The sequence below is a fragment of the Streptomyces sp. 7N604 genome, assembly GCF_052245475.1.
Classification (GTDB): domain Bacteria; phylum Actinomycetota; class Actinomycetes; order Streptomycetales; family Streptomycetaceae; genus Streptomyces.
Map to the genome: position 1 here is coordinate 115,343 of NZ_JBQQBX010000006.1, position 56,936 is coordinate 172,278.

49 protein-coding genes and 9 pseudogenes (2 of these 58 running past the window's edge) are annotated in these 56,936 nt (G+C 70.2%); 38 read left to right on the top strand and 20 right to left on the bottom strand.

Going from position 1 to position 56,936, the window contains the following annotated elements; genetic code table 11:
• The 4 genes in view from ACTWP8_RS08560 to ACTWP8_RS08575 are tightly spaced (each overlapping or abutting the next) and all read right to left on the bottom strand, a layout consistent with a single transcriptional unit that may run on beyond the window.
• Positions 1–292, bottom strand: partial view of an XdhC family protein gene (locus tag ACTWP8_RS08560; protein WP_443321542.1) — the 5' portion only. 881 nt of this gene lie to the left of the window's left edge; 292 of the gene's 1,173 nt are visible here — the first part of the coding sequence; the start codon lies at positions 290–292; its stop codon lies beyond the left edge, outside the window.
• On the bottom strand, positions 285–2,456 hold the full coding sequence (locus ACTWP8_RS08565) for a xanthine dehydrogenase family protein molybdopterin-binding subunit (RefSeq protein ID WP_443321543.1): 2,172 nt from the start codon (positions 2,454–2,456) through the stop codon (positions 285–287). The genes ACTWP8_RS08560 and ACTWP8_RS08565 overlap by 8 nt, the downstream gene beginning before the upstream one ends.
• Complete coding sequence (locus tag ACTWP8_RS08570) at positions 2,453–3,445, bottom strand: FAD binding domain-containing protein (protein ID WP_443321544.1); 993 nt, start codon at positions 3,443–3,445, stop codon at positions 2,453–2,455. Before ACTWP8_RS08570 ends, ACTWP8_RS08565 begins: the two co-directional genes overlap by 4 nt.
• Complete coding sequence (locus tag ACTWP8_RS08575) at positions 3,442–3,999, bottom strand: (2Fe-2S)-binding protein (protein WP_443321545.1); 558 nt, start codon at positions 3,997–3,999, stop codon at positions 3,442–3,444. The genes ACTWP8_RS08570 and ACTWP8_RS08575 overlap by 4 nt, the downstream gene beginning before the upstream one ends.
• Positions 4,000–4,238: 239 nt before the next feature.
• On the opposite strand from ACTWP8_RS08575, the gene ACTWP8_RS08580 reads away from it, so the two are divergent.
• Positions 4,239–4,901, top strand: a complete 663-nt coding sequence (locus ACTWP8_RS08580) for a TetR/AcrR family transcriptional regulator (RefSeq protein ID WP_443321546.1) — start codon at positions 4,239–4,241, stop codon at positions 4,899–4,901.
• 348 nt (positions 4,902–5,249) lie between these two features.
• Here ACTWP8_RS08580 and ACTWP8_RS08585 read toward each other — a convergent pair whose 3' ends face one another.
• Both ACTWP8_RS08585 and ACTWP8_RS08590 read right to left on the bottom strand, forming a co-directional pair.
• On the bottom strand, positions 5,250–5,759 hold the full coding sequence (locus tag ACTWP8_RS08585) for a mycothiol transferase (protein ID WP_443321547.1): 510 nt from the start codon (positions 5,757–5,759) through the stop codon (positions 5,250–5,252).
• Between the two features lie 543 nt (positions 5,760–6,302).
• Entirely contained in the window at positions 6,303–7,643 is a 1,341-nt protein-coding gene (locus ACTWP8_RS08590; protein WP_443321548.1) for a COG1470 family protein, read from the bottom strand.
• Positions 7,644–7,902: 259 nt separating this feature from the next.
• Between ACTWP8_RS08590 and ACTWP8_RS08595 the strand changes: the two genes are divergently transcribed.
• The 4 genes from ACTWP8_RS08595 (at position 7,903) to ACTWP8_RS08610 (ending at position 14,785) form a co-directional block, all read left to right on the top strand.
• On the top strand, positions 7,903–8,574 hold the full coding sequence (locus ACTWP8_RS08595; RefSeq protein ID WP_443321658.1) for a LuxR C-terminal-related transcriptional regulator: 672 nt from the start codon (positions 7,903–7,905) through the stop codon (positions 8,572–8,574).
• Between the two features lie 201 nt (positions 8,575–8,775).
• The gene (locus ACTWP8_RS08600) at positions 8,776–11,934 is read left to right on the top strand and encodes a hypothetical protein (RefSeq protein ID WP_443321549.1); all 3,159 of its coding nucleotides are present in this window, start codon (positions 8,776–8,778) and stop codon (positions 11,932–11,934) included.
• Entirely contained in the window at positions 11,931–12,635 is a 705-nt protein-coding gene (locus ACTWP8_RS08605) for a DUF4255 domain-containing protein (RefSeq protein ID WP_443321550.1), read from the top strand. The genes ACTWP8_RS08600 and ACTWP8_RS08605 overlap by 4 nt, the downstream gene beginning before the upstream one ends.
• A 77-nt stretch (positions 12,636–12,712) precedes the next feature.
• Positions 12,713–14,785, top strand: a complete 2,073-nt coding sequence (locus ACTWP8_RS08610) for an ATP-binding protein (protein ID WP_443321659.1) — start codon at positions 12,713–12,715, stop codon at positions 14,783–14,785.
• A 24-nt stretch (positions 14,786–14,809) separates the two neighbouring features.
• Here the strand turns inward: ACTWP8_RS08610 and ACTWP8_RS08615 are convergent, their stop codons facing one another.
• On the bottom strand, positions 14,810–16,561 hold the full coding sequence (locus ACTWP8_RS08615) for an eCIS core domain-containing protein (RefSeq protein ID WP_443321551.1): 1,752 nt from the start codon (positions 16,559–16,561) through the stop codon (positions 14,810–14,812).
• Positions 16,562–16,806: 245 nt separating this feature from the next.
• Between ACTWP8_RS08615 and ACTWP8_RS08620 the strand changes: the two genes are divergently transcribed.
• From ACTWP8_RS08620 to ACTWP8_RS08690, 15 genes and pseudogenes are all read left to right on the top strand, one after another.
• Positions 16,807–18,369: a phage tail sheath family protein gene (locus ACTWP8_RS08620; protein ID WP_443321552.1), complete on the top strand. Its 1,563-nt coding sequence runs from the start codon at positions 16,807–16,809 to the stop codon at positions 18,367–18,369.
• Between the two features lie 34 nt (positions 18,370–18,403).
• Entirely contained in the window at positions 18,404–18,844 is a 441-nt protein-coding gene (locus ACTWP8_RS08625) for a phage tail protein (RefSeq protein ID WP_443321553.1), read from the top strand.
• On the top strand, positions 18,841–19,332 hold the full coding sequence (locus ACTWP8_RS08630) for a hypothetical protein (RefSeq protein ID WP_443321554.1): 492 nt from the start codon (positions 18,841–18,843) through the stop codon (positions 19,330–19,332). The genes ACTWP8_RS08625 and ACTWP8_RS08630 overlap by 4 nt, the downstream gene beginning before the upstream one ends.
• Positions 19,329–19,487 carry a DUF6760 family protein gene (locus ACTWP8_RS08635; RefSeq protein ID WP_443321555.1) on the top strand — a complete coding sequence of 53 codons (159 nt, stop codon included), beginning with the start codon at positions 19,329–19,331 and terminating at the stop codon, positions 19,485–19,487. Before ACTWP8_RS08630 ends, ACTWP8_RS08635 begins: the two co-directional genes overlap by 4 nt.
• A 1,549-nt stretch (positions 19,488–21,036) precedes the next feature.
• Entirely contained in the window at positions 21,037–22,545 is a 1,509-nt protein-coding gene (locus tag ACTWP8_RS08640) for a hypothetical protein (RefSeq protein WP_443321556.1), read from the top strand.
• A 24-nt stretch (positions 22,546–22,569) separates the two neighbouring features.
• A complete protein-coding gene (locus tag ACTWP8_RS08645) occupies positions 22,570–22,995 on the top strand; it encodes a phage tail protein (RefSeq protein ID WP_443321557.1) in 426 nt (141 codons plus the stop codon).
• A 94-nt stretch (positions 22,996–23,089) separates the two neighbouring features.
• Entirely contained in the window at positions 23,090–23,809 is a 720-nt protein-coding gene (locus ACTWP8_RS08650; protein ID WP_443321558.1) for a CIS tube protein, read from the top strand.
• Positions 23,806–25,632, top strand: coding sequence for a VgrG-related protein (locus ACTWP8_RS08655; RefSeq protein ID WP_443321559.1), 1,827 nt, complete (start codon positions 23,806–23,808; stop codon positions 25,630–25,632). The genes ACTWP8_RS08650 and ACTWP8_RS08655 overlap by 4 nt, the downstream gene beginning before the upstream one ends.
• Before the next feature lie 40 nt (positions 25,633–25,672).
• A complete protein-coding gene (locus ACTWP8_RS08660) occupies positions 25,673–25,990 on the top strand; it encodes a PAAR domain-containing protein (protein ID WP_443321560.1) in 318 nt (105 codons plus the stop codon).
• Positions 25,990–26,412, top strand: coding sequence for a GPW/gp25 family protein (locus tag ACTWP8_RS08665; protein WP_443321561.1), 423 nt, complete (start codon positions 25,990–25,992; stop codon positions 26,410–26,412). The genes ACTWP8_RS08660 and ACTWP8_RS08665 overlap by 1 nt, the downstream gene beginning before the upstream one ends.
• A complete protein-coding gene (locus tag ACTWP8_RS08670; RefSeq protein WP_443321562.1) occupies positions 26,412–28,373 on the top strand; it encodes a putative baseplate assembly protein in 1,962 nt (653 codons plus the stop codon). The genes ACTWP8_RS08665 and ACTWP8_RS08670 overlap by 1 nt, the downstream gene beginning before the upstream one ends.
• Complete coding sequence (locus ACTWP8_RS08675) at positions 28,370–28,933, top strand: phage tail protein (protein ID WP_443321563.1); 564 nt, start codon at positions 28,370–28,372, stop codon at positions 28,931–28,933. The genes ACTWP8_RS08670 and ACTWP8_RS08675 overlap by 4 nt, the downstream gene beginning before the upstream one ends.
• A 424-nt stretch (positions 28,934–29,357) precedes the next feature.
• Positions 29,358–30,128 (top strand): NADase-type glycan-binding domain-containing protein, encoded by a 771-nt coding sequence (locus ACTWP8_RS08680; protein ID WP_443321564.1) that lies wholly within the window; start codon positions 29,358–29,360, stop codon positions 30,126–30,128.
• A 61-nt stretch (positions 30,129–30,189) separates the two neighbouring features.
• A complete protein-coding gene (locus ACTWP8_RS08685) occupies positions 30,190–30,453 on the top strand; it encodes a hypothetical protein (RefSeq protein WP_443321565.1) in 264 nt (87 codons plus the stop codon).
• Positions 30,454–30,545: 92 nt separating this feature from the next.
• Positions 30,546–31,082: pseudogene (locus tag ACTWP8_RS08690) on the top strand (AfsR/SARP family transcriptional regulator); the annotation flags it as partial.
• Here ACTWP8_RS08690 and ACTWP8_RS08695 read toward each other — a convergent pair.
• The 10 genes and pseudogenes from ACTWP8_RS08695 to ACTWP8_RS08740 all read right to left on the bottom strand — a co-directional run bounded on the left by ACTWP8_RS08695 (position 31,063) and on the right by ACTWP8_RS08740 (position 39,858).
• Positions 31,063–31,854, bottom strand: a complete 792-nt coding sequence (locus ACTWP8_RS08695) for an ABC transporter permease (RefSeq protein WP_443321566.1) — start codon at positions 31,852–31,854, stop codon at positions 31,063–31,065. The pseudogene ACTWP8_RS08690 and the gene ACTWP8_RS08695 sit on opposite strands and share 20 nt — an antisense overlap.
• Positions 31,851–32,822 carry an ATP-binding cassette domain-containing protein gene (locus ACTWP8_RS08700; RefSeq protein WP_443321567.1) on the bottom strand — a complete coding sequence of 324 codons (972 nt, stop codon included), beginning with the start codon at positions 32,820–32,822 and terminating at the stop codon, positions 31,851–31,853. Before ACTWP8_RS08700 ends, ACTWP8_RS08695 begins: the two co-directional genes overlap by 4 nt.
• A 37-nt stretch (positions 32,823–32,859) precedes the next feature.
• Positions 32,860–33,231 carry a choline/carnitine O-acyltransferase gene (locus ACTWP8_RS08705; RefSeq protein WP_443321568.1) on the bottom strand — a complete coding sequence of 124 codons (372 nt, stop codon included), beginning with the start codon at positions 33,229–33,231 and terminating at the stop codon, positions 32,860–32,862.
• 26 nt (positions 33,232–33,257) lie between these two features.
• Positions 33,258–33,347: pseudogene (locus tag ACTWP8_RS08710) on the bottom strand (hypothetical protein); the annotation flags it as partial.
• Positions 33,348–33,474: 127 nt separating this feature from the next.
• Positions 33,475–34,290 carry an SAM-dependent methyltransferase gene (locus ACTWP8_RS08715; RefSeq protein ID WP_443321569.1) on the bottom strand — a complete coding sequence of 272 codons (816 nt, stop codon included), beginning with the start codon at positions 34,288–34,290 and terminating at the stop codon, positions 33,475–33,477.
• Positions 34,287–35,345: a terpene synthase family protein gene (locus tag ACTWP8_RS08720; RefSeq protein ID WP_443321570.1), complete on the bottom strand. Its 1,059-nt coding sequence runs from the start codon at positions 35,343–35,345 to the stop codon at positions 34,287–34,289. The genes ACTWP8_RS08715 and ACTWP8_RS08720 overlap by 4 nt, the downstream gene beginning before the upstream one ends.
• Before the next feature lie 47 nt (positions 35,346–35,392).
• A complete protein-coding gene (locus tag ACTWP8_RS08725; protein WP_443321571.1) occupies positions 35,393–36,736 on the bottom strand; it encodes a cytochrome P450 in 1,344 nt (447 codons plus the stop codon).
• 35 nt (positions 36,737–36,771) lie between these two features.
• Positions 36,772–37,833 carry a polyprenyl synthetase family protein gene (locus tag ACTWP8_RS08730; RefSeq protein WP_443321572.1) on the bottom strand — a complete coding sequence of 354 codons (1,062 nt, stop codon included), beginning with the start codon at positions 37,831–37,833 and terminating at the stop codon, positions 36,772–36,774.
• Positions 37,830–39,080: an FAD-dependent oxidoreductase gene (locus tag ACTWP8_RS08735; protein WP_443321573.1), complete on the bottom strand. Its 1,251-nt coding sequence runs from the start codon at positions 39,078–39,080 to the stop codon at positions 37,830–37,832. The genes ACTWP8_RS08730 and ACTWP8_RS08735 overlap by 4 nt, the downstream gene beginning before the upstream one ends.
• A gap of 43 nt (positions 39,081–39,123) precedes the next feature.
• Complete coding sequence (locus tag ACTWP8_RS08740) at positions 39,124–39,858, bottom strand: polyprenol monophosphomannose synthase (RefSeq protein WP_443321574.1); 735 nt, start codon at positions 39,856–39,858, stop codon at positions 39,124–39,126.
• A gap of 272 nt (positions 39,859–40,130) precedes the next feature.
• Between ACTWP8_RS08740 and ACTWP8_RS08745 the strand changes: the two are divergent.
• From ACTWP8_RS08745 to ACTWP8_RS08755, 3 pseudogenes are all read left to right on the top strand, one after another.
• Positions 40,131–40,483, top strand: a pseudogene (locus ACTWP8_RS08745) (transposase); the annotation flags it as partial.
• 15 nt (positions 40,484–40,498) lie between these two features.
• Positions 40,499–40,964 (top strand): annotated as a pseudogene (locus ACTWP8_RS08750) (DUF1707 SHOCT-like domain-containing protein); the annotation flags it as partial.
• A gap of 73 nt (positions 40,965–41,037) precedes the next feature.
• Positions 41,038–41,389: pseudogene (locus ACTWP8_RS08755) on the top strand (transposase); the annotation flags it as partial.
• 17 nt (positions 41,390–41,406) lie between these two features.
• On the opposite strand, the pseudogene ACTWP8_RS08760 reads toward ACTWP8_RS08755, so the two are convergent.
• Positions 41,407–41,661 (bottom strand): annotated as a pseudogene (locus ACTWP8_RS08760) (ISAzo13 family transposase); the annotation flags it as partial.
• Between the two features lie 12 nt (positions 41,662–41,673).
• Here ACTWP8_RS08760 and ACTWP8_RS08765 point away from each other — a divergent pair.
• Positions 41,674–42,344 (top strand): annotated as a pseudogene (locus ACTWP8_RS08765) (LLM class flavin-dependent oxidoreductase); the annotation flags it as partial.
• Between the two features lie 48 nt (positions 42,345–42,392).
• On the opposite strand, the gene ACTWP8_RS08770 reads toward ACTWP8_RS08765, so the two are convergent.
• A complete protein-coding gene (locus tag ACTWP8_RS08770; protein ID WP_443321575.1) occupies positions 42,393–42,542 on the bottom strand; it encodes a hypothetical protein in 150 nt (49 codons plus the stop codon).
• A 542-nt stretch (positions 42,543–43,084) separates the two neighbouring features.
• Between ACTWP8_RS08770 and ACTWP8_RS08775 the strand changes: the two are divergent.
• The 14 genes and pseudogenes from ACTWP8_RS08775 to ACTWP8_RS08840 all read left to right on the top strand — a co-directional run bounded on the left by ACTWP8_RS08775 (position 43,085) and on the right by ACTWP8_RS08840 (position 56,447).
• Positions 43,085–43,661 (top strand): annotated as a pseudogene (locus tag ACTWP8_RS08775) (winged helix-turn-helix domain-containing protein).
• 13 nt (positions 43,662–43,674) lie between these two features.
• On the top strand, positions 43,675–44,904 hold the full coding sequence (locus ACTWP8_RS08780; protein WP_443321576.1) for an acyl-CoA dehydrogenase family protein: 1,230 nt from the start codon (positions 43,675–43,677) through the stop codon (positions 44,902–44,904).
• A gap of 224 nt (positions 44,905–45,128) precedes the next feature.
• Positions 45,129–45,221 (top strand): putative leader peptide, encoded by a 93-nt coding sequence (locus ACTWP8_RS08785; protein ID WP_443321577.1) that lies wholly within the window; start codon positions 45,129–45,131, stop codon positions 45,219–45,221.
• Between the two features lie 270 nt (positions 45,222–45,491).
• The gene (locus ACTWP8_RS08790) at positions 45,492–46,562 is read left to right on the top strand and encodes an ABC transporter substrate-binding protein (protein WP_443321578.1); all 1,071 of its coding nucleotides are present in this window, start codon (positions 45,492–45,494) and stop codon (positions 46,560–46,562) included.
• Positions 46,563–46,567: 5 nt separating this feature from the next.
• A complete protein-coding gene (locus ACTWP8_RS08795; RefSeq protein WP_443321579.1) occupies positions 46,568–47,419 on the top strand; it encodes an ABC transporter ATP-binding protein in 852 nt (283 codons plus the stop codon).
• The gene (locus tag ACTWP8_RS08800) at positions 47,416–48,360 is read left to right on the top strand and encodes an ABC transporter permease (protein WP_443321580.1); all 945 of its coding nucleotides are present in this window, start codon (positions 47,416–47,418) and stop codon (positions 48,358–48,360) included. Before ACTWP8_RS08795 ends, ACTWP8_RS08800 begins: the two co-directional genes overlap by 4 nt.
• A gap of 49 nt (positions 48,361–48,409) precedes the next feature.
• Entirely contained in the window at positions 48,410–49,765 is a 1,356-nt protein-coding gene (locus ACTWP8_RS08805; protein WP_443321581.1) for an LLM class flavin-dependent oxidoreductase, read from the top strand.
• The gene (locus ACTWP8_RS08810) at positions 49,762–51,381 is read left to right on the top strand and encodes an FAD-binding protein (protein ID WP_443321582.1); all 1,620 of its coding nucleotides are present in this window, start codon (positions 49,762–49,764) and stop codon (positions 51,379–51,381) included. The genes ACTWP8_RS08805 and ACTWP8_RS08810 overlap by 4 nt, the downstream gene beginning before the upstream one ends.
• On the top strand, positions 51,378–51,575 hold the full coding sequence (locus ACTWP8_RS08815; RefSeq protein ID WP_443321583.1) for a 4Fe-4S dicluster domain-containing protein: 198 nt from the start codon (positions 51,378–51,380) through the stop codon (positions 51,573–51,575). The genes ACTWP8_RS08810 and ACTWP8_RS08815 overlap by 4 nt, the downstream gene beginning before the upstream one ends.
• A gap of 13 nt (positions 51,576–51,588) precedes the next feature.
• Positions 51,589–52,488, top strand: a complete 900-nt coding sequence (locus ACTWP8_RS08820) for a TauD/TfdA dioxygenase family protein (protein ID WP_443321584.1) — start codon at positions 51,589–51,591, stop codon at positions 52,486–52,488.
• 91 nt (positions 52,489–52,579) lie between these two features.
• Positions 52,580–53,038 (top strand): RrF2 family transcriptional regulator, encoded by a 459-nt coding sequence (locus ACTWP8_RS08825; protein ID WP_443321585.1) that lies wholly within the window; start codon positions 52,580–52,582, stop codon positions 53,036–53,038.
• Between the two features lie 553 nt (positions 53,039–53,591).
• Positions 53,592–54,698, top strand: coding sequence for an ABC transporter substrate-binding protein (locus ACTWP8_RS08830; RefSeq protein WP_443321586.1), 1,107 nt, complete (start codon positions 53,592–53,594; stop codon positions 54,696–54,698).
• A 38-nt stretch (positions 54,699–54,736) separates the two neighbouring features.
• Positions 54,737–55,534 (top strand): ABC transporter ATP-binding protein, encoded by a 798-nt coding sequence (locus ACTWP8_RS08835; protein WP_443321587.1) that lies wholly within the window; start codon positions 54,737–54,739, stop codon positions 55,532–55,534.
• Positions 55,521–56,447: an ABC transporter permease gene (locus tag ACTWP8_RS08840; protein ID WP_443321588.1), complete on the top strand. Its 927-nt coding sequence runs from the start codon at positions 55,521–55,523 to the stop codon at positions 56,445–56,447. The genes ACTWP8_RS08835 and ACTWP8_RS08840 overlap by 14 nt, the downstream gene beginning before the upstream one ends.
• A 146-nt stretch (positions 56,448–56,593) precedes the next feature.
• Here the strand turns inward: ACTWP8_RS08840 and ACTWP8_RS08845 are convergent.
• Positions 56,594–56,936: pseudogene (locus ACTWP8_RS08845) on the bottom strand (rhodanese-like domain-containing protein) (its annotated part continues 42 nt past the right edge of the window); the annotation flags it as partial.

Here is a 56,936-nt window from a genome sequence, read left to right on the forward strand (position 1 = left end):
GGATTTCGATGACGCCTCCGCAGGTGAGTCCCACCGCGAAGGCGTCCTCGTCGCTGTATCCGAACCGTTCGCGTACCGTCCGGCCGTCCTGGAGCGCCTGGACGCACAGGTCGTACACCGCCCCTTCCACGCAACCGCCGGAGACGGAACCGATGGCGGTGCCGTGACGGTCGACGGCAAGGGCGGCGCCGGGACCGCGCGGCGCGCTGCCGACCACCGCCACGACGGTGGCGACGGCGAAGTCCCGGCCTTCCTCGAACCAGCGGTTCAACTCCTCGGCGATGTCAAGCACTCCGGGTTCCCTCCGCCGCACGGCCCCGGGCTTCGTCCGCCGCCCGCAGGACGCGGTCAGGACGGATCGGTAGGTCCCGGTGGCGTACGCCGGTCGCGTGCCACACCGCGTTGGCGATCGCGGCGGCGACACCCACGATGCCGATCTCGCCGATGCCCTTGATCCCGACCGGGTCGTCCGGGTCGGGGTCGTCCACCCAGTCCGCCTCGATGAGCGGCACGTCGGCGTGCGCGGCGAAGTGATAGCCGGCGAGGTCGGCGCCGACGTGGCCGCCGGAGGCCTGGTCCCGGGTCGCTTCCTCGTGGAGGGCCATGGACAGCCCCCAGGTCATTCCGCCGATGAACTGGCTACGGGCGGTGAGCGGGTTGACGATGGTGCCCGCGGCGTAGATGCCGAGCAGCCGTCGCACGCGCACCTCACCGGTGGTGACATCCACCGCGACCTCGGCGAACTGTGCTCCGAAGGCGTAGCGTTCCTTCTTCGCGAGGGCGCCGATGGCCCCGGTGGTGTCCGACCGGGCGGTGATCCCCTCCGGCGGAATGCCGCCTGTCAGGGCCAGTCGCTCCCGCAGTTCGTCCGCCGCGACCTTCACTGCCCACGCCCAGGAGCGCATGCCCATCGAGCCGCCGGCGAACATCGCCGGGCCGAGATCGCTGTCCGCGATGCGCATACGGATGCGGTCCGGATCCACCTCCAGCGCGTCCGCGGCGACCAGGGCGATCGCGGTCCGTGCCCCGGTCCCGATGTCCGCCGCGTTGATCCGCACAGTGAAGGTTCCGTCCTGCTCCGCGGTCACGGCCGCCGTGGACGGGCCGGCTCCCGAGGGGAAGCCGGCCGCGGCCGTTCCGGTCCCGAGCAGCCAACGCCCGTCACGGCGCAGGCCGGGACGCGGGTCCCTCTCCGCCCAGCCGAACCTGCGGGCGCCCTCCTCGAAGCAGGCGAGCACCTTGCGGCTGCTGAACGGCAGCCCGGACACGGGAGCCGTCTCGGGTTCGTTGCGCGCCCGCAGCGCGATCGGGTCCGTGCCGCACTTCTCGGCCAGTTCGTCGAGGGCGGATTCGACGGCGAAGGATCCCGGTGCCTCGCCCGGTGCGCGCATCCAAGCCGGGGTCGGCACGTCGAGCCGTACGAGGCGGTGAACGGTGTGATGCGCGTCGGCGTCGTACATGACGCGCCCCGGCATGGCGCTCGGCTCGACGAATTCATGCACGGTCGACGTAAGACTCAGCGACTGGTGGTCGAAGGCGCGCAGCCGGCCGTCGGCGTCGGCGCCGAGCCTGATCCGCTGCGCCGTGGGGCTGCGGAAACCGACGAGGGAGAACATCTGACGGCGAGTCAGTACGACCCGGACCGGGCGGTGGAGGACGGTCGTGGCCATCACGGCGGCCACTTGGTGCGGGTTCACTCCCTTCGATCCGAAGCCGCCGCCGACGTGTTCGGACCGCACCCGTACGGAGGCCGGATCGAGGGAGAAGAGCTTCGCGAGTTCGCTCGCCACCCAGGTGCCGCCCTGATTGGAGTCGACGATGTCGAGCCGGCCGGCGTCCCAGCGAGCCGTCGCTGCATGCGGCTCCATCGCGTTGTGGTGCTCCTCCGGCGTGGTGTACTGCTCGTCCACGACGACGGCGGAGGTGCCGAGTTGGGCCGCTACGTCCCCCTTCTCCGTTTCGGCCTGGCCCATCGGGGTGTTCTCCGGCGTGTATGCACCGGGACGTCCGGCGAAGAACGCGACGTCGTGCGGCTCCTGGTCGTATCGCACCACCAACGCCTCGGCGGCCTCCCTGGCCTGCTCGGGCGTCTCGGCCACGACCAACGCCACCGGCCAGCCCACGAAGGGCACACGGTCGTGCTGGAAGATCCCGAGGACCGGGTTCGGCCGGCCCAGCATGCCCACATAGTCGGTGTCGACGCGCGGCGCGTTCCCGTGGTGCAGCACGGTGAGGACGCCGGGCATGGCCAGGACAGGGGCGTCCTCCACGGAGCGGATACGGCCACGGGCCACGGTCGACAGCACCAGCCAGCCGTGGGCGAGTTCGGCGAAGGGTATCTCTGCGGCGTAGCGGGCCGCCCCGGTGACCTTGTCACGGCCCTCCACGCGGGTGTGGGCGGAGCCGACGGCTCCCGTCACGGCGGCGGTTTCGGTCGTCGTGGTCGGCGTCGTCATCGGGTCGCCTCCTCAGCGAGTTCGGTCAGCACGGCCACGACGAGGTTGCGCATCAACGTCATCTTGTATCCGTTCCGGGGAAGCGCCTCGGCGGCCGCCAGTTCGGCATCCGCCGCGGCGGCGAACGCCTCCGCGCTCGCCGGGCCGCCGATCAGCACCCGCTCGGCCGCACGGGCCCGCCACGGCCGGGACGCGACCGCCCCGAACGCGAGGCGCACTTCGCGTACGACATCGTCCTGGACCTCGAGCGCGGCGGCGATCGAGCCGATCGCGAACGCGTACGAGGCGCGCTCACGCACCTTCCGGTACCGCGAGTGGGCGGCGACCGGGGCCGGCGGCAGCGTGACGCCGGTGATCAGCGCGCCGGGCGGAAGGTCGGTCTCGATGTGCGGGGTGTCGCCCACGGGCCGATAGAACTGGCGAAGCGGCAACTCGCCCGGTCCGTCCGCCGTTTCGTACGAGATGACGGCGTCGAAAGCGGCGAGGGCGACCGCCATGTCCGAGGGATGGGTGGCGACGCAGTGCTCGGAGGCGCCGAGGATCGCGTGGTTGCGGTGCTCGCCCGTGAGGGCGGGGCAACCGCTGCCGGGGACGCGCTTGTTGCACGGTTTGCTGAGGTCGGTGAAGTAGCCGCAGCGGGTCCGCTGGAGCAGATTCCCGCCGACCGTGGCCATGTTGCGCAGCTGTCCTGAGGCGCCGGCCAGGACGGCCTGCGCCAACGCAGGGTAGTGACGCCGGACTTCGGGGTGGGCCGCGAGATCGCTGTTGGTGACGGTCGCGCCGATGCGCAGACCGCCGTCATGAGTGAACTCAACTTCGTCGAGGGGGAGTTCGCGTACGTCGATGAGCAGCGCAGGCCTTTCCACGCCGGCCTTCATCAGGTCGACAAGATTGGTGCCGCCGCCGAGGAAGCGTGCGTCGGGGACGCCGCCGAGCAGGGCGACCGCTCCGGAGATGTCGAGGACGCGTTCGTAGCCGAATTCCCTCATGCCACCGCCTCCTTGACCTCGGCCTCGGCCACCTCTGCGGCCCGCGCGATCGCCTGCACGATCGACACATAGGCGCCACAGCGGCACAGGTTGCCGCTCATCCGCTCGCGGATCTCTTCGGCAGTGAGCGCAGGCACTCCCGCTTCGGGCCGGACATCGTTGGTCACGGCGCTCGGCCAGCCCGCCGCGTGTTCCTCGATCACCGCGAGGGCCGAACAGATCTGGCCCGGTGTGCAGTAACCGCACTGATAGCCGTCGAGGTCGAGAAAGGCCTGCTGCACCGGATGCAGCCGCTCACCGTCGGCCACGCCTTCGATGGTGGTGATCGCGCGCCCCTCGGCCGCGACCGCGAGCTGCAGGCAGGAAACGGCCCGGCGCCCATCGAGCAGCACCGTACAGGCGCCGCATTGGCCCTGGTCACAGCCCTTCTTGGTACCGGTCAGATCAAGATGCTCGCGCAGGGCGTCGAGCAGGGTGGTGCGATGGTCGACGGGCAGCGTGTACTTCTCGCCATTGATGTGCAGGGTGATGGCACTGGACGTCGATGGGGCCATGATCAGCCTTCTTTCGCGTTGCTGATGCGCGTCGAACGAGACGATCCCGGCAGAGGTCCGGGGAGGGAGAGGGGAATGCAGGTCAATGACCCAGAGACGATGGGCACCGGTCAGCCACACTGGCCGAATCTGCCGCTATGGTGGACCCAACCGGACAGCTGTCCGGTGGACATCGAACTTACCGGACAACTGTCCGGTTAGCAAGGTCGGGCTCTGCTGTGATTCCGGGAGGAGGACGAGTGCAGGAAGAGAAGAGCGCGATCCTGCGCTCGGACGCGCAACGGAATCGCGAACGCATCCTGGAAGTCGCGCTGGCCGAGCTGACGCGGGCTGCGGACGCCCCGCTGAGCGCGATCGCGAAGAAGGCGGGCGTCGGGCAGGGGACGTTCTACCGCAACTTCCCCAACCGCGAGGCCCTCGTCCTGGAGGTCTACCGCTACGAGATGCAGCAGGTCGCCGACACCGCTGCCCAGCTGCTCCAAACCCGCGCACCTGACCAGGCCCTGAGGGAGTGGATGGACCGCCTGGCCCAGTACGCCATGGCCAAGGCCGGCTTGGCCGACGCGCTGTGCAAGACCACAAGCAAACACGGCAGCCTGGCCCACCTGGGTCACGGCCCGGTGACCCAGGCGGTCACGCTCCTGCTGAACGCGAACCATGAGGCCGGCACCATCCGCCCGGGGCTGACCCCCGACGACTTCGTGCTCGCCATCGCCGGGCTCTGGCAAATCGACCCGCACAGCGACTGGCAGCCGCGTGCGACGCGACTGCTGGACCTCGTGATGGACGGGCTGCGGGCGGGCGCGTCCAGAGCGGCCGGACCTGCGGCGAATGCGTCCGAGGCGGACGGGCCCCAAGCGGATGGCCCTGATACGGGCGGACCTGGGCCCGGAGGGACCTAGAGCCCCGTCCAATTCGATCCCACTCGACATGCGCGGCTTCGACCGCGCAGGCCAGGGTCTGCGCGCCGAGCCGCCCGCCGCACCGCCGCCTATGCGCTGCGGACCGGGCCGGCGGCCCTCGTGGTCGAGGTCTACCTGGAGAGCGGCTGTTGTCCCTACGGCCACGGGCTGCTCCGCCCCGGCGTGGCGTTGTGCCATGTGCCGGACGCAGGCCGATGCCCTGGCCTCGGACCCGAGCGCCCTTGTCGCGCCTCGGCACGGGTAACGCGACGACACCCGCCGCCACCGGCCCAACTGGCCGCTCACCGACATCGGTCCCACCGTCAGGACCTGCCGTCGACTACCGGCTCAGCGGCGTTTCACGGAGCCGCGGACGAAGGCGGCCTGGCCCGCATGCTGCAAACCGTCCGCGATGACACTCACCAGCCGCACCCCCAGGGTCACCGGTGGGTCCCAGGACTCGTCCACGATCCTGTTCAGCCCATTGGCGCTCAGCCCGGTGACGAAACCCATGGTCTGCCCATGGACGGCGTCGAAGTAGCCCAACAGCAACTCGGACGACTCGACCTGCACCGCGGCGACCTGCTTGCTGGAGTGACCGAAGCCGGTCGCCTCGGGAGGAAGGGGGAGACCGAAACGGCTGACCCAGTCCTGAGAGAGCCACACCTGTTCCTGGCCCGAGGCGTCGGCCACGTGATCGTCCTGAATCCGCGAGAGGTGCCACACGAGCCAGGCGATGGAGTTGGCCCGGGGCTCGAGACGGGCATGGAGATCCTTCACCGTGAGCCCCTCGGCCGTCTCGTGCACCACCTCGTGGATGCGTCCGAAAGCGTCCGCGAGCACATCTGATGCCTTCATACTCCGAGTAAATGCGCGGCGTTCCAACAATTGTGAGCCGACACGGTTCCGGGGAGCGCGGTCACCCAAGCGCGCCGTCGGCGCGGAGCTCCTCCGTCATCCGGACTGGATTCGTGAGCAGCTCGTTGAGCAGCACCGTCCCGGCTCCCGCCGACAGAACGGCCGGGCCAGCATGGGAGTCGACGTGAAGGATCAAACGCGATTGCGACAAGCGTCAATTCCGCCAGGGATGGCTGCGCCGCCCGCGGGCGGCCTGTGGCGGGGGGCCAGCCCCGTGTCCGGGCACACTTCGCGCGGGCTGACGGCCTTCCCCGGCCCCGAGCGGCGGCGGGTGACGAACACCGGACGCGCGCACGTGTCACCACGACAAGGGGGCATCGCGAACGCCCCACGTCATCAGCCGACTTCAGCGGTCGGCCGCACCGGCGGAGGTCCATGTACGGGCATAGTTTTCAGACTCGTCCTATCGATTTTCGGACGGAGCCGCAGGCCGACGTTTCACCACACACGACCTTGGCCAGCTATTGCCCCACTAGTCCCGGTTCATTGCTTCGTATGGCTGAGTACACCGCTCACATTCAGGACCTCATGGCACCCCTGCGCCCGGCGCCCGGTAGCTGGTGTGCCCGGCTTCTCGCAGGTCACCTCGATGGTCACGGTGTCATTCTCGGAGATCTTGATAGGGGTGACCCAGTGGTAGTCCTGGTTACGGAAGGTCTCCAGCGCAATCGTAGTGATCTTGCGGTCGCCGAACGTGATGGTCATCACGCCCTCGTCGCCCTGGAAGTTCGCCACAACGATATCCGTGACCCCGAAGACCCTGCCCTTGGGCACCCGGTAGGTACCGGTCTTGGTCTCACCACCGGACGACTTCACATCGATGGTCTCCGAGCTCTGGGGGCCGTCGCCCCCGGCCGACCCGGGAGTATCCGGGCCCGATCCGGACTGCCCCTCTTCCTCCTTGCCACCGGGGCCCTTGCCTCCGGGCTTGGCGTCGTCCGAACCACCGGGACCGGTGCCCGGGTCCTTCCCGCCCTGCTCCCCATCCGGCACGGGGCGCTTCTGGACGGTCTCGGTGGCCGCTTCCTTGGCGGCACTGCGCACCGCGGGGCGGACCAGTGCGAACCAGGCGAGCAACAGCGCGAGCAGCGCCGCGAGCAGCGCGAGCAGCCACTTCGGAAAGATCGGGATCTGGACGAACTCCGCGTCCAGCGGGGCCCGGACGGTGCTCGCTTCCTGCGGTGTCTCCTCCCGGTCACCGGATTCGCGGGTGTCCACGGTGAACGGCCACACCACCTGGGCACCGAACCACACGGGCTTGCCCGTGCGGACCCGCAGCCCGACCTCCACCGACTCACCTGGCTCCAGCTTCGGCTCCGCCGGGGTGAAGGCGAACCCCAGCTCCTCGCCCGCCTGACCGGGGGTGAACCCCACCTGCACCGGTGTGTTGCCCTGGTTGCGCACCGCCAGCTGGTAGCGGCCGCGCAGCCAGCCGCGCCGACGGTGCGGGGCGATCTCGGTCTGGAGCTCGTGGAACTCCTCGATGTGCACGGTGGTTTCGGGAACCCGGACCGACTCGGGGTGCTCGGTGGGCAGCACCCGCACACCGAGGGGCACCTCGCCCGCCCGGATCTCCGGGGACCGCGGCGGCTCCAGACGGATCGTCACCGTCTCGGACGTGCCGGGGTAGAGGGATACGCGTGGGGGCTCCACGGTGGCCCAGGGGGCACAGTCCCCGACGACCTCCAGGTTGTACGCCTCGACGATATCGCTGTCGTTGCGAACGGTCAGGCTGGTCGTGGCGGCGCCGCCCGGCGCCACCGTCGCTACCGGGATGTCGAGGCCCGGCGCACCGGCGCCGGAAGAGGATGCAGAAGGCGTCACGCCACCACCGTAGAACCGCGCTCCGGGCCACCACGACGAACGCGAGGGCAACACACGGGCATTCGCCTTGCCCGGAAATCTGGGCCAAAGCCTTTTCACGGGTGAGCCGTTGACGTGGCCCGTCCCCTGGCGCGCGCCTCCCCGCGGTGGTTGGCCCATCCTCTGTCGTCACCCTCTTCGACAACTCGAGAAACGGGGTAGCCACACCATGTCCTGTCCTGAGGAGACCCTTTCCACCTTGTCCGCCACCAGGCCACGTATGCCGCTCCGGGCACGGGCAGTTCACCGGACCTCCGGGTCCGATCGCCCGGTGCGGGTGACCGTGGCCGTCTACGCCGCCGATCCGGTCTTGCGTGCCGGCATCGTCCACCAGCTGCGCCAGCGCCCCGAGGTGGACCTGCTCGACGACGCCGACGCGGAGCAGGCCGAGGCGTCACTCGTGGTCGTGGACACCGTCGACGACGATGTGGCCACCCTGCTGAACCGGCTGCGGCACAACAGCTCCACCCGGTCGGGCCTCGTGGTCAGCACCCTCGGGTCCGGCGCATTGCAACGTGTCATCGAGTGCGGTGTCTCCGCGGTGCTGCGGCGCTCCGAGGCCGATCAGGATCAACTCCTCAATCTTGTCCTGGCGATAGCCAACAACGAGGGTGTGCTGCCGGGCGACCTGCTCGGCAAACTGCTCGCCCACGTGGGCGGACTCCAGCGCTCCGCGCTGGATCCGCGGGGCCTGTCCCTGTCCACGCTGACCACACGGGAGGCGGACATGCTGCGCCTGGTGGCGGTGGGCCTGGACACCTCGGAGATCGCCCGCAAGACCGCGTACTCCGAACGCACCGTCAAGAACGTCCTGCGCGAGGTCATCACGCGGTTGCAACTGCGCAACCGGGCCCACGCGGTGGGCTACGCGCTGCGCAACGGACTGATCTGACACGACCGCTGGCCCCCCGGCACTGCCCGAAAGCACACCATGTGCTTCCCCCGGGTAGGCCCCCGCCGCCCTGCCGTGCCGTGCGCGGCCGCCGCAGGATGGCGGGGGCACGTTCAGATGCTGCACCAGACTGTGAGGTGGACCGTGATCGGCACCGCTGCCCCCGGCGGGCGGTACCGCCTGGGGAGACTCGGCGCGTCATTGCTTCTGTTGATCCCACTGCTCGTGGTGACAGCGGCCTCCGGGAAGGGCAGTGCCGAGCCCAGACCGCGGGCTGCCGCCGCCGCGGACACCCGGATCGCCTATGCCGGCACCCGGCACCGGAGTCTCGGCCGGGTGGAGAGTGACACCTCCAGCACACCACTGTTCGGTGCGGGCCCGGCCCACTTCGACGTCCAGCCGTCCGCCCTCGGAGACACGATGGTCTTCGCGAGCCGCCGGGACGAGAAGGCCCCGCAGATCTATCTGCGGTCCGCCGACGGTTCGGTACGCCGTCTCACCAGCGGCCGGGACGCCGCGCACCCCCGGCTGACACCGGACGGCAAGGCCGTGGTCTTCGACTCGGCCGAACCCGGGGGCCCGGACGGCCGGTCCCAGCGCGACCTGTGGCTGGTGCACACCGACGGCACCGGTCTGAAGCGGCTCACCGACACCCCCTCGGACGAGGAGTGCCCGACGGTCTCCGCGGACGGGCGGCGTCTGGCGTATTCCAGCGACAGCGATCCGGCGGCCGGACAGCAGCTCTATGTGCGGCCCCTGGACGGCGGCACCGCCTCCCGGATCACCGACCCCGAGAACGGCTCGGCCACCGAGCCGGTCTGGAACCCGGTCGACGACCCCGCGCACCGGGACCTGATCGCCTACACCGCCACCGCGCAGAACGGCCCCCGGCTGCGGGTGACGGACGGGCGGACCGACAGGCCGCTGCTCGGGGGCGCACAGGCGGAGTGGCGCACCCACGGGGCAGCGTGGCTGCCCGACGGGGACGGGGTGCTGTTCCTGAGCCCCGACCGCACCTGTGACTGCGAGGGCGACTGGGACCATGTGTTCCGGGTGCCCGCGCACTCCACCGAAACCCCCAAGGTGGTGCTCAGCGAGGACCGGGAGGTCCTCTCGCCCACCTGGCTCGGCCCGCTCGACGGCGGCGGTGTGGTGGTGGAGCGCACCTCGGCGTCCGGCCCGCACGTGGTGACCCTGCAGGACGTCCGGTCGGACGGGGCCGATCCCCGCGACCTGGGGCTGACGATCCTCAAGGAGGACCCGGCAGCCGACACCAACACCGATCCCGCCAAGGACCCGCTGTTCCAGCCCGCGTCCGGGTACGACCCGTGGACCGAGCGGCAGAACTACACGCCCGACGGCCGCCGGATCGTGGTGACCCGCTTCGAGGACAGCCCCGACGGCCGTATCGAGCGGATCTGGATGGCGGACGCCGACGGCTCCAACGCGGCGCCCATGAAGCTCGCGGGACGCGGCCCCACGGACTGGGACACCGATCCGACGTTCTCCCCGGACGGCAAGTACCTGGCCTTCACGCGCACGTCGCCCGGCGGCGTCGGTGAGAACGCCGGACCCGGCCGCATCCTGATCGCGGACGTCGCCACCGGCGAAATCCGCGATGAGATCACTCCGCCGGACGGGCAGCCTCGGGGCGGCGACGCCCAGCCCACCTGGTCCTCCGACGGCACCACCCTGGCCTTCACCCGCAATCACGTGATCGACGGGCACGGCGGCAACAAGCACATCTGGACCGTTCCGGTGGACCACCTGGACCAGCAACGCGATCTGAGCGCTGCGACCTGTCCGGGGGACTGCGAAGTCATCGACGACAGCCCGGCGTTCTCACCGGACGGGCGCACCATCGCGTTCAACCGCAAGAACGGCGGCGGCCGGGTCGACGAACACAACGGCATCCTCCTGACGTCCCTGTCCGGCGCCGAGTGCCAGGTGCTGCTGCCCGACCGCGCCGACGGCGACGCCTGCCGCCGGGAGCTCCCGGACACCTCGGCCACCGGCCCGTACCAGCCGCGGGACGCCGCCTGGACGGCCGACGGCAAGGCCCTGGTGATCAGTTCCCGCAACGGCCTTCCGCCCAACAGCCCCGAGAAACTGCACCGCGTGGACATCGCATCCGGCCGGACCACCCCGCTCACCACCGGTCTCCCGGGCCGTCAGAAGGAACCCACCGTCCAGCAGTCCGTGGACCTCTCCGTCCGTGCGCCCGACACCGTCCCGGAGGTCACGGTCGGCCGCTCCACCACCGTCCGCGTCAATGTCGTGAACAACGGCCCCGCCGCCTCCCCGGGCACCCGGCTGACCGTCGCCCCGTCGTCCGGTGTGCGGATCACCCGGCTGACCCGGCCCGGGGGCACCTGCGACGCCGCCACCCTCCAGTGCGACATCGGCGTGGTACCACCGGACACCACCGTCCCGGTGACCGTCACCCTCACCGGGGTCACCCCCGGCGACGCGCCGGTCGACTGGTCGGTCACCGGCGCGGTCCTGGATCCGCGGCCCAGTGACAACACCGACCGGACCGTGGTGCCGGTGCGCGAGCCCACACAGCCGCCGGGACCTTCCGACCCCCCGGGACCGTCCGACCCTCCCTCCGACCCCCCGGGACCGTCCGACCCTCCCTCCGACCCCCCGGGACCGTCCGACCCTCCCTCCGACCCCCCGGGACCGTCCGACCCCCCGAAGCCGGACACGCCCAAGGCCGGGCCCGGGGTGCGCATCACGGCCCAGCCCAACCCCGGCTACGTCGGTGGACGCGTTGTGGTGACGTACACCGTGAGCAATGGCCGCAACGCGCTGGCGACCGGACTGCGGCTGCGCATCGGTCTGCCCTCCGGCATCCCCAACAACGGCCCGCCGCCGGGCTGTGACCGCTCCTGGGTGTGCGCGCTGCCGGACCTGGCCCCGGGCGCGAGCACCACCGTCCCCGTCGTCCTCAGCCCCGACAAGGCGCTGACCGGCCGTGCCACCGGCAAGCTCACCACGACCGGCACGGACGCCGACAAGCGCGACAACACCGCCCGGAAACGGCTGCGCATCCTTCAGCCGCGGATCGTCGCCGTACCGCCGATCGGCAAGCCGGGCTTCGTCACCTCGGTGCGCGGCAAGGACTTCCCGCCGGGAGTGCCGGTGCGGTTCACCTGGAAGCCGGGGATCACCGCGGCGGCGGCACCGACCGTTCCGGAGCCGGACGGCACCTTCATCGGCCAGCTGCTGATCCTCGCCAAGGACCAGACCGGACCGCGGACCATCACAGCCCGGGGCCCCGGGTTCTCACCGGTGAAGACCGACTTCCTGGTGGTCAACGGCAGTGTGCAGCCGCCCGACGAGGTGACTCGCCGGTGATCCACGAGGTCGACGAAGGGCTGCGCCGCTTGCTCGGCGAGTCCGGGTTGGAGGCGTCGGGCGTCGAGGTGGTCTTCGACGCCCCCACCCGGGACTGGGCGGCGCGCCGCAGCGCCCCGACGGTCTGCGCCTTCCTGTACGACATCCGCGAGGACGCCACCCGGCGCGGCACCGGCAGCGGGGAGGTGTACGACGCGGACGGGCAGTTGGTGGTGCGGCGCACCCCGCCGCGCTGGTTCGAGCTGACGTACCTGGTCACGGCATGGGCGAGCCGCCCGCAGGACGAGCACCGGCTGCTCTCGCAGGTGCTCGCCTGTCTGGTGGCCACCGACACGCTGCCCGCGCGGCTGCTCACCGGTTCGCTCGCCGAACTCGGCCTGACCGTGGGCCTGGACACCGGCGGGTCCGGGCTCGACGCGCCGGCCGCCTCCGATGTGTGGTCGGCGCTCGGCGGGGAGATGAAGGCGTCGCTCGGGGTGCGGGTGCGGGCGCCGCTCGCCGGGGTGAGCACGGCCGTCGCGCCGCCGGTCACCGAAGGCCTCGTCGTGCGCTCCGCCGCCCGCAGCGATGGCGGGGAAGCGGCGCCGGGGCGTCGGCTGCGCTACACGGAGACGAGTGATCCTGGCCCGGACGGCTTCGCCGGTCCGCGCGAGCGGGGGCCCGCCCCCGCCCGGCGCCGCCGGGGAGACCGCCAGCCGTGACGCACACCGCCGAACCCATCTTCACTGCCCAAACCGCCGCCCAACCCACCACTCGACCCGACGCCGAAGCCGTCTCCATCGAAACCGTCTCCGCCGGCGTGGAGCACCTGTGGGCGCGGCTTCGCGTGGTCGAGGAGCGGGTGCGGCACGCGGTGGCGGTCCGCCGCGCCGCCGACCCCGACCCCGATGACCCGTACCGGGGCCAGTACCTCACCCCCGAGGCGGCGGCCCGCATCCTGGACGAACCGGGCGGCCTCGATGTACCCGCCCACGAGCCCTGGCACCCGCCGGCCGGTTCCGTACTCGACGGCCTCGCCGGGCGGTTCGGCCTGTCCCCGCTGGACCTGGACCTGCTTCTGGTCGCGGTGGCGCCCGACCTGGACGCGCGGTTCGAGCGTCTCTACGGCTACCTCAACGACGATCTGACGCGCCGCCGGCCCACGGTCGGGCTCGCCCTGGAGCTGTGCGGGCTCGCCGGGGCTGCATCCGCCCGGTTCCGGCTCGCCCCCGGAGCACCGCTGATCGAGGGTGGTCTGGTGGAGGTCACCGAGCCGGAACGGCCCCCGCTGTCCCGTGTCCTGGCGGTCCCCGACCGGGTCACCGGGCACCTCCTCGGCAGCGCGCAGCCCGACGCCCGGCTCGCCGGGGTGCTCGGCCAGGCCCGCGAGGACCCGACCGCCGAGGCGGCGGAGGTGCACCGGGCGGCGGCCGCGGGCGGGACCGGCATCGGCCTCGTCCACCTGCGCAGCCGGGGCGGTGACGCCGAGGGGCTCGCCATCGCCGGCCTGCGCGCGGCCGGGCTGCGCCCGCTCGTCCTGGACGCGGTGCGGCTCGCCCGGCGCTCGGGCGACGTACCGGAGCTCGCCCGGGCAGCGGCCCGCGAAGCCCGTTTGACCGGTGCCGGGGTCATCCTGGGCCCCCTGGAAGCGCTGCCCGGCGAACCCGCCGAACGGGCCCGGACGCTGGGGACGTTGTGCGCGGCGCTGCGGGGGATCCCCCTGTTCACCCACGGCACCGTCGGCTGGGATCCGGCGTGGGCGGCCGACACTCCCGTCGTGCTGACCGTGCCGGCGCCCTCTCCCGAGCGGCAGGCCGCCCGCTGGCGGCACGCCCTCGACCGGGCCGCCGGTGCCGCCGGTGACGGCTCCGTGACCGGCGACGCCGAGGCGCTCGCCCGGGCGGTCGCCGCGCACCGCCTGGACTCCGGGCAGCTGCACCGCGCCGCCGACGTGGCGATCCGCACGGCCGCCCTCGCGGGCCGCCCGGTCGGCCCCGACGACCTGCGAACCGCCGTGCGTGCCCAGAACGGCGCGGGGCTCGACCGGCTCACCCGCCGGGTGGAGCCGGGAGTCGGCTGGGACGACCTGGTGCTTCCGCCGCCCACTCACCGGCGGCTGCGCGAACTCGCGCTGCGCGCCCGCCACCGCGAGCAGGTGCTCGGGCAGTGGGGGATGCGGCCCGGCGGCGGCCGGGGGCGCGGCGTGATCGCGCTGTTCGCCGGTGAGTCGGGCACCGGCAAGACCATGTCGGCCGAGGTCGTCGCTGCGGACCTGGGCATGGATCTCTATGTGGTGGACCTGTCCACGGTCGTGGACAAGTACATCGGGGAGACCGAGAAGAACCTGGAGCGGATCTTCACCGAGGCGTCGGCGGTCAACGCGGTGCTGCTCTTCGACGAGGCCGACGCGATCTTCGGCAAGCGCTCGGAGGTGAAGGACGCGCACGACCGGCACGCCAACATCGAGTCGGCGTATCTGCTCCAGCGCATGGAGTCGTTCGACGGGATCGCGGTGCTGACCACCAACCTGCGGGCCAACCTCGACGAGGCGTTCACGCGCCGCCTGGACGTGGTGGCGGACTTCCCCGTGCCCGACGCCGGGCAGCGCCTCGCCCTGTGGGAGCGCTGCCTGGGCGACCGCCTGCCCCGGGCCGGCGACCTCGACCTCGCCTTCTGCGCGGACCGCTTCGAACTGGCCGGCGGCTCGATCCGGGCCTGCGCGGTGACCGCGGCCTACCTCGCGGCGGCGTCCGGCAGCCCGCTCACCATGCGGCAGGTGGTGACGGCGATTGCCCAGGAGTACCGCAAACTCGGACGGCTGGTCCTGGAGAGCGAGTTCGGGCCGTACCTGGCGGAGGCAACCGGCGCATGAGGAGCGGGTCGTCGGCCCGCCCCGTCACTTCCTTTCCTGAAGCCTCTCGTCGTCGGTCGCCTTACCGACCAACTTCGCGATGAACTCGGCCAACCCAGGCCACTTTTCCTTCTCCATCGGGCCACCCAGATCACGCAGCTCGAAGAGGGAGAAGTCCTCGTCGTCCGTTTCCATGGCTCCCACCCCCTCAGGCGCCTTGGTCTCGTTGTGCCGCGGATACCCGGGCGGAGGCGAGAGCAGGTCCTTGGTGTTCGGAGCTCCCTGGAAGACCGAGTCCAGCCACTGGCGCCTCGTCAGTACCGCGTCCTTGGGCTTTTCCTTGTACCTACCGCGGAATACGGGTCCGTCGATCCCGTTGGGCACGATGTCGTTCATGGCCGTGTAGAGGTCCTGGAGGTGACTTGTCAGCCAGCCCGACGCCACGGGTGACAAACTGCTGCGCATGCTCACGAAGTCCGTACGCGGCATCATCGAGAAGAAGTACTTCGGATCGTCGACAGAGGCGTTCTTCTCCTCGACGTCATAAAGAGTCTTCAGAATCACTGTGAGGAACCCGGACACCTCCTTTTTCAAGGCGGTGTCCACGGGTTCGGCGGAGTCCTCAGCAAGACTGTCGAAGATCCGCTCGGCATGGGTGCGCGCTTCTTCGAGGCCGGGCAGCGTTCCGGTCACCCGATCCTTGAACTCCCTCTCGCCTTCGCTTCTGTCGTCGCCGACCTTGGTACGCCGGCGCTTCCCCGCCGGCTCCTGTTGCTGGTCCAGCTTCACCAGCGACTCCACCAGATCGTTGATCTTCTCCATCTTGATGCCGAAGGTGGCCTGCGGTTTGGCTTTCCCCTGCCCGGCCGCTTCGATTTGGTAGGAGTCCTCGGTGTGCTTCTTTTTCGTGGAGAGCTGATCATGGAACGCGATGATGTCGCGCAGCGCCACCCTTACTTCGTCCAGGGTCGTCAGCGGGCGGGTGACGAATTCGACGTTCCCGTTGTCGGCGGCGACGTACGACAGGCGTCCCGGCAACTCAATGAGTGCCGCCTTCGTGTCCTTCTTGAGGCGCTTGCCGCCGCCCTCCTGAACCTCGTAGAACCTCCAGGTCGTATCGGTCACTTCGAACTCGAAGCCGACCTTCCGCTGGACATGGGGCACTTCCGGCTCCGCCACCGGCCCGGGGTCCGCGGCCGCGCTTCCCGCGTCGGCGGGACGCGGGCCCGACATCACCCGGCGCGCGTTCTCCTCGGCGGCTCGTTCGAACCGGTCCGACGGGTCGGAGAGCTTGAGCCCGTTGCCGTGGTCGGTGCCTGAGACCGGGCCCTGGCGCTGCTGGACGACGTGGGTGAGCTCGTGGGCGAGGGTGTGCTTGTCGCCGCCGCCGTCGCCGAGTACGACATGGCTGCCGGAGGTGTAGGCGCGCGCTCCGATGGCGCGGGCCGAGCGGGCGGCGGCGGCCCCGGTGTGCAGCCGTACGCCGGAGAAGTCGGTCCCGAACCGGGACTCCATGTCCTGGCGCACCGGCGCTGCCAGGGGTTTGCCCGCCGAGCGCAGGACTTCGTTCACCCCGGTGTCCGGCTGCTCGGGGGCGGGCGTGGTGCGTGCGCGGCGGGCGATCATGCTGGTCACCGCGGCGTTTCCCGCGCCGCGCTGCACCGCACGGAGCGCGTCGGCGGTGAGCGGGGGCGGCACGGCGGCGGCGCCCCCGGACGTCTCCCGTCGGGCGGCGGCCCGGCCATGCGCCGGCTGCCGGGTCTCGGTCTGCTCGGTGTGCGGCTTGGACCTCTGCACCTGCTGCCTCCTCGTCGGCACACCTGTAGCGGCCCTCCAGTCGACCGCACGGGCCGACGGGACGTCCAGGTCCGCGAGGGCAGTGCGAGGGCAAAGGTGACCGACGTACGGACGGTCAGCGTGGGGCGTCCGGAAAGGCAGTGTTCTTGCCCCCGGCCAGGGCCCCGGGTCCCTGCCGCCTGGTCGGCCGGTCGAACAGACTCGCCCTCGACACAGGTGACCCGTTAGGACGCGAAGGAGCGAGCATGCCGACGTACCTCACCCCTGGCGTGTATGTGGAGGAGGTGCAGTCCGGTGCACGACCGATCGAAGGGGTCGGCACCGCCGTCGCCGCGTTCGTCGGGTTCGCCCAGAACGGCCCGTTCCACGCGCCGACGCTGGTCACCAACTGGGATCAGTACACCCAGCAGTTCGGCGGTTTCACCGAGGGCACCTACCTGGCCCACGCGGTCTACGGGTACTTCGCCAACGGCGGCGGCGCCGCGTACGTGGTGCGGATCGGCGGCTCCGCCGAGGACGCCTCCGCCCCGGCTGCGGGCGGCGCTCAGCGGCGGCGAGAGACCCCGGCGGCGGAGCCGGTGGAGCTCGGCGGTTTCCTGGTCGCGGCCAAGCCGGGCGTCTCCGGGGTGTCGGTGGAGGTCGCCGACGCGGACGGCGAGAACCCGCCGGAGGACCGCTTCAAGGTCCTGGTCCGCCAGGGCGACCGGGTGGCGGAGACGTATGAGGTATCCACCCGCAAGAACGTCAAGGGGTACCTGGTCAACCAGGCCCGCGCCTCCAAGCTGATCGAGGTCACCGAGCAGCGGGGCGCCACCCAGAGCAGGCCCGCCGGCCAGACCGTGGCGATCCCCGACGCCCCGGCCGCGCCCGCCGCGAACAGCTCCGGCGAGGTGTCCCGCCTCGACCCCGCCGAGTACGTCGGCGACGCCGCGGCCCGCACCGGGTTCGGCGGCCTGGAGACCATCGACGAGATCACCATGGTCGCGGTGCCGGACCTGATGGGCGCCTACCAGCGCGGCGACATCGACGCCGAGGGCGTGCGCACCGTGCAGCTCGCCGTGATCTCGCACTGCGAGCAGATGGGCGACCGGGTGGCCGTGCTGGACGCCCCGCCCGGGCTCTCCGCCCAGCAGGTGCGCACCTGGCGCAACGACGAGGCGGGCTACGACTCGCGTTACGCCACCCTCTACTACCCGTGGGTGCGGGTCTTCGACCCGGCCGCCGGACGCAACACCACCGTCCCGCCGAGCGGTCACATCGCCGGTGTGTGGGCGCGCAGCGACGCCGAGCGCGGCGTGCACAAGGCGCCCGCCAACGAAGTGATCCGCGGCGCGGTGGACCTGGAGCTCCGGCTCAGCAAGGGCGAGCAGGACCTGCTGAACCCGATCGGAGTGAACTGTGTACGGGCCTTCCCCGGCCGGGGCATCCGGATCTGGGGTGCCCGCACCCTCTCCTCCGACCCGGCCTGGCGCTACCTGAACGTGCGCCGCCTGTTCAACTACCTCGAAGAGTCGATCCTCCTGGGTACCCAGTGGGTGGTGTTCGAGCCGAACGACGACCGCCTGTGGTCGAGCATCCGGCGCAACGTCACCGCGTTCCTCACCGAGGAGTGGCGCCGGGGCGCGCTGTTCGGACGCACCGCCGAGGAGGCGTTCTACGTGAAATGCGACCGCGACAACAACCCGCAGGAATCCATCGACCAGGGCCGGGTCATCTGCGAGATCGGCGTCTCGCCGGTCAAGCCCGCGGAGTTCGTGGTGTTCCGGCTGGCCCAGTTCTCCGACAGCACCAGCCTCATCGACGAGTGACCCGCGAGTCCGCAAGGAAAGGTGACAGACAGTCATGGCAGAGGGCGATGCTCTTTCCACCCACGTCTTCGGCGTGCAGCTCGGCGGCTACATGGTCGAGTCGATTCAGGAGATCAGCGGGCTGACCGTCGAGGAGGAGGTCGTCGAGGTTCGCCAGGTCAGCGCGGAGGGCAAGCAGATCATCCGCAAGCAGCCCGGCGCCCGGCAGGCCGGCGAGGTCACGATCACCCGGGGACTCGACAAGAGCAGCGAGTTCACCAAGTGGATCAAGGAGACCCTGAACAAGGGCGCCGTGGAGGCCGCGCGGCAGAACCTCACCATCGAGATCAAGGACACCGAGGGCAACACGGTCCGCCGCATCCAGCTGATGCAGGGCTGGGCCTCCAAGTGGGAGGGCCCGTCCCTGAAGGCGGGCGAGTCGTCCGCGGCCACCGAGTCCGTCACGATCGTGTTCGAGGAGATCGTCGTCGAATGAGGCGCCGTACGGTGACGGCGGGCAACCTGGAGGAGATCCTCCAGGTGACGGCGCCCGCCCCGGCGTCGGAGCAGGCGGCGACAACCCCCGCCGCCCCGCCGCGCCGGGAGGACCACGGGCTGCGCACCGAGTTCGAGTTCGAGCTGCCGCGGGGTTATGTGGACGAGGCGGGCACGGTGCATCGCCACGGCGCGATGCGCCTTGCCACCGCCCGTGACGAGCTGCGGCCCCAGATCGATCTACGGGTCAAGGAGAACCCGGCGTATCTGAGCGTGGTGCTGCTGAGCCAGGTGATCACCCGGATCGGCACCATCACCGATGTGCACGCCGGGATCGTGGAGCGGATGTACGCCACCGACGTGGCCTTCCTCCAGGACTTCTACCGCCGCGTCAACAGCGAGGGCCACACCCGCGCGGCGGTGACCTGCCCGCACTGCGAGGGCGGCTTCGAGGTCGACCTCTCTGGTGGGCGCCTGGGGGAATCGTGACGTACGCCCTTCCCCGGCTCCGGGAGGAGATCGCGTACATCGCCTACCACTTCCACTGGCAACGCGAGGAGATCCTCGACCTGACCCACGGCGAACGCCGGCAGTGGGTGGCCGAGATCGGCCGCATCAACACCCGTGTGAACGAAGGCGGTTGAACGCATGGCATGGCTGGACAGGCTGCGCCGCCGGACCACCGGGGCGGACACCGCGGGCCGTCCGCGGGGTACGGAGCGCTCCGGCTCCGGTGCGGGCGGTCCGTCCGGTCCGTCCGACGACGGCCCGGACCGGAGCGCGACCGGCGCTCCGGGTTCCTCCGTGCCCGTCGGTCCGGGTTCCTCCGTGCCCGTCGGTCCGGGTTCCTCCGTGCCCGTCGGCTGGGACGGCGGCTGGCGCCGTACCGCCCCGCCGGAACTCACCATGGCCCGCGCCCCGCTCGGCGTCAGCGACGGTCTCTCCTTCCGTGCGGGCCTCGCCTCCTGGCAGAACCCGTCGTTCGACGCCGGTCTCGGCCACGCCTTGCTGCCCACCGCCCCGACCGGCCTGCTGCGCGGCGTCACCCGCCCTGCCGCCCCACGCCCCGTCCGTACCGATGGTGGCCCGCTGCTGCTCCGGACACCGCGCCCGGATGGGGCGGACGTCCCCGGGGGCGGTGCGCCGGACGGCGCGACCGGGGAGTCGGGCCCCCGGACACCGCGGGTCACACGCGGAACGCGGTCGTCGGGCTCGGGCGCGTCGGGCCCTGGCCCGTCCGGCTCGGCCGGGTCTGATCCGGCTGCGTCGGGTTCGGCTGCCTCCCGTTCAGGCGCGTCCAACTCGGGCGCGTCCGGTTCGGCTGCTTCCAGCCCGGCCCCATCCGGTTCGACGCCCTCCGCCGGACGACCTTCGCGTAGCCGCTCCGGTGGTTCGGGAGCGGCGGGCGCCGGTTCCGCGCCGAGAGCCGTAGATGCGCCGCGTCCCGGCGACAACAGCACCACGGGGAAGCGCCGTTCGGGCGACGCTCCTCGGACCCGGGACCTCCCCTCCACGTCATCCCCCGCCGTGCTCTCCCCGTCACCTCACTCTGTCCAACGGACCACGGAGCCGGGCGCCGCCGGGCCGGTCGTGTCCCCCACCGACACCGGTCGTCGACCGGCCGCTCCGGGGATTCCGCTGGTACGGCGTGTGTCGGTGGTCCAGGACGCAGTCGCGGCAGGAGCCGCGCCCCGGTCCGCTCCCAGCGGGTCCGCTGCGAAGCCACCGTCCGGTGGGTCCCAGCCGAACTCCGGGAGCGCGTCCGGGTCGTCGGCCGGGTCGAGGGATCGTACGTCTTCGTCTTCCGGGCCGGCCGTCCAACGCACCGGCACCGGGACGACGGGGACAACAGGAACACGGTCCACCCGGGGAGGCAGTCAGGCGGAGGCAACCACCGGCTCCCCTGCCGAGGTGTCCAGTCCGGCCGTCCGGCCTCACCCCGTAGGGCCTTCGCTCACCGTCGCTCGGCGCCCGGCCGGACCGACGCGCCACATTCCCGCCCTGCGGCCCGCCACCACCCCGGCGTCCGACAGTGGCACAACCCCCGCGGCGCCCGCCCTCGCCGACACCACGACCGCGGCGGCCGGGGCGAGTCCACGCGCCACCGGCCCCGCGCAGCGCCCCTCCACGCGTACGGGAAGCCGCCCACCCCTGGGCGTCCCGCTGAGCGAACTGCCCGACACAGCAGCACCGTTGACCGCGCCAACCCCCGCTCCGCACTCCGCGGCCGGTCCGGCGTTACCCGTCGTCCAGCGGCACACGGACGAGGCGGTGGGCACCCCGGGACCACGCGACGGCGACACGAAGGGAACGTCCCGCAGCACCCCGAACAACCCTGCCGGCGCACCGGCGAACGCCCCGCACCGGCGCCCCGGCACCGGCCGCTCAGGGGCACGTACGCGCGGCGGTCTGGGCGAGCCGCTGTCCGCGTTGCCGCCCAGCGCCAACCTGCCCGGTTCCGCCGCGTCCGGTGCGAACGCCTCCCGTACGGCGCCCGGCCCGAACGCCTCCCGTAAGGCGCCCGGCCCGAACGTCCAGCGCGCCGGACCCCACCATCCGGAACCGGAAGGCACGGAAGGCACCGCACGCGCGGACGGCGCCGCGCACACGAAGCCGACTGCGAACGCAGAAGGCCCGGCGGGGAAGGCGCGACAGCCCGGCATGACGTCCGGCAAGCCGGACTCCGGCAGGCGCCGGGCCGACGGCCCAGTCCCCCCGGGGCCCGTCGCCCCAAGTCCGGTCGTCATCGCCCGAGCCGTGGCCGAAGGCTCCGGAGGTGTCCGGCGCATCAGCGTGGCCGCTCCGCTCCTTCGCACCGCGAACCGCTCCGGAGCACATCGCGCCCCGGCGGCACCCCGCACCCTGTCACTGCTCGCAGCGCGCCCGCTCACCCTCAACACCCGGGCCCCGGAAGGAGTGGCACCGCACGCCGGCGCCCGCTCCGGCGGCCGTCCCGTGGTGGCGGCACGCTGGCCCGGTGCACCGGGCACCCCCCAGGAGGACCCCGCGACGCCCTCCGGCCCGGCCCCGCGGCCGACGCCGGGACCGTCCTCGGCCACCCCGGCAACGCCACAGCGGCAGCCGCAGCCGCAGCCGCAGATCCAGCGCGCCGTGTCCGCGCCCCCTGTACCGTCGGATTCGGGGGTAGACAACAGCGGTGATCCGCGCTCCGTCCAGCGCGTCCCGGTTGTCCGGCCAGCGGCGCCCGACCGCGCGACACCGACGGGGGTCGCTCAGGCCACCGCCGTACCGGGGCGGACGTTGCCGGTGACCGCCCTACAGACCCCGGCCCCACAGACATCGGCGCTCATGGATCGCCCGTCGGCCGCCCCGGTACCGGTGAACCCCGTCCCCGTGGTACGGCCGAGGCCAGCTACGCCGAACCCCGGACCGGCACCGGGCCCCCGAGCGGCGGCAAGCGGCGCACCGCCGGTCCAGCGCACCGTCCGCGGCACTGGTGGCGCCTCCGCCCCAACGGGCGCATCGGCCACGACGGGACCCGCGCGCGGCCGACCGCGGTCGGCATCTGAGCCGTCCGCCCCCGGCAAGGGCACGGCCCATCGCGCCGAGACACCGCAGGACCCCGGTGTCGACCTGGACGACCTGGCACGCCGTCTGCTCGACCCGGTGGCCCGGCTGCTGCGCACCGAGCTGCGGCGCGGCCGGGAACGCACGGGCCGCCCCTACGACGGACGCCGCTGAGGGCGGGAAACGGATGACGGACATATGACAGACAGCATCTTCGCGACAAGCGTGTTCTTCCGGCTCGCGATCGGAGGCAACGACCTGGGCGCCTTCCACACCTGCTCGGGCATGGGCGCCGAGGTCGAGATGGAGAGTTACGCCGAGGGCGGCAACAACGGCTTCACCTGGCAACTGCCCGGACGTGTGAGCTGGTCGAACATCACCCTCACCCGGCCGGTCACCGCCGACACGGCGAAGATCGGCCGCTGGCTCGAGGAGACGCTACGACGGGTGGAACCCAAGGACGGCGAAATCGTGGCGCTGAAACCGGACTTGAGCCGGATCATCAGCTGGCAGGTGTTCGGGATCGTTCCGGTGCGCTGGCAGGGGCCGTCCTTCGACCCCGCCAACTCGGAGGCCGCGGTGGAGACCCTGGAGATCGCCCACGAGGGTCTGCGCCCTTCCTGACCACGCCCCTCATGAGCCATCGCACGGACCCACGCGACATCCCGCCACCCCGCCCCCCCGTCCACATCATCGCCCCCGGAAAGGAAGTCCCGGCATGTCCCCAGTCCGCGCCAGTCGTGCCAGGGCGCAGCTGACCCTGAAGGAGCCCCCGGCCTCGGTCGGCGCAAAGCCCGGTGGGACGATCACGCGGCTCAACCTCCAGTTCAACCCCGCCACGCTGCAACTGAGCAAGACCACCGAGTGGCGGCGCTCCCCGTCCCGGATGGCGGGGCAGTCGGCACTGCCCGAGTTCGTCGGCAGCGGTCCGCGCACACTGAGCCTGGAGGTGTTCCTGGACGCGACCGCCACCCACGACAACTCCGTGGAACAGGCGGTGGAGAAGCTGATGAAGGCGTGTGTGCCGACCCCGGCCAGCCTGGGCCGCAAGAAGCCGGCAAGCCCGTGGCTGAGGTTCGAGTGGGGCACCGCGCGAACGACGTCGTTCGACGGCGTGCTCTCCAGCCTGTCGGTGACGTACACGCTGTTCGACGTGGACGGCAAGCCGCTGCGGGCCACCTGTGCGCTCTCGATCGAGGAGGCGAGCATCGACCCGCCGGGCCAGAACCCGACGTCCGGCGCGCGCACCGCTCGCAGTACGCACACCGTGGTGGCGGGCGACAGTCTGGCGCTGCTGGCGTGGCGGGAGTACGGCGACGCGACGGCCTGGCGGGTCATCGCGGAGGCGAACGGAATCGACGACCCGATGGCACTCGTGCCCGGCACCGAACTGGTGGTGCCGGGGCTGCGGGACGCGGGCGGTGAGGAGGAGCGGTGACCACACCCGAGGCACGGGGCGGCCGGTCGTTCGCGGCGGACCCCGTCGTGGAGACGCCCGCCGAACTTCCCCAGATCTGGGCCACTCAGCTGGTGAGCTGTGTGGTGGACGAGAACGTGGGCCTGCCGGACGCGGCCGTGCTCACCTTCCGCGACCCCGACCACGAGTTCCTGAAGGCGACCAGTATCACCATCGGCACCCCGCTGCGGGTGTCGGTGGTGACGGTGTCCGGGCAGGCGCGCGAGCGGCTGTTCAACGGCGAGGTGACGGCCCTGGAGGTGGACCGGGACCGCACGGGCACGTTCACGGTCGTGCGCGCCTACTCCAAGGCACACCGCCTTCAGCGGGGCCGGAAGGTGGTGGCGTACCGGAACATGACCGCGGCGGCGATCGTCCGCAAGGTGGCGGCCGGGGCCGGGCTGGCCTGCGGGACCGTGCAGGCCGCACCCGTCACCTACAAGCAACTCTCGCAGGCGAACGTGTCCGACTGGGACTTCCTGCAGTACCTGGCGGGTGAGAGTGGCGCGCAGGTGCGGGTGGACGACAAGGGACTGCTCCAGTTCACCCGGCCGCAGAAGGCGTCCGGCGCGCCCGCGCCGTCGACCCCGGCCACGCAGAGTCCGATGGTGCTGGAGTACGGGCGGAACCTGCTGGCGCTGCGGGCCTCGTTGTCGGCCGCGGACGGCGCGTCGTCGGTGGAGGTGCGCGGCTGGGACGTCACCACGAAGCGGCCGCTGGTGGCCCGGCAGCCGTCGGTGAACAGCGACACTGTGGTGCCGGGGCTGAGCCCCGCGTTCGCCGCCCGGTTCGGCAAGTCCTCGAAGCTGACCGTCACCGACACCCCGTACCGCACCCAGGCCGAGACCACTGCGGTCGCGGACGCGATGGCCGCTCAGGTCAGCGCGGGCTTCGGGGAACTGGAGGCGGTGGCCGAGGGCCATCCCCGGCTGCGGGCGGGCAAGCCCGTGGCACTCGGCAACGTCGGGCAGGCGTTCTCGGGCCGCTACACGGCCACGGCCGTCCAGCACGTCCTGGAGCCGCACGGCGGATACCGGACGACGGTGTGGGTCAGTGCCAGCCCGGACCGCTCCCTGACGGGTCTGGTGACCGGCGCCAACGCACCGGGCCGTGGCCCGCGCATACCAGGTCTGGCGATCGGCGTGGTGACGGACGTACGCGAGCCGGCCGGCGCCGAGCGCGGTGCCGTACGGCTGAAGTTCCCCTGGCTGGACAACACTTATGTCAGCGACTGGGTGCGCACCGTGCAGTGGGGCGGCAAGGGCGGGGGAGGAGTGGTGAGTCCGGAGGTCAACGACGAGGTCCTGGTGGGATTCGAACAGGGTCTGCTGGACAGCCCGTACGTCATCGGAGGGCTCTACAACGGTGTGGACAAGCCGTCGCCGCACGATGTCCCGCTGATCGACAAGACCAGTGGAAAGGTCAACCGCCGCTCTGTGGTGTCGCGTTCGGGCCACCGGGTCGAGCTGCTGGACGCTCGGGCTCCGGGCCCTTCCGGAGTGCGGCTCAGGACCGCCGACGAGCGGCTCGAAGTGTTCCTCGACGACCGGAGGGGCCGGATCGAGCTCACGGTGTACGCCGGAAAGGGCCGACAGCCCCTCAGCTCCGTCATCCTCGACAGGAAAGGCATCACCCTGGACGCGGGACGGGGCAATGTGAGCGTGTCGGGCCGGAACGTGGACATCAACGGCAGGGTCGGGGTGAAGATCGGCGGCCGTACGGTGAACGTCTCCGGCAGCTCGAACGTCACCGTCGACGGCGGTCTGCTCGGCGTCCTCAAGGCCAAGCTCATCCGGATCAACTGACCCCTGTCCGCTGTCCCCCGACTTCCGCAAGGAGCACGCCATGCCACCCGCAGCCCGCACCGGTGACCCCACCAACCACGGCGGTGTGATCGCCACTCCGCCGCCCGGCGCCGCCCAGGCGGTGGCGCGTGTGCTGATCGGCGGCCGTCCCGCCGCCGTCGTGGGCAGTCAGCACACCTGCCCGATGCCACCGCACCCGGCCCTGGGACCGGGCAATGTGATCGTGCCCAACCCGGCGGCGGTCACTGCGGGCACGGTCCTCATCGGCGGGGTGCCGGCCGCGCGGGCACGCGATCAAACCACCTGTGGCGCGATGATCCTGACCGGCGCCCCGAACGTCCTGATCGGGGGTGTGTGATGAGCGAACGGTTCATCGGGCGCGGATGGGCGTTCCCGCTGCGGGTCGGGCCGACCGGCGGGATCGGCATGGTCGAACGGGAGCGGGAGATCGAGGAGGCGATCCGCCTGGTGCTCGGCACCGCGCCCGGAGAGCGCCCCATGCGCCCCGAGTTCGGCTGTGGAATCCACGACTACGTCTTCGCCCCCGGCGACGGCGACACCGCCGGACGTGTGGCGCAGCAGGTGCGTGAGGCCCTGGAGCGGTGGGAGCCGCGCATCGCGGTGGAGGAGGTGGTCGTCGCCTTCGACGCCGTCGAGGCCGGGACCCTCTACATCGATGTGCACTACACCGTGCGTTCCACCAACGACCGGCGCAACCTGGTCTTTCCCTTCTACACGATCCCCTCCGACGAGGGGGCCGAGGAATTGGTCGCTGGCTGATGGCCCTGCCCTCCCCCAACCTGGACGACCGGCGGTTCCAGCAACTCGTCGACGAGGCGAAGCGATATGTGCAGCAGCGCGCCCCGGAGTGGACCGACCACAATGTCTCCGACCCGGGTGTCACCCTGATCGAGACGTTCGCCTATCTCGTGGACCAGCTGCTGTACCGGCTGAACCGGGTCCCGGACAAGAACTACTCCGCGTTCCTCGACCTGTTGGGAATCCGGCTGTTCCCACCGGCCGCGGCCGGAGCCGAGGTCGACTTCTGGCTGTCGGCGCCGCAGCCGGACACGGTGGTGCTGCCCGCGGGCACCGAGGTGACCACCGCGCGCGGCGAGGAGTCCGAGGATCCCGTGGTGTTCACCACCACGGACGAACTGCGGATCGTGCCCAGCGAGTTGATACGTCTGGTCACCGCGCCCCATACCGGGGAGCAGACCGACCACACCACGACGCTCGCCGAGGGCCGCGACGTACCGTGCTTCCAGGCGGCGCCGGAGCCGGGCGACGCGTTGCTGTTCGGCCTGCCGACGGCGGTGCCGCGCTGTGGGGTGGCGGTGCGTCTGGACAGCCGGGTGGAAGGCATCGGTGTGGACCCGCGCCAGCCCCCGCTGGTGTGGGAGGCGTGGGACGGCGGCCGCTGGCAGCCGTGCGAGACCGGCACGGACACCACTGGCGGGCTGAACCGGCCCGGTGAGGTCATCGTCCACATCCCGGCCGGTCATACGGCGTCGGTGATCGGCGGGACCCGGGCCGGGTGGCTGCGCTGCCGTGTCACCGAGGCGGAGCCCGGCCAGCCCTTCTACTCGGAGTCCCCGACGGTGCGCGAGGCGGCGGTGTTCACCGTGGGCGGCACCATGTCGGTCGAGCACGCCGAGACCGTGACCAATGTGCCGCTGGGTACCTCGGAGGGTGTCGCGGGGCAGACGTTCCGGCTCGGCCGCCCGCCGGTCCTCCTCGACGGTGAGCCCCCGGTGGTGGAGGTGTCCTCGGCCGAGGGGTGGCGCCGTTGGGAGGTGGTGGAGCACTTCGGCCGCTCCGGGCCCTCCGATCAGCATGTCCGCGTGGACGCCACGACCGGTGAGTTCATCTTCCCCCCGGCGCTGCGCGAGCCGGACGGCACACTCCGGCAGTGCGGCGCCGTACCGCCCAAGGGTGCCCAGGTGCGGGTGGCCCGCTACCGCACCGGCGGCGGCCCGGCGGGCAATGTGGCCCGCGGCGCCATCTCCGTGCTGCGCAGTTCCGTTCCGTACGTGGCGCAGGTCGCCAACCGGGAGGCGGCTCGCGGCGGTGTCGCCGGTGAGACCGTCGACAACGCCAAGCTGCGGGCGCCGGACGCGCTGCGGATGCAGGAGCGCGCGGTGACCGCCGAGGACTACGAGATCATCAGCCGGCAGGCGGCACCCTCGGTGCGCCGGGTCCGCTGTCTGCCCGCCGCTGACCGTGCGGGCGCGGTACGGGTCCTGGTGGTGCCGGACGCGGTGGCGGACGAGGGCGACCGGCTCCGCTTCGAGCAACTGATCCCCTCGGAGCAGGTGCTCCGAGCGATCACCTCAAGCCTCGACGAGCGACGCCTGATCGGCACCCGTCTCGTCGTGGAGCCACCGGTCTACCAGGGCGTCACCGTGGTGGCCCGGCTCGCGGCGGCGCCGGGCGACACCGACCGGGTGCGCGAAGCGGCGCTTGCCGCGCTGTTCCGGCACCTCAACCCGCTGCACGGCGGGCCGGACGGCACCGGGTGGCCGTTCGGGCGTCCGGTGCAGTACGGCGAGGTGTTCGGTGTACTGCAACGCGCCACCGGCGACGCGCTGGTGGAGGAGATCCGGCTGTTCGCCGCCGATCCGATCACCGGGCGGCGCGGCGCGCCGTCGGACCGTATCGACGTGGCCGCAGGCGCCCTGGTCTTCTCCTACCAGCACCAGGTGGTCGTCACGGCTCTCGAGCCGGAGGCGCGGGGATGAGCCGCGCCGCCGTACCCGGTCTGCCGAGCAGACACCCCATCGGCGAGCAACTGCCCGCCCTGTACACCGACGACGACCTCGCGCAGCGGTTCACCTCCGGTCTCGACACCGTCCTCGCCCCGGTGTTCGCAACCCTCGACAATCTGCCCTCCTACCTCGACCCCCGGGTGACACCGACCGACTTTCTCACCTGGCTGGCGTCGTGGGTGGGCGCCTTCCACGATCCGCAGTGGCCCGTGGAGCTGCGACGTGAGGCGGTCGCCCGCGCGGTGGAGCTGCACCGGTGGCGCGGCACCAGGCGCGGCCTGGTCGAGGGCCTGTGGCTCGCGCTGGGCGTCCATGCCGAGGTGACCGGGGACGGTGGCGCGGTGTGGTCGAGCACCGCCGGTGCCGACCTGCCGCCGGATCCGCCCGCCGGGCCGCTGGTCCGGGTGTGGCCGGGCCGCGAGGCGCCGGTGGACGCGGACCGGGTCCACGAGATCGTCCGGGCCATGTGCCCGGTGCACACCGTCTGCCGGGTGGAGATCCTGCCCGGCCCGCGCACCGACGAAGGGAGGTGACGCCATGCCCGTGTGTTCCGCGTGCGGGGCGTCCAACGGTTCGACGGACGACTTCTGCGGCAACTGCGGTGCGTACGTGGGCTGGTCGGACAGCGGGCCGACACCGAGCACGCCCCGGCCCAGGACCCGGGAGCCATCGTCCCCGAGCACCCCCTCGGACCCCCCGCCGGCCTCGACGGACACCGGCCCCACGGACACCGGCCCCACGGACACCGGTCGGGTGCGCTCATCGCCTTCCGCGGACGAGTCCGCGTCCACCGCGCCTCCCTCCAGCGCCGCACCCGAGCCTCCCGGATCCGCACCGGCCTCTTCCGGCGCGGGGACCCCGCCGCCGCGTACCCCCACCACCCCCTCTGCTCCCGCCGGCGGGAACACACCGGCGCCCCGGACCCCCGCCACCTCCGAGGCAACGGCACCGGACCCCGTGCCCGTACAGCCCGCGAAGCGGGTGGCCGCACGCCCCGTCGTACGGCCCGCGGCGGTGGCGGACGATGTGGCGGGAGTGCCCTGCCCCGCCTGCGGCACAGCCAACCAGTCGGGCCGCCGTTTCTGCCGACGCTGTGCGACTCCGCTGAGCCCCACCGCGAAGCCCGACCCGCTCCCGTGGTGGCGGACGGTGTGGCCGTTCCGCCGCCGGGTGCGGGCGAGTTCGGGCCGTGGGGTGCGGCTCCTGGTGATCCTGGTCGTGGTGGCGGCTCTGTGCGTGGGCGGTTTCCTGCTGCTGCCCGCCGGACGCGCGCTGTTCGAGGACACCCGGGACAAACTGAGCAAGGCCAAGAGCGTGACCCCGGCGAACATCGAGGCGAGCGCCGAGTTCCCACGGCACCCGGCGAAGAACACCACGGACGATCTGAACAATCGCTACTGGGGCGCGCCCGGTGAGGGCGCTTCGGTCACCTACACCTTCCGCAAACCGTTCCGGCTGGTCGACCTGATCATCACCAACGGCGCGTCCGCGTCCCCGGAGGAGTACGCACGTCAGGGCCGCGCGCTCCAGCTGGACCTGGAGGTGACAACGCCGGACGGCACGGAGCACACCAAGAAGCTCACCCTCAGCGACAAGCCGGGCCCGCAGACGATCCCCATCGGGATCAGCAACGCCAAGACGGTACGTCTGGTCCTGCGCTCGGCCACCAGTCTGACTCCGGGCCGCCATCTGGCCCTGGCGGAGGTGGAGTTCTTCCAGCGAAGCTGAGGCGGCGCCACCCGGCGGTGGCGCGGAGACTCAGAGGGGAAATTCGACGGAGGAGACGCACTTGGTGTACTTCCGGAGAGGTTTGGCCGCCCATACCTGGGCGGACTTCCTGCGCTCCCAGGCCGACGCCCTCCTCGCCTGCGACTTCTTCGAAACCGTCACCCGGTCCGGAGCGCGCATGTACGTACTGGTCGCCATCGAGCTCGCCACCCGGCGCATCCACATTCTTGGAGCGACTGCGCACCCGACCGCCTCCTGGGTGACGCAGCCGCGAAGAACCTCGTCGTGGACCTTGACGACGCCGATTGTCGGACCAGCTTCCTGATCAGAGGACCGGGACGGGAAGCTTCCCGCCCTCTTCGACACCATCCCCGCTGATGCCGGCACCGAGGTCATACGCAGCGGCGTGCAGACAAGCCCGACTTCGGCGGGCGCGCCGAGATCGCGCTGGCCCGCGGACTGACGGAGGTCGGGCTCGGCCTGTGGCGCAGCGCCGTGGAGCGGCTGTCGGCGGCGGGCTCGGTGTACAGCGACGACCCCTGGATCGACCCATGGGCGCTTCAGATCCAGTCGGCGGCGGTGACGGCGCACGCGCACGCCAGCCGTCTCGAGCTGGTCGCGGAGCCGCTCGACCGGCTGCGGCAGGGGCTGCGAACCCTGCTCTCCGGTCCGTCCCGCTCGCCCATGGAGCTCCCTGTGTTCGGGACGGTGCTGCACGCCCTTGGCATGGCGGGGCTCGCATCCGGCGACGCCCGTGCCGTACGGATGATCGCGCTGGCCGAACGGCTGCGGGTGCTGCGCGAGTTCCATCCGACGATGTCGGCGGCCCGCGCCCGGCAGGCGGCCGAGGACGCCGACAGGGCGGCGTACGCCGACGCGGTGTCGGAGTACGCCGCCCTGGAGCGGGACGAGCTGCGGGAGGCAGCCCGCGCACTCATTTCGGGTCGCGGTTGAACAACGCCGTCGACCAGCGGTAGCCGAGCGCGGCCAGGCCGACGCACCAGACGATCGCGATCCACCAGTTGTTGCCGATCTCGGTGCCGAGCAGCAGGCCGCGCAGGGTCTCGATGGCCGGCGTGAACGGCTGGTACTCGGCGATCGGCTGGAACCAGCCCGGCATCGCGTCGGCCGGGACGAAGGCGCTCGAGATGAGCGGGAGGAGGATCAGCGGCATCGCGTTGTTGCTGGCCGCCTCGGCGTTCGGGCTGGCCAGGCCCATCCCGACCGCGATCCAGGTGAGCGCCAGGGCGAACAGCGCGAGCAGCCCGAACGCCGCCAGCCACTCCAGGGCCGTGGCGTCCGTGGACCTGAAGCCGATGGCCACGGCGACGGCGCCGACGAGGACCACGCTGGCGATCGACTGCAGCACGCTGCCGACGACGTGCCCGATGATCACAGAGCCGCGGTGGATCGCCATCGTGCGGAAGCGGGCGATGATGCCCTCGGTCATGTCCATGGAGACGGACACCGCGGCCCCGACCACGGTGCCGCCGATGGTCATCATCAGGATGCCCGGGACGATATAGGCGATGTACGCGGAGCCGTCCGCGCCGCCGCCACCGATGCCCGCGCTCATCACGTCGCCGAAGATGTAGACGAAGAGCAGCAGCAGGACGATCGGCGTGAGCAGCAGGTTCAGGGTGAGGGACGGGTAGCGCCGCGCGTGCAGCAGGTTGCGGCGCAGCATCGTGTTCAAGTCGCGTACGGCGAGGGAGAGGGCGCTCATCGGACAGCCTCCTTGGGCTGGTTGGGGACGTTGGTGCCGCCGGTCAGGGCGAAGAACACGTCGTCGAGGTCGGGGGTGTGCACGGTCAGCTCGTCCGCCTCGATGCCGGCCGAGTCCAGCCAGTCGAGGATGGAACGCAGCTCGCGCTGGCTGCCGTCGCTGGGGATCTGCAGCGACAGCGCCTCGTCGTCGCGGGTGACCTCGCGCAGGGCGACCGCGGCGGACTGGTACGCGACCGGGTCGGCGAACCGCAGCCGCACATGCCCGCCCGGGATGAGCCGCTTCAGCTCCTGGGCGCTCCCCTCGGCGGCGATCTTGCCGTCGCTCAGTACCGCGATGCGGTCGGCGAGCTCGTCGGCCTCTTCCAGGTACTGGGTGGTGAGGAAGACGGTGACGCCGCCGGAGACCAGCTCGCGGATGATCCCCCACATGGTGTGACGGCTGCGCGGGTCGAGGCCGGTGGTCGGCTCGTCGAGGAAGATGATCCGCGGGTCGCCGACCAGCGTCATGGCGATGTCGAGGCGGCGCTTCATGCCGCCGGAGTAGGTGGAGGCGGGCTTCTTCGCGGCCTCCACCAGGTCGAAGCGCTCCAGCAGTTCGGCGGCGGTGCGGCGGCCCTCGCGGCGGGAGAGGTGATGCAGGTCTGCCATGAGGAGCATGTTCTCCTCGCCGGTGATCAGGCCGTCGACGGCGGAGAACTGCCCGGTGACGCCGATCGCGGCCCGCACGGCCTGCGGGTCGGCAGCCAGGTCGTGGCCGCCGACGTGCAGGTCGCCTGCATCGGCGGTGATGAGGGTGGAGAGGATCTTGACGGCGGTGGTCTTCCCCGCCCCGTTCGGGCCGAGCAGGGAGAAGACGGTGCCGGCCGAAACCGCCAGGTCGATGCCGTCGAGGACCGTCTTGTCCCCGTAGGCCTTGCGCATCCCCTTGGCCGCGACGGCGAGAAAGTGCGATGTCATTGTCGTCATGCCGCAGAGGTTGCGGCAGGGCGCATTCAGCGCGGTTTCACGATGGTTTCAGCGCCCTGGAACCGGGCTTGCCTCGGGTAGCTGTGGAGCGCGGGCCCTCCGCAAGGAGTTCGCGGAGCTCGTGCACTGCCTCCCGGAGCCTGGCCGCGAAGGCGTGCATGCCGTCTGCCACCGCGAGCGGGGTGGACCGGTACACGTGGAAGCGGTCCGGCAGGAGCACGTACGCGATGCCGATGCAGCGGCTGCTGGTCGAGCCGAAGCCGAAGTACTGGATGTTCACGGACGGAGCCGAGCTGGTACTGAGGTAGTCGTCGCGCATGATCGTCCAGCCGGGCGAGCGGTACAGCGGCAGCTGTCCCGACCCGCCGAGCGCCGCCCCCGGCGCCGCTGGATCAGCTCCAGCTCCCACAGGTGCTGCTCCGGCGCAAGCCCGGCCTGGCACTCGTTCGCCCGCCGCACATGCGCCGCGGCAGCGGCCCGCAGCGCATCCCGCCGGTGCTCCGAAGAAGCGCCCGGGTCGTTCATCCCGCGACGAAGTCCCGCATCTCCGGCGTGATGACGCGCATCGCCTCCGTCTGCCTGTGCCGGAACTGCCGCGTGGCGATGCCCCCTGTCAAATCCTGCGTGTTGAACTTCGGGCCCTAGGCCCGGATCAGCTAGGCGCCTTCGCCGTGATGATCATGTTGGTGGGGAGTCTTGCGTCGAGGAGCCCAATCAACATGGCCTTCCCCTGGTCGCGGACCTGCGGGGCGATCCCTTGGGCGTGGTCGAGCTGGGCGATCATGTGACGGTAGTGGGGCAGTGTGCGGTCAGTGATGTCCTGGTACTCCACCGGCAGCAGGCCCGCATCCAGCAAGGCCGTGATGTAGGCGTCCAGGCGCATGAAGGGAGCGTTGAAGGACATGTGTCGGTATGCCTCGACGATGGCGCGTTCGGCTTCGGTGGGGGCCTGTATCTCGACGCGGTCGGTGGCAACGAGGCGGCCGCCGGGCTTGAGGACGCGGGCGATATGCCGGAAGGCGGTCGGGCGGTCGTTCATGTGGACAAGGGATTCGATGGCCATGACCGCATCGAAGGAGCGGAACGGGTAGGTCAGGTCTTCGCCGTCGCCCAGCTCGAAGACCACCTGGCCGTCTGCGCCGGCTTCGGCGGCACGGCGTTCGGCTTCGGCGATGAGAGCAGGGCTGGTGGCGATCGCGGTGACGTGAACGTCCATGGCCTTGGCCAGTCGGATGGCCGGGGCGCCGAGGCCGCATCCTATGTCCAGGACGCGGCCGCCGGGAAGCACGCCGAGGCGGGCGATGACGAGGTCGGTCATGCGGTCGGTGGCCTCGTCCAGGGAGCTGCTGTCATCGTCGTCATGCCAGTAGCCGACGTGGACGTTCGGCCCGGACAGGGCGGCGATCATGCTGGTGTTGTCATAGAACGTGGCGACTTGCTCTTTGCTGAAAACCTCGGCGCTGGTCAACGGGTGATTCCTTCGAGCATGGGGACGTTGGGGAAGTAGGTGTGGGTGGGCGTCAGGCGCAGCTCGCCGGTCAGGACGCCGTTCCATACGAAGCCGCGGCCGTGGTAGCGGGGGGCCATGAAAGACCAGCGATGGTTGGCGGCCCCGATATGCTGGAAGGTCTCAAGCAGCTGGATGAGGCCAGGGACGTCGGCGAGGCTGCAGCTGGTGATTTCGTTCCAGCAACGGACGGCGGTGTCCTGGCAGTCGTCGATCATGCGGGCGACGGTGTCGACGGCTTCTTGGAGGGTGGCGCCCTGGGAGCGGCGCAGTAGGCAGATGGCGTTGTTGTGATCGCCTCGGGCACATTCGGCGCGGAAGGACAACAGATCGTTGGGCAGATACCAATAGTCCATGATGGCGGCCCAATAGCGTTCGACCAGTTCGTGCTTGAGGGCGGTCTGGTCGATGTCGATGCCCAGGACGTATTGGGTGACGACGTGGTAGAAGACGGTCGCGGAGCTTCCGCCGGCGGCTCGCATGTGCATGTAGCTGTCCAGGTCGGTGACCTGGTGGCGGAGCAGATTGGTGGCTTCGTCGCCGATGGTGACGGTGGAGTAGTGGTCGAAGGCTTCCGCAAGGCGGGTGAAGCCTTCGGGGGTGGCTTTACCGGCGAAGCGGGTGATCAGGTCGCCGATGCTGTCCATCGCCCACGGCTGGTCGGGCGCCGGGCCGCCTTGAAGCATGGTCTTGAGGGAATCCAGGTAGCCGCGGACCGCATCTTCGCGCCGTTCGTCGCTGGTGTCAGGGCTGGTGCGCAGGCGGGCCACGTCGTTGTCGTGGAAGAACAACCAGTCAGTGAGGTTGCAGACATCTAGGACTTTTTCCGCCTCCAGTCGGTAGTACGACATACAGACGAACAGGGCGGAGAGGTTGTCGGCGAGGATCTGGTTCGCGGCCATGGGCTGACCGGGCAGGAGGCGAGTGCGGACCCACTGTTCATGCCGGGCCAGGATGTCGTAGTAGTCGGGGTGCAGGCCGCAGGTGAAGCGCTGCGAAACCGGCGGGAAGGTCACGCGGCTTTCCTCGCCTATGCCCGGGCACGGGGGAAGCGGAGCGGTCATTACTTGGTCTCCTCGGTTCGGGCGCGGGCGGTCAGGGCCAGGCCGTCGGGCTCCAGCAGGGCGCGGGGGCGGATTCGGACACGAGCCCCGGGGACCGGGGCAAGGCGCCAGGCAGGCAGGATCGTCGCGAGGGCGATTGTGGCTTCGGTGAGAGCGAAGTTGTTCCCGATGCACTGGTGCACCCCCGCCCCGAACGGCACATAGGCGCTTCGCGGGCGGCTGGTGCTGTTCTCCGGCAGCCACCGATCCGGGTCGAACGTGTCGGGGTCCGGGTAGAGGGTGGGGTCGCGGTGGATGGAGTATGGGCTGAAGAACACGTGCGTACCCGGGGGGATCACGTGCCCGCCCAACTCGGCCGCATCCTGGGTGATGCGGGGCAGCAGCCAGGCCGGCGGATACAGGCGCAGCACTTCGGTGACGATCCTGCCCAGGTACTCCAGGCGAGGAAGGTCCGCGGCCGTGACCGGTCGTCCCTCGAGGACGTCGCGGATCTCCACGCACGCCGTCTCGTCTGCCTTCCGGTCATGGGACAGCAGGTGGAGGGCCCAAGCCAGCGAGGTGGCCACGGTGGCGGAGCCGGCGGAGAAGAGGGTGACGACCTCGTCCCGCAGTTCCTTGGCAGACAGCGGATCGCCATGCTCGTCGCGCGCGCCCAGCAAAATGGTGAGGAAGTGCTCTTCTGGAGCGTCCTTGCGGGACCGGTGCACGGCGATCGCCTCGTCGGCGAAGGCGTGCAGGATCTGTTGCGCCCGGGTGAACCGTTGGTACTCCGGCGTGGGCAGCCGGTGCAGCCACATTGCGGGGGTGACGCTGCGCCATCCGATGCCTGCGGATGCGGTGGCGACCGCCCACACGATGCGCTCGGTCTTCTCCCTGGGGAAGCGGCCGGGGGAGAGCATGTTCCCGATGACGGACACCGCCAGGTGGAATAAGTCGTTCCAGACGTTCAGCCGGTCGCCGTCGCTCCACGGGCTGGTCATCTCCTCGGCGGCCTGTCGCATCACCGAGTGGTATTGCGGCATCCTGGCCCGGGAGAAAGCGGGCTGGATCAGGCGACGCTGACGCCGGTGGTAGGGGCCCTCGCTGATCGCCAGCCCGTTCCCGACGAACGCGCTGGACAGCTCGTACAGCGGGCCTTCCTTGAGGAACTCCTTCGGACGCGAGACCAGCATCTCCCGTACGAGGTCCGCGTCATTGATGATCCGCGCCCGCCACGGCCCGATCGTGAGGGCTGTCACGGCACCCAGAGGGCGTTGCGCGTTCAGGAACTCCAACGGTTTGAGGCCGAAGCCGAGGCCGTGCCCGACCAGCGGACGCTTCCCCGGCGCGACAGGGGTGGTCACCACAGTTCACCTCTCGAGATCAACAACAGAGGGGGTCAGGAGGTACGGGACGTTGCGGCATCAGCGATCCGCCGCAGCCGCCCGGCCGCGGCTGGGGACAGTGGCGCACCGTCCAGCACAGCCAGTGCCAACCTGCGCCGTTCCGTGATCATCGCCTCCAGGGCTCGGACCGCACCGGTCCCGGTGAGGATGTCCCGCACCTCATCCGCCTGTGCAGCGTCCAGGCCGGGGTCACCCAGGAACCTCACGAGACGCCGCCTGTCCGCACCGGACGCGTTCTCCCATGCGGTGGCGACCAGGACGGTGCGCTTCCCTTCCCGCAGATCATCCAGGGCCGGTTTCCCGGTCTCATCCGGATTCCCGAACACGCCGAGGAGATCGTCGCGGAGCTGGAACGCCTCACCGACCGCCGCCGCATACGTCGCCAGTGCCTCGTGCTGCTCGCGGCTCGCACCGGCCAGAAGGGCGCCGACCTGAAGGGGCCGTTCGAAGGTGTAGCGGACGGTCTTGTAGCGGATGACATGCCATGCGGTGTCCATGTCCGGCTGGCTGGGCTGCGTCGCGGAAGACAGGTCGAGGTACTGGCCGATCAGGGTCTCCGTGCGCATCGTGTTCAGGACATCCCACGGAAGCGCCCACCCCCCGGAATCGGAGTGGTGCAGAAGGTCGTAGGACCAGCCCAGGGCGAGATCCCCCAGCAAGATCCCACCGTTACGGCCGAGAGTGGCGCGGTCGCGGTGCCCCGGGTGTAAATGCTCCAGAGCGCGGTGCGCGGCCGGACGGCCCCGACGCATATCGGAGTTGTCCATAATGTCGTCATGGATCAGAGCGAAGGCATGGAAGAGCTCCAGTGACGCCGCCAGCCGGTACACCACTGCCGGCACCGGGGCGTCGGAGGCCGCCTGCCAGCCGGTCACACACAGCAGGGGGCGGATGCGCTTGCCCCCGGCGGAGATGATTTCCCGCAGCAGGGAAGTGAACATCTTCAGGTCTGCGGCCTGCGCCTGCTGCTCCTGAACGTCGAGGAAGTCGTGCAGCACCGCATCCACGGCATCACGTATGGCATCCTCTTCCGCGGCCTGGTTGATGACGGTCACCCGGCCTGGCCCCAACTCGCCCCCAGCGCCGCCGCCGCGCGCAGGCCTGCCAGGCAGCCCGCTTCGTGGAAGCCATTGCCGAACCATGAACCGGCGAAGGCCAGCCGGTCCGTGAACAAGGCCCCGAGCGCGCCCTGGGCGCGGACGCTTTCTGCTGTGAACAAGGGCACTTCATACCGGCGGCGCGCCACAACCCTGGTGGGGTCGATCGCATCCGTGGGATTGAAGCTCTTCACGTACCGCACACGGGTGTTCAGGCGCAGCGACTTTGTCACGTCCACGTGGCAGTTCGCGAACTCGGGTGAAGGATCCTGGCAGGTCACGTGCATTATCAGCGCACCCGTGCAGTCCGGGGCGGGCAGCACGCTCGTATCGGTGTGCAGAACGACGTCCACCATCACGAACCGGAACGCCCCCAAGGCGGCACGCTCGGCGTCCGTGACATCCAGCATCCGCAGGGCCTGACGTGGGTGAACAGCGAGAACAGCCTTGTCGAAGTGACCTCCGCCGTCGTGCGCGGTGCGGATCGTGACGCCCTCGCCGATGCGCCGTATGGAGCGAACTGGGGTGGACAGGCGCACATCGGGAAGGCGTTCGGCGATGCGGGCGGTGTAGGTACGGCTGCCGCCCTTGACCGTGTACCAGGAGTCCATGGCGGCCGGGCTCAGCAGCGGGGCCATGGAGGACGCCAGGTAGGAGACAGGCATCTGATCGAGTTCCGCCGCGCCCAGCAGGAACCACGGCCCGAACCTGGGGTAGAACCAGTGACGGATGAAGTACGGGGAGTACCCCTGGCGGGTGAGGAACGCGCCGACGGTGACGTCGGTGTCGTCCATCGCGGCGAGCTCGGCCAGTTCTTTTGTGAACCGCTGCCGGTCAGCGGTGAACGCCTGCCGCGCCTCCTCAGTGGCATCCTCGAGCTTGCCCAGCTCTCCGCCGGCGAGGGTGGTTCCGTTCCGGTCCGCGAACCGGCAGTCCTGGCATAGCGCATCGCTTGCTGAGACGACTGGCTGCCCCTCCACTCCCAGCTCCTGGAACAGGCGTGACAAGGCCGGGTAGGCCACGGTGCTGTAGCCGGTAAATCCGAGATCGACCGCAAGGTCGTCGTCGACCGTGACCGTCTCCGCGTTTCCTCCCAGACGGCCATTCGCCTCGAACAGCGTCACGTCGAAACGTTCCTGCAGGATGTAGGCGGCCGTTAGGCCGGAGATTCCCGCCCCCACTACCGCAACAGATAAACGTGACATCAGTAGTTACGTCCCCCTTTTGGTCACGTGCGGGACTGCTGGGTCAGCGCCCCAGAAGCAGACGCCACGGCGTCAACGCCGACTCCACCTGAACCCCCAGCGTCAGCTTCGATGCCCCGTTCATGCGCTCAGTGAAGGTGATCGGCACCTCCACGACCCGCAGGCCCCTCGACAGGGCCCGGTGATTCATCTCCACCTGAAACGAATAGCCGTTCGACCGTACGTCATCCAGCCCGACCGTGTGCAACGCTTTTTCCCTCCACGCCTTGAAGCCCGCGGTCGCATCCATCACCCCATGGCGCAGCAGCGTGTTGACGTACACGTTTGCCCACCTGGACAGGGCCCGCCTATGCCAGGGCCAAGCGGTGTCCAGCTTCCCTCCGGGCACGTAGCGGGAGCCGATAACAAAGTCCGCCTCTCCGCCCATGAGCGGGGCCAGCAACTGCGGGATGGACTCGACGGGATGCGATAGGTCCGCGTCCATCTGGACCACGATGTCGGCTCCGTCGGACAGAGCCTTACTCATCCCAGCAACATAGGCGCGACCGAGGCCGTCCTTCACGCTCCGATGAATCACCGCCACGCGCCAAGGGTGTTGGGATGCCAGCTTGTCCGCCACCTCGCCGGTCCCGTCGGGCGAGCAGTCGTCCACCACCACGAGACGCAATCCCTCAACACCCAGGTTGAACAGCCGCTCGGCGAGGACGGGAAGGTTCTCCTTCTCGTTGTACGTCGGCACCACCACAGTGATCGCTATGGCCTCTTCGCTGCTGATCATCGAGCCATCGTACGGAGCCACGCCAGGGACCAGGCGACGACTAGCGCCTCGTTTCGGCCATTCGCCTACCTCCCTCGTCGACCCCTGTTGCGTGTACCGACGTGATCACGCTTGGTGATCGCCTGAGGGTCGACGTAATCTCGCAATACGCACATAACGAATACAGTGCAAGCTGTGCCCGCACTCTCGCCTCGTCAGGAAGCCTCATGCATCGTCGGATATTTGACCGAAATGACGTCTTCACGGTGCCGCCAGATGGCCGACACCATCCGACGATCTTCGCCCAGCCCGCCGAAGCCGCGGTCCGCGCACAACTCGACACCGTCGCCGACATGCTCGGCAAGCAGTTCCCCAAGGTCGGCCAGATGCTCCACGAGGGCCAAAGACGAGCTGACCGCCTTCGCGACCTTCCCGTAGCGACATTGGAAGAAGATCCAGTCCACCAACCCCCCTGGAGCGGATCAACCGCGAGGTCAGGCGCCGGACCGACGTCGTCCAGGTCTTCCCCAACGATGAGGCGCTCCTGCGGCTGGTCACCGCCGTGCTCTTCGAGATGCACGACGAATGGATCGTCTTCCCCCGCCGCTACCTGCCCGAAGGCAGGTTGCCACTGCTCAGCGAAGACGACCGCGAGACGGCCGTGCAGCGCCTACAGGAGGCGTACGCCGATGAGCGCATCTCGCACGAGGAGATGGACGAACGTCTCGACCAGGTGCTCACCGCAAAGACGCACAGCGCTCGCGTCGGCTATGGCCTCGCTCCCGGAGGAGAATCCGGATACCACGTCAACAATCGCCGCCGCTGGCGGACGGATCCAGCGGCACGGCGTATGGCGGGTACCTCGGATCCTCAAGGTGGAGTCCGCATACGGAAGGGTGCACCTGGATCTGTCCCGGGCGGTCATCGAGCATCCGGTCGTCGAAATCGAGCTGCTACTCGGCACCGGCGGGGCCAAGATCAAGGTGCCTCACGACGCGACCGTTGACGTCGAGGGTCTGCTCACGGGGTGGAAGGACCTGCGCTACCAGACTCGGCGGCCTACGGTTGAAGATCCGCCACGCGCGGCGTTGAGGCTTCATTCGGCATCCGGATTACCCGTGCGGCACTTCGCCCCCGCTCGGCTGCTGGTGCCACGGCGGGTTGGTCAGGCTGCAGATACGAGGGGGCGTCCGCCCAGCGGATGCCCTCGTGCACGGCGTGTCCACCCGCAGCGTGGACGACCTGGTCAAAGCACTCGGTGCGGACAGCGGGGTCTCCAAGTCGGTGGTGTCGCGGATCTGCGGCGAGCTCGACCACGAGCTGGAAGCGTTCAAAGAGCGGCCGCTGGACCACACCGTCCTTCCCTACGTCTTCCTGGATGCCACCTACTGCAAGGCCCGCGTCAACCACCGGATCGCCTCCCAGGCCGTGGTCACCGCCACCATCTCCGCCACCGGCCACCGCGGTGGTCATCTCCGACAGCCACAGCGGGCTGGTGGCCGCGATCCGGACCGTCTTCCTCGACGCTGCCTGGCAAAGGTGCCGGGTGCACTGTGGAGCCGTGCGGAATTAACGTGGTGGATTCCCCTGTTGGGGAACGGAGGCCAAGAGGGCGCCGACAGTTCGGTATTTGCTCGGGGCTGGTTTGAGGTGGAATCCGTCTTCTTCCAGGAGCGGGCGCACGTCGAGAAGAGCGTTGCCGATGGTGCGGCGGCTCACCTGGAACAGCTCGGCCAGGACCTCGCCGGTGCAGACCAGGCGGTGGAAGAGCACGGCGGCCAGCACGCGCTCCGCGTCGCCGATCTTCTGAGGAAAGATGCCGCCGACCAGACCGAATCGGAACACCTGCAGGTGGAAGGCGCCCGGCTGGCACGCACGCCCGACCCCGTACCGCCCATCTACTTCGGCGGCTCCTCCCCCGCCGCCCTGCAGGTCGCCGCGTGGCACACGGACGTCTACCTCACCTGGGGCGAGCCGCCCGCCCAGGTCGCCAAGAAGATCTCCCGCGTGCGCGCCGCCGCCACCCGCGAAGGCCGCACCGTACGCTTCGGTATCCGGCTGCACACCATCACCCGCGACACCTCCGAGGCCGCTTGGGCCGAGGCGCGACGGCTGCTGGACGGCATCGACGAGCAGACCGTACGCACCGTCCAGTCCGGACTCTCGCGCAGCGCGTCCGAGCCAGCAGCGCATGCTCGCCCTGCACGGCGGCAGCCGCGACCGGCTGGAGATCCACCCGGGCCTCTGGGCAGGCATCGGACTGGTCCGCGGGCGCCGGCACCGCCCTGGTCGGCAGCCACCAGGAGGTGACCGACCGCATCCGCGAATATCACGCCCTCGGCATCGAGGAGTTCATCCTCTCCGGCTATCCGCACCTGGAGGAGGCGTACTGGTTCGGCGAAGGCGTACTGCCCCTGCTCGGTCAGGACGGGCTGTGGTCGCACCCGGCCGGTGAACCCGGCGTAGAGCACTCCGCACAGATACCCTTCGCCGCGCACGGAGGTTGATGGCGGCGGCACGCCCGTCGGCGGGATCCGGCCGGCCCCGGCACCGGCTCATCGGCGCTGCCACTCCTCGGCCAGGAGTTGGTAGGAGCGCACCCGGTCGGCGTGACCGTGGGTGTCGGCGCTCTGCCCACCGCTGCTGCCGAGGCGGGCATAGCCGAACCGCGCCGCGCACTGGGCGAGGTCGTTGCTACGGCGCAACGCCTCGGCGGCATGTTCCGGCGTGACTACATGGAACCGTCGGCTGCGTCCGCCTGGACGAAGTTGTTGATGGTCTAAGCCCAGTCGTTTTACGGCTCTCCCTTCGCACCGCTTCCGGCGGACAGACGCTGCCATGCCTAAGGCGGGGCCTGGCTGGTGGGGTGGTCGATGCGCGGGCCGCCGCTACGCGGACCTATCCCTACTTTTCCTATCGATTAACTAGGGAACTATTGACGGTGCCCAGCGAGGATGCGCAGGATGATGCACATGTCCCACACGCAGCAACGACTCGTTCGTCGTCGGCATGTCGACTTTGGTCACGTCGTCAGCGCCGCCTGCTGCCGCGTGTAAGGCACGCGGCTCATACGTTGCGCGTGCCGCTCCGCTCCTTCTTTCTCTCCTGATGCACCGCCCGGGGTGGGCTCCGGTGCCGTCGGTGTTCCTCCGCCGACCGCACAGCTTGTAGTCCTGCCCCTCCCAGGCGATCAGGCGAAACACCCACTGCGCCTGATGGCTCGACACACTTCTGAAGGACGACCGCCATGACCACGGCACTTCCGGCCCAGCCCACTCCATTGGGTTCGCCGCCGCCGCTCTCCGACGTACGCCATCTTCGCCTGGTGGGCAAGAGCACGCAGGGCGGCGCTGAGGAACACGCTTCCGCGCCGCTCCTCGGCTATCTCGTGCTCGTCCCCGAGGGCACCGATCCCGCCGAGCTCTTCACCAAGGACGGGGCACGGCCGGAGATCCGACCGGTCGCCTACACGGACTCAACTCCTGTGCGGCGGACGGGGAGGCGACGTCGTGCGCATCGATCACGCGCGCCATGTCGCAGAGGTGGACGGACGCGAACTCGACCTCACCTACCTGGAGTTCGAGCTGCTGGCCCATCTCGTTCTGCATCCCCACCATGTGCATTCCCGCGAGCAGTTGATGGCCGGCATCTGGGGCTACGACCACATCGGCGACGGCCGCACCGTAGATGTCCACATCGCGCGCCTGCGCCGCAAGCTCGGCACGGCTCACCGGCACCGGATCGTCACCGTACGGCGCGTGGGTTACAAGTACGTGCCCGACTGGCAAGAGAGCCCCAACGCCACTCCCTGCGGCCGACCTTGAGGAGACCACTGCCATGGGCGTTGCCCCTGCGCCGTCCCGCCCCACCGCGGAGTCCGACCGGACCGGGCCCGGCCGCGCCCACTGGCTGCGCGTGGCCCGCGAGACGGCGGACGACCTGGCCACGGACGCGGTGGCCAGGGACCAGGCAGGCAAGGCCCCATTCGACGAGGTATCCCGGCTGCGTGAGGCGGGCCTGCTGACGCTCCTGATACCGGCCGAGCTCGGGGGAGGCGGCGCGGACTGGCCCACGGCGTACGCCGTTGTCCGGGAGATCGCCGCAGCCGACGGCGCGATCGGTCAGCTGCTCGGCTGTCACTACTTCCTGTCCTGGAGCGCCCGGTACTTCACCGAGCCCGCTCTCGCCGCCCAGGTCGAGCGGCAGTCCGCGGCGGAGCAGTGGTGCTGGGGTGGTGGTTTCGCCCGTCAGGAACCGCCTCTGACGCTGGCCAGGACAGCCGATGGCCATGTGCTCGACGGTCGGCAGAGCTACGCCACCGGGGTCCTGGTCGCCGACCTCCTCGCCGTACGGGCGGTGCGGGCCGACACCGGCGAACCATTCGTAGTCGTTGTCGATCCCGCCCGTCACGGCGTGGGGATCGACGGCGACGCCGACACCTTCGGCCAGCGGCTCGCGGCCGGCGGGAGCGTGGAGTTCGACGCCGTACCGGTCGCTGCCGACGACGTACTCGGCTCCCTGTCCGCAGACGAGGACGTCCTGTCACCCCTGACTGCTCTGGCATCGCCGGTCGGGCGTCTCCTCTCCGTCCAACTCCGTCTCGGCATGGCTGAGGGAGTGCTCGCCGAAGCTCGTGAGTACAGCAGGGCGGGCCAATCACCCTGGCACCCCGCCTGTCCGGTCGGCTCTCCCCAGGACCTGCATGTGCTGACCGCCTACGGAGAACTCACCGTCCTCACCCGCTCCGCGTCCGCACTCACCGCTCAAGCACTGGAAGCTGCGCAAGGCGGGCTGGCACGCGGCGAAGACCTCACCTACGACGAGTACGCGGAGATCTCTGTCCTCGTGGCCATGGCCGAAGCCGCCGCCTCCAGGGCTGCGCAGGAGTCCACCGCCCGTGCCCTGGACATCATCGGCGCCCGCTCCGCGTCCTCGCGGCTGGGCTTCGACCGCTTCTGGCGCAACGCCCGAACTCACACCTTGTACGAGCCCGTCGCCCACCGGCTCCGCGATGTCGGGGACTACTTCCTCAACGGTGCACACCCTCCGTTCGTCCTGCCCGTCTGACCGTGCGCACCCGCAGCGCCGGATCAGTAACGGCGCATGCTCCACAATGAATTGGCCTCGGTATCCCCCCGACGACCGACTCGACATGAGCGGCATTCGCCACGCCACCTGCCATCCAGGAAATTGTGAACGCCGCGCTTCACGCACATGTCGGACGGTTGAGAATATGAGACGCACGTGCAGCGACATTGACTTAGCTGGATTTCGCTGCAACTCTCTTGAATGTGAGCAAGTCTGAGAACCTCGCCGCGCGCCTGCACGTCGATCTGCGACGTCAGGCCAGCGCCATCTGTGCCGTCGGCCGCTGGACCCGCTGACCGGCGCTGCTCTCTCCCGCTCTTCACAGTCGGCTGCTACGACTATGCCGCTGTTGCCGTAGATCACTGATTCCTCGCGGGCATTCCGGTCTCTTTCCCCTTTCGGTGTGTCCGCCTTGCCCACGCCCAACCGCCGAGCGCTCTGCGCACCCTCTTTCGGCAGGCGCCTCTTCACGCCAAAGAACCCCTCCAGGCGTCACTTCTCGCCATTTCACGAAGCACGTCCGCCGATTCCACGTCAGTCCCCACTCGTTTGAACAGGACCTTTCCATGGCCACAACGGCATCGACCCGACGCCAGTTCCTCTCTCTGCTCGGTCTTTCGGCGGTGGCCGTGAGCTGCGGCACCACCGCAACCGGAGCCAACTCCGGCAAGGGCCAGACCAAGACGCTCCGGTACCAGGGCTGGGCGGGCCAGGTCACCTTGCCCGAGTTGGCCGAGGATCTCGGCTATCTGGAGGACGTGAAGCTGAAGTGGGTCGGCAACACCATCAGCGGGCCGCAGGACATCCAGTCCGCGGCCACGGGTCAGATCGACTTCGGCGGGGCGTTCAACGGCGCAGTCGTGAAGCTCGCCTCGCGCCACGCACCTATCAAGGCCGTCATCGGCTATTACGGCGTCGACCGGCGTCAGTACAACGGCTTCTATGTGCTGAAGGACAGCCCGATCCGCTCGGCCCGTGACCTGATCGGCAAGGAGGTCGGGATGAACACCCTCGGGGCGCACTCCGAGGCGATGCTCGACATCTACCTGCAACGCCACGGCCTGTCGCAGGCGGACATCAAGAAGGTCGAGCCCCTGGTGGTGCCCCCGGTCAACACCGAGCAGACGCTGCGCCAGAAGAAGATCGATGTGGGCGTCCTGGGTGACATCTTGCGCGACAAGGCCCTCGAGACCGGCGGCATACGGCCGCTGTTCAGCGACTACCAGCTGCTCGGCGCCTTCACGGCCGGCACGTACGTGATGACGGAGCGCTTTCTGGAGCAGAGTCCCGACACCGCGCGCACGTTCGTCACGGGTGTCGCGCGCGCCATCGAGTGGGCCCGCGCCACCCCGCGCGAAGAGGTCATCGACCGGCAGATCGAGATCGTCAAGAAGCGCGGCCGCAATGAGGACACCGATCCGCTGAAGCACTGGAAGGCCTTCGGCGTCGCCGAGACCGCCGGGCGCATCACCGACAAGGAACTCCAGCTGTGGATCGACTGGCTGGGTGAGCGCGGTGACATCACGAAGAGCCAGATCAAGGCGCGGGACCTCTACACCAACGAGTTCAACGCGTATCGCCGAAAGGACACCTCGTCCGCGGCTCCGTCGGCCTCCTCGACTCACAGCGGGAGCTGATCTCCATGTCAGGAACTGCCACACCCAAGATCGAGTTCGAGCAGGTGCGCAAGACCTTTCCCGCCAAGAGGGGGCGGGCCCAGAGCCGCAGCTCGGCTCACGGGGACGGCGATTTCACCGCCCTGGACGGCATTGATCTGCGGATCGAGGCGGGGGAGTTCGTCGTCGTGGTCGGCCCCAGCGGATGCGGCAAGTCCACCCTCCTGGACCTGCTGGGCGGGCTCGCCCGGCCGACCGCCGGACGGATCCTCCTGGACGGGGAACCGGTGACCGGGCCCGGCCTGAACCGCGGCATCGTCTTCCAGCAGTACGCCCTGCTGCCCTGGCGCACCGCCCTGGGCAACGTCGAGTTCGGTCTTGAGGCGACCGGCGCGCCGCGGCGTGAGCGCGCCGCACGCGCCCGCGCGTACCTGGACCTGGTCGGGCTCTCCGGGTTCGAGAGCCGGCACCCGCACGAGCTCTCGGGCGGCATGCGCCAGCGCGTGGCGATCGCCCGCTCTCTCGCCTACGACCCCGACGTCCTGCTGATGGACGAGCCGTTCGCCGCGCTGGACGCCCAGACCAGGGAGTCGCTCCAGGACGAGCTGCAGCGCATCTGGCAGCGCACCGGGAAGACCGTCGTCTTCATCACCCACAGCATCGAGGAAGCCGTCTACCTGGGCCAACGGGTGGCCGTCATGACCTCCAGGCCCGGTCGCATCAAGCAGGTCGTGTCCATCGACTTCGACTCCCGTACGGCGACGGACGACCTGCGTTCCAGCCCCGAGTTCGTGCGGTACCGGCACGAGATCTGGACGCTGCTGCACGACGAGGTGACCAGGACCCAGCTGCTGGAGAAGGAGGAGGTCTCCGCATGAGCCTCGCAAGTGGTTCGAGCACGCGGCTCGACACCCAGAAGGTACTCTCCGTGCCGGCCACCGGCACGGCGTCCGCGCCCACCGAGGAGCCCGCGTCCACCGAGGGGCCCGCGGCCGTCCTGCCGATCGGGCTGAGCGAGCCGCGGCGCCGCCGCGCTTCCGGCCTGCCCCACTTCCTGCGCGCCGTACTGACCAGCATCACCAAGTCGGTGGCGATCCTTGCCCTGCTGCTCGCGTGGGAGCTGGCGCCCCGCTTCGACCTGGTGGACCGGACGTTCCTGCCGCCGTTCAGCGAGGTCGCCCAGGCCTTGTGGGGACTCGTGGCCAACGGTCAACTCGCCGACAACACGCAGGCGAGTCTGGTGCGTTCGTTCAGCGGTTTCGGTCTGGCCGTCGCCGTGTCCGTACCATTGGGCCTGCTCATCGGCTGGTACCGGCCCGTCGCCGATCTTCTCAGCCCGTTGCTGCAGGTCTTCCTCAACACCGCCGCCCTGGCCCTGCTGCCGGTGTTCGTGCTGCTCCTCGGCATCGGCGAGACATCGAAGATCTCCATCGTGGTGTACGCGTGCGCGTGGCCGATCCTCCTCAACACCATCAGCGCGGTACGCACCGTCGACCCCACCCTGCTGAGGCTGGCGAAGTCCATGGACCTGTCCGCCCCGCGGCTGTTCCAGAAGGTGATCCTGCCGGCCTCGGTGCCGACGATCTTCACCGGGATCCGGCTGGCCGGGGCGGTGTCCATCGTGGTCCTGGTCGCCGCCGAGATGATCGGTGCCAAGGCCGGTCTCGGCTATTTGATCAACGCATCCCAGTACAACTTCGCCATTCCGCAGATGTACGCCGGGATCGTCACGATCTCCGTCATCGGCGTGGCGTTCAACCAGCTGCTGGTGGCCGTGGAGAAGCGGCTCAGCTCGTGGCGCATCCCCACCACGAGCTGACGTCCGGTTCTGCCGGATGCCCTTTTCGAGGAATCCAGAGGAACGCCCCATGCCCGCAAACAGCCCTCGCCGCCTTCATCTCAACGCCTTCCTGATGAACGCCGGCCACCACGACGCCGCCTGGCGGCACCCCCGTACCCAGCCCGAACCGGTCACCGACCTGCGCTACTTCCAGCAGCTCGCGCGGACCGCCGAGCGCGGCCTAATCGACTCGGTCTTCCTCGCCGACGGCCTCGCCCTGTGGGGCAACGTCCGGCACAACGCCCTCGGCGGCTTCGAACCGCTCACCCTGCTCTCCGCCCTGGCAGCGGTCACCGAGCACGTCGGGCTGATCGCCACCGTCTCCACCACCTTCAACGAGCCCTTCCACACCGCCCGAAAGTTCGCCTCCCTGGACCACATCAGCGGTGGCCGGGCCGGCTGGAACATCGTCACCTCCGGCACCGTGAACGAGGCCCGAAACTTCGGGCAGGACGAGCACCTGGAGCACCGGCTGCGCTACGAGCGAGCGCGGGAGTTCGTCGAGGTCGCCACCAAGCTGTGGGACAGCTGGGAGGACGACGCGGTGCTGCTCGACCGGGAGCGCGGCGTCTACGCGGACACCGACAAGGTGCGGGAGATCAACCACCGCGGGGAGTACTTCCGGGTGCAGGGCCCCCTGAACGTTCAGCGCACCCCACAGGGATATCCGCTGCTGGTGCAGGCCGGTTCGTCGGAGGACGGCAAGGAGTTCGCCGCCCAGTACGCCGAGGCCGTCTTCACCGCCCAGCAGACCCTCGCCGACGGCCAAGCCTTCTACAAGGACCTCAAGTCCCGGCTGGCCCGTTACGGCCGCACCGAGGATCAGCTGCTGGTGCTCCCCGGCATCGCCCCCGTGATCGCCTCGACCGAGGCGGAGGCCCAGGCACTGGAACAGGAGCTCACCGAGCTGCAGGTCCCCGAGTACGGGCTCGCCCAGCTGTCCGGGATGCTCGGCACCGACCTGACCGGCCTGCCCCTTGACGGGCCGCTGCCGGAGCTGCCCGAGGAGCGGGACATCAACGGCAACAAGAGCCGCTTCACGCTCATCGCTGAGCTCGCCCGCCGCGACGGCCTCACCCTGCGCGAGCTCATCGCCCGCCTCGGCGGCGGACGCGGCCACCGCGTCTTCGCCGGCACCCCCGAGCAGATAGCCGACCAGCTCGAGGAATGGTTCACCCAAGGCGCCGCCGACGGCTTCAACATCATGCCGCCCCATCTGCCGGGCGGCCTGGAGGACTTCGTCGACCACGTCGTACCGATCCTGCAGCAACGCGGCCTGTTCCGCACCGAGTACACCGGCCGCACCCTGCGCGAACACTACGGCCTGGCCCGCCCCGCCAACCGGCTGGCCGCGGCGGCCGCAGCAGAGGGAGTGCCCGCATGACCGGACTCGACCTCACCACTGACGTCCTGGTGGTCGGCGGCGGCCCCGCGGCCACGTGGGCCGCGCTCAAAGCGGCCCAGGACGGAGCGGACGTCGTCCTTGCCGATAAGGGCTACTGCGGCACCAGCGGCGCCACCGCCTCGAGCGGTACCGGTGTGTGGTACGTCCCCCCGGAGCCCGCCACGCGCGAGGCGGCCATGGCGAGCAGGGAGGCACTGGGCGGTTATCTGGCCGACCGGCGGTGGATGACGCGGGTGCTGGACCAGACGTACGCCGGGGTGAACGAGCTGGCGGCGGCCGGACGCTACCCGTTTCCGACCGGCCCGGACGGAAGGCAGCTCAGGAACGGGCTGCAGGGACCGGAGTACATGCGCCGGATGCGGATCCGCGTCCAGCGGGCCGGGGCACGCATCCTCGACCACAGCCCGGTCACCGAACTGCTCACCGACCCCTCCGGCGCGGTCGCCGGGGCCAGGGGTCACCGGCGCCAGGCCGGGCAGCCGTACCAGGTGCGCGCCGGGGCGGTCGTCCTGGCCACCGGCGGCTGCGCGTTCCTCAGCGGCGCGCTGGGCTGCAACGTCAACACCGGCGACGGTGCGCTGTTCGCCGCCGAGGTGGGCGCGGAGCTGTCCGGGATGGAGTTCTCCAACGCGTACGGCATCGCGCCCGAGGCCACCTCCGTCACCAAGACCGCGTTCTACTCCTTCGCAACCTTCTACCGCGAGGACGGCACGGTCCTGAAGGGAGCAGCCAGCCAGGGCGGCCGGTCCGTGATCGCCAGGACGCTGCTCAGTGAGAAGGTGTACTGCCGCCTCGACCGGGCGGACGCGGCGGCCCGGCAGGCGATGCGGCTGGCCCAGCCGAACTTCTTCCTCACCTTCGACCGGCTCGGCATCGACCCCTTCACCCAGCGCTTCGCCGTCACACTCCTCGCCGAGGGCACCGTGCGCGGCACCGGCGGCATCCGCATCACCGGCGACGACTGCTCCACCACCGTCCCTGGGCTGTACGCGGCCGGGGACGCGGCGACCCGTGAGCTGATCTGCGGCGGCTTCACCGGCGGTGGCAGCCACACCGCGTGGGCCATCTCCTCCGGCACCTGGGCGGGCCGGGGCGCGGTCCGCCACGCCCGCTCGCTCGGCGTCGGCGCGGGTACGAGGCGCCTGGTGGCCGCGGGCGGAGCCGGGCTCCGGCCCACCGGGGCATCTGGTCCTGCCGACGGCTTCCGTGAGGTCGTCACCGCGGTCCAGGGCGAAGTGCTGCCGTACGAGAAGAACTATCTGCGCCACGGCGACCGGCTCACCGCCTCGCTGGAGGTGCTCGACAGCGTGTGGGAGGAGTCGCGCGCCTCCCTGCACGCCGCGGGCGGAGACGCCGTACGGGCCCCGCAGGCGGCGTCGATGGCAGCGCACGCCCGCTGGATGTACGCCGCGGCGCTGGCGCGCACCGAGACCCGCGGCATGGCCAAAAGGCTCGACTTCCCGTCGCAGGACCCCGGGCAACACCACCGCATCGTCACGGGTGGCCTGGACCGGGTGTGGACCCGTACCGAGCCCCTGACGACCGCGCCGACCGCACCGGCGGCACCGGCCGCACCACTGGAGGTGGCTTCGTGATCGAACTGGTCTCGACGGAACGCTGCATCACCTGCGACAAGTGCATCAAGGTCTGCCCGACCAACGTCTTCGACCGGGGCGAGGACGGCATTCCGGTGCTCGCCCGCCGTGACGACTGCCAGACCTGCTTCCAGTGCGAGGCGAACTGCCCGGCCGACGCGCTGTACGTCGCGCCCCTGACGATCAGCTCCTGAAAGGAACCCGCACATGACCACCGGCACCGGCTTCGACGTCCGCAGGATCGGCGGCCGTATCGGCGCCGAGATCCTCGGCGTGGATCTCTCCACCGACCTCGACCCCGCCGTCGTCACCGAGATCAACTCTGCGCTCTTGGAACACAAGGCGCTGGTCTTCCGCGACCAGCAGCTCGACGACGCGAGCCAGCTGCGCTTCGCCTCCCTCTTCGGCGAGCTCACCACCGCGCACCCCACCGTCCCCTCCGTCGACGGCCAGCCCCAGATCCTGCCCGTCGACGGCGACGAGGGCATCCGCGCCAACCACTGGCACACGGACGTCACCTTCGTCCGTACGCCCCCGAAGGCGTCCACGCTGAGCAGCATCGTGCTACCGCCCTACGGCGGCAACACCCTCATCGCCAACTCGGCCGCCGCCTACCGGGATCTGCCCGAGCCGTTGCGCGAGCTGGCCGACAAGCTGTGGGCCGTCCACACCAACGACTACGACTACGCCACCCCGAAGAGCGAGAAGGCGGCTGAGCACCGCAAGCGGTTCGTCTCCCGCACATACCGCACCGCCCACCCGGTCGTACGTATCCACCCCGAGACCGGGGAGCGCGGGCTGTTCATCGGCGGCTTCGCCCAGAGCATCGTCGGCCTCGGCCCCTCCGACTCCCGCGACCTGCTCCGCATCTTCCAGTCCTACGTCACCCGGCCCGAGAACATCGTGCGCGTGGCCTGGACGCCGGGCGACCTCGTCCTGTTCGACAACCGCATCACCCAGCACTACGCCCCCGACGACTACGGCGACCTGCCGCGCCTGCTGCACCGGGTGACCGTCGCGGGCGACGTCCCCGCCGGCATCGACGGCACCCTCAGCCATGTCGTCGAAGGCGACGACGCCTCCCACTACACGCCGGCCGCGGCCTGATGTCGCCGGCCGCCGGGCACAGACACCCGCCCGGCGGCCGACGGCCCACCCGCGACGGACGCCGACCGAAGCCGTACGGGATAATGCACACATGCGGATCTCAGCCAGGGCGGACTACGCGGTACGTGCCGCGCTGCAGCTCGCCGCGTCACGGGATGGAGGGCCACTGAAGGCCGAGGCCATCGCCGCCGCCCAGGACATCCCGCACAAATTTCTCGAAAGCATCCTGAACGACATGCGCCGGGGCGGTCTCGTCCTCAGCCAGCGCGGCGGTAACGGCGGCTACCGGCTGGCCAAGCCCGCCGAGTCCATCAGCATCGCGGACGTCATACGCGTCGTGGACGGCCCGCTGGTCTCGGTGCGCGGGGTCCGCCCGCCGGACCTGTCCTACACCGGCCCCGCTCAGTCGCTGCTTCCCCTGTGGATCGCACTGCGGTCCAACGTGCGCGAGATCCTCGAGGGTGTGACGCTCGCTGACGTCGCATCGGCCGAACTGCCCGCCGATGTATCCGTGTTGACCGACGCCCCGGGCGCCTGGGTAAACCCCTGACGCGCTGCGCCATTCACCACTGATCCCAAAAAGCGAGACGTGGCCATCCATTATCTGAACACCCTCTTGGGGTGGACGCCGCCGTCTGCCACGATCCCTATCAGCCAGGTAGGAGAACTAGGGATCTGTGGGGTGGCCATGAGAACGCTCAACCGCACAGACCGGTTGCTGCCCCTTCTGACCTCGCGTCGCCACATCGATTTCGGCCGCACATCCAGTTCCATCTGTCAGCCCGTCTGAGGCCGTCCACAGAACTCGGCTCCCTCAGAACAGCGCTGCCGCCCTGCCGCCCCGCCCCTGTCGGCGGATCGGCCCCCTCGGCTGACAGCGCCGCCCGCATATCCCCATGACCGCATGCCTTCGGGCACGGCATGGCCGTGACGGCGTGCGCAACATCTGCTCCGGCGACACCCTCCACGTTCCGCTTCTCAGCCCGCGACGGCATTTCTGCCGCCAACGGCCGGGGAGTGGATTGCTGGTGCGTGCCGACGGAATGTGAGCCTCGAATTTCCGTACCTCCCTGATCACCCAGTCCCCCTGAAAGGACACCTTCGTGTCTGCCGCAAGACCGCTCACCACCCTGCGCACCATCGCCGTCATAGCGGCGCTGCCCCTCCTGCTCACTGCCTGCGGCTACGGTTCCGAGTCCGCTGACGATGGCAAGCAGACCGAGGTCGCGGCGGACGGCAAGAAGCTGTCCGCCGACGAAGTGAAGATCGGCTACTTTCCGAACCTCACGCACGCCACCGCTCTGGTGGGCGTCCAGGAGGGCCTGCTCCAGAAGGAGCTCGGCGGCACCACGATCAAGCCGTCGACCTTCAACGCCGGCCCCTCCGAGATCGAGGCGCTGAACTCCGGGTCCATCGACATCGGCTGGATCGGCCCCTCCCCCGCCATCAACGGCTACACCAAGGCGGGCGGCGAGAACCTGCGCATCATCAGCGGTTCCGCCTCCGGCGGCGTGAAGCTCGTCGTCAACCCGGACAAGATCAAGTCCCTTGACGACGTCAAGGGCAAGAAGATCGCGACCCCGCAGCTCGGCAACACCCAGGACGTCGCGTTCCTCAACTGGATCGCGGAGAAGGGCTGGAAGGTCGACGCGGAGAGCGGCGAGGGCGATGTCTCCGTGGTCCGTACGGACAACAAGGTGACCCCGGACGCCTACAAGTCCGGTTCCGTCGACGGTGCCTGGGTGCCGGAACCGACCGCGTCCAAGCTGGTCGCCGAGGGCGGCAAGGTGCTCCTCGACGAGGGCGACCTGTGGCCGGACAAGAAGTTCGTGATCACGAACATCATCGTGTCGCAGACGTTCCTGAAGGAGCACCCGGACGTCGTCGAGGCCGTGCTGCGCGGCTCGGTGAAGACCAACGCGTGGATCAACGCCAACCCGGAAAAGGCCAAGGCGTCCGCGAACGCGGCCCTCAAGAAGGAATCCGGCAAGGCTCTGCCCGCCGAGGTCATCGACCCGGCCTGGAAGTCCATCACCTTCCTCGACGACCCGCTGGCCGCCACCCTCGACACCGAGGCGGAGCACGCGGTGAAGGCCGGCCTGCTGGAGGAGCCCAATCTGAAGGGCATCTACGACCTCGCACCGCTCAACAAGGTCCTCAAGGCCGAGGGCAAGGACGAGGTCGACGACGCCGGTCTCGGCGCCGAGTAACGACAACCGGACCGAAGAGTTCCCAGGAGGTGACGACCGTGGCCACCACGATGGCCAAGGCTGCCGAGGACGCCACGGCGGTGACGCACGCCGCCCGTATCGAGCATGTCTCGAAGTCCTTCCCCGCGCCGGGCACGCCCGGCGGACAGCAGCTCGTGCTGGACGACATCACCCTCTATATCGCACCGGGCGAGTTCGTCACCCTCCTTGGGGCCTCCGGCTGCGGCAAGTCCACCCTGCTCAACCTGGTCGCGGGACTGGACCTGCCGTCCGCCGGCTCGATCGGCACGGACGGCCGGCCCGCCCTGATGTTCCAGGAGCACGCGCTGTTCCCGTGGCTGACCGCGGGCAAGAACATCGAGCTCGCGCTGAAGCTGCGCGGGGTCGCGGGGCCGGAGCGTCGGCAGGAGGCGGAACGGCTGCTGGAACTCGTACGGCTGCAGGGCGCGCACCGCAAGCGGGTGCACGAACTGTCGGGCGGCATGCGGCAGCGCGTCGCACTGGCCCGTGCGCTGGCCCAGGACAGCCGGCTGCTGCTGATGGACGAGCCGTTCGCCGCGCTGGACGCGATCACCCGTGACGTACTGCACGACGAGCTGACCCGCATCTGGGGCGAGACGAACCTGTCGGTGCTGTTCGTGACGCACAACGTGCGGGAGGCGGTGCGGCTGGCGCAGCGGGTGGTGCTGCTGTCCTCGCGGCCGGGGCGGATCGCCCGGCAGTGGACGGTCGGCATCCCGCAGCCGCGCCGCATCGAGGACAGCGCGGTCGCCGAGTTGTCCGTCGAGATCACCGAAGAACTGCGTGGGGAGATCCGCCGCCATGGCCAGCACTGACACCGGCGTCGACATCAAGATGGACGGCTCCCCGGCAGCCGGGGAGCCGCAGGACCCGCATGATCTGGCGGGACTGGAGGCCGGGCTCGACGCGCTGGACTCGGTGCAGGTCGGCCGCACGCCGCTGCGCAAGACCCTGATACGCAAAGCGCTGCCGCCTATCACCGCCGCCGCACTGGTGCTGGTGGTCTGGCAGCTGCTGGTGTGGGCCGAGGCCGCCCCCGACTACAAGCTGCCCTCGCCGTCCGAGGTGTGGGGTGAGGTGCGCGATGCCTGGCTCCAGGGCGCACTGCTCGACTACATCTGGACCAGCGTCTCGCGCGGTCTGCTCGGCTTCCTGATGGCGCTCGCCATCGGTACACCGCTCGGCCTGCTGGTCGCCCGGGTGAGGTTCGTCCGGGCGGCCATCGGCCCCATCCTGTCCGGTCTGCAGTCGCTGCCGTCGGTGGCCTGGGTGCCGCCCGCCGTCCTCTGGCTGGGCCTGAACGACTCGATGATGTACGCCGTGATCCTGCTCGGCGCGGTCCCGTCCATCGCCAACGGCCTCGTCGCGGGCATCGACCAGATCCCGCCGCTGTTCCTGCGCGCCGGGCGGACACTGGGCGCGACCGGGCTGCGCGGGGCCTGGCACATCGTGATGCCGGGGGCGCTCCCCGGCTATCTGGCCGGGCTGAAGCAGGGCTGGGCGTTCTCCTGGCGGTCGCTGATGGCCGCCGAGATCATCGCCTCCTCGCCCGATCTGGGTGTCGGTCTTGGCCAGTTGCTGGAGAACGGGCGGAACAACGCCAGCATGTCGCAGGTGTTCCTGGCCATCTCCCTGATCCTGTTCGTCGGTATCGCCATCGATCTGCTGATCTTCAGCCCGCTGGAGCGGCGGGTGCTGCGCAGCCGGGGCCTGCTGGTCACCCGCTGAACGAACGGATCCCGATCGGCACGGGATGCCCACCCCATCCCGCCGCTCACCAGCGACCCGGCGCACGGCACCGGCCCCACAGAGGCATCGCCCACAGCGGAGCCGGTGCTGCTGAGTTTGCGGAGAGGCCCCCGCAGGTCCCACGGTGCGGTGACGGGCAGGCCCGCCGCGCGCCAGGCATGGAAGCCGCCGACCAGGTCGGTCGCGCGGTGCAGGCTCAGCTGGCGCAGCGATGCGGCGGCCAGGCTCGAGGCGTAGCCCTCGTTGCAGATCACCACGATTCGCAGATCGTGGCCCGTGGCTTGCGGGACACGCTCGGAGTCCTGCGGGTCCAGCCGCCACTCCAGTTCGTTGCGCTCGATCACGAGCGCGCCGGGGAATCAGCCCGTCGCGCTCGCACACTTCGGCGTACCGGATGCCGACCAGCAGTGCCCCGTCGGCAGCCGCCGCGTACGCCTCCTGCGGGCCGACGCAGTCGAGTCCGGCGCG

Bases quoted from the DNA above. Each gene is read 5' to 3' on its own strand.
- ACTWP8_RS08570 (WP_443321544.1), bottom strand. From the start codon at position 3,445: ATGAGGGAATTCGGCTACGAACGCGTCCTCGACATCTCCGGAGCGGTC.
- ACTWP8_RS08810 (WP_443321582.1), top strand. From the start codon at position 49,762: ATGACCGGACTCGACCTCACCACTGACGTCCTGGTGGTCGGCGGCGGC.
- ACTWP8_RS08840 (WP_443321588.1), top strand. From the start codon at position 55,521: ATGGCCAGCACTGACACCGGCGTCGACATCAAGATGGACGGCTCCCCG.
- ACTWP8_RS08800 (WP_443321580.1), top strand. From the start codon at position 47,416: ATGAGCCTCGCAAGTGGTTCGAGCACGCGGCTCGACACCCAGAAGGTA.
- ACTWP8_RS08670 (WP_443321562.1), top strand. From the start codon at position 26,412: ATGGCCCTGCCCTCCCCCAACCTGGACGACCGGCGGTTCCAGCAACTC.
- ACTWP8_RS08630 (WP_443321554.1), top strand. From the start codon at position 18,841: ATGAGGCGCCGTACGGTGACGGCGGGCAACCTGGAGGAGATCCTCCAG.
- ACTWP8_RS08565 (WP_443321543.1), bottom strand. From the start codon at position 2,456: ATGACGACGCCGACCACGACGACCGAAACCGCCGCCGTGACGGGAGCC.
- ACTWP8_RS08735 (WP_443321573.1), bottom strand. From the start codon at position 39,080: ATGTCACGTTTATCTGTTGCGGTAGTGGGGGCGGGAATCTCCGGCCTA.
- ACTWP8_RS08660 (WP_443321560.1), top strand. From the start codon at position 25,673: ATGCCACCCGCAGCCCGCACCGGTGACCCCACCAACCACGGCGGTGTG.
- ACTWP8_RS08585 (WP_443321547.1), bottom strand. From the start codon at position 5,759: ATGAAGGCATCAGATGTGCTCGCGGACGCTTTCGGACGCATCCACGAG.
- ACTWP8_RS08740 (WP_443321574.1), bottom strand. From the start codon at position 39,858: ATGATCAGCAGCGAAGAGGCCATAGCGATCACTGTGGTGGTGCCGACG.
- ACTWP8_RS08695 (WP_443321566.1), bottom strand. From the start codon at position 31,854: ATGAGCGCCCTCTCCCTCGCCGTACGCGACTTGAACACGATGCTGCGC.
- ACTWP8_RS08820 (WP_443321584.1), top strand. From the start codon at position 51,589: ATGACCACCGGCACCGGCTTCGACGTCCGCAGGATCGGCGGCCGTATC.
- ACTWP8_RS08825 (WP_443321585.1), top strand. From the start codon at position 52,580: ATGCGGATCTCAGCCAGGGCGGACTACGCGGTACGTGCCGCGCTGCAG.
- ACTWP8_RS08620 (WP_443321552.1), top strand. From the start codon at position 16,807: ATGCCGACGTACCTCACCCCTGGCGTGTATGTGGAGGAGGTGCAGTCC.
- ACTWP8_RS08645 (WP_443321557.1), top strand. From the start codon at position 22,570: ATGACAGACAGCATCTTCGCGACAAGCGTGTTCTTCCGGCTCGCGATC.
- ACTWP8_RS08665 (WP_443321561.1), top strand. From the start codon at position 25,990: ATGAGCGAACGGTTCATCGGGCGCGGATGGGCGTTCCCGCTGCGGGTC.
- ACTWP8_RS08795 (WP_443321579.1), top strand. From the start codon at position 46,568: ATGTCAGGAACTGCCACACCCAAGATCGAGTTCGAGCAGGTGCGCAAG.
- ACTWP8_RS08675 (WP_443321563.1), top strand. From the start codon at position 28,370: ATGAGCCGCGCCGCCGTACCCGGTCTGCCGAGCAGACACCCCATCGGC.
- ACTWP8_RS08575 (WP_443321545.1), bottom strand. From the start codon at position 3,999: ATGGCCCCATCGACGTCCAGTGCCATCACCCTGCACATCAATGGCGAG.
- ACTWP8_RS08700 (WP_443321567.1), bottom strand. From the start codon at position 32,822: ATGACGACAATGACATCGCACTTTCTCGCCGTCGCGGCCAAGGGGATG.
- ACTWP8_RS08595 (WP_443321658.1), top strand. From the start codon at position 7,903: ATGCCGCTCCGGGCACGGGCAGTTCACCGGACCTCCGGGTCCGATCGC.
- ACTWP8_RS08650 (WP_443321558.1), top strand. From the start codon at position 23,090: ATGTCCCCAGTCCGCGCCAGTCGTGCCAGGGCGCAGCTGACCCTGAAG.
- ACTWP8_RS08790 (WP_443321578.1), top strand. From the start codon at position 45,492: ATGGCCACAACGGCATCGACCCGACGCCAGTTCCTCTCTCTGCTCGGT.
- ACTWP8_RS08780 (WP_443321576.1), top strand. From the start codon at position 43,675: ATGGGCGTTGCCCCTGCGCCGTCCCGCCCCACCGCGGAGTCCGACCGG.
- ACTWP8_RS08625 (WP_443321553.1), top strand. From the start codon at position 18,404: ATGGCAGAGGGCGATGCTCTTTCCACCCACGTCTTCGGCGTGCAGCTC.
- ACTWP8_RS08805 (WP_443321581.1), top strand. From the start codon at position 48,410: ATGCCCGCAAACAGCCCTCGCCGCCTTCATCTCAACGCCTTCCTGATG.